The following is a 57,671-nucleotide window of genomic DNA, read 5'->3' on the forward strand; positions in this document are numbered from 1 at the left end:
TGGGAGAAGAAGTTTTCCATACATTAAAATCTGTGATAAAAGGAAAAGGACTAAGTACAGGTGTAGGTGATGAAGGTGGCTTTGCTCCAAATTTAAAATCAAATGAAGAAGCTGTTGAATTGATTTTAGAAGCCATAACGAAAGCAGGATATACTCCCGGCAAAGATGTAAGCATCTGCCTTGACCCTGCCACAAGTGAAATGTGGGAAGATGGGAAATATAAATTTTTCAAAAGTACTCAGAAATTAGTTTCAAGCGATGACATGATAAAACTTTGGGAAAGCTGGATAAACCAATATCCAATCGTTTTGTTAGAAGATGGATTAGCCGAAAATGACTGGGATGGCTGGAAAAATCTAACAGATATTCTTGGTAAAAAAACTGAAATCGTTGGTGACGATTTGTTTTGCACAAATAAAAAAATATTAGAAAAAGGTATTGATAAGGGGGTTGCAAATTCAATATTGATTAAACTGAATCAAATAGGCACTGTTTCAGAAACCTTAGAAACAGTTGAACTCGCATACAAAAATGCATATAATTGTTTTGTTTCTCATAGAAGTGGTGAAACCGTAGATAGTTTTATAGCAGATTTAACAGTCGGCATTAGTGCTGGCCACTTAAAAACTGGCAGTGGATGTCGCGGAGAGCGGGTAGAAAAATTCAATCAACTGATGCGAATTGAACATGAATTAGGAAAAGTAGCTACGTTCGCAGGAGTTAAAGCATTTAAAAATCAATAATCGTTTGTTCATAATTAACAGGCGTAGCTGATTGCATATAAGCAATTAGCTACGCCTGTTAATTTAAATAATATTCGTAGTCTAGTATATTTTTTTTAAAATACAGTATGTGGTTCAAAAAAGCACTTCATGTAAACATTCATTTGTCTGGAAACTAGAAGCTAGTGTCTGGAAACTAGTATCTAGAAACTATTCCTCCACATAATCCAAATCTTTTCCAAACGTTTCAGGCAAGCGATATACCGCCCAAAAAGAGATAGTAAATAACAGCACTGTAACAGCAATTGCTGCAGAAGTTAAGGAACCTAACTGCAAAAATTTACCATCTGTACTGCGCAAATAATCAAACAACAATGCAATAATTACCAAAGAACCCCGCACAAAATTTGGTGCAGTAGTAGCAGTAGTTGAGCGTAAATTTGTGCCAAACTGTTCGGATGCAACCGTTACAAACATTGCCCAGAAACCAGCGGAGAAGCCCAACAGCGTAATCATGATATAATAGGTAGTAGCAGTTGCATTAGAGAGATTTGTATAAATCAGAATCAAGCTTATGCAAAAAACATAAAAGATGTAAAATGCTTTTTTTCGACTTTTTAATAGTTGCGATAACATGCCACTTGCGATGTCACCAAATACCAAGCCCGTATAACAAAACATAATGCTGTATTCTCGTTCTAATCCTGACGTTCCCACAATTCCCATTTCATTTGCGAATTCAGGAGCACGCCCAATCAAAATACCTATTACAAACCAAATTGGAGAACCAATAATAATACAGTAAATATACTTTAAAGCAATTTTCTTATTTTTAAATAAATCAAAGAAATTACCATGCGCAACATCGGCACGTTTCGATTTTTCGAACATCCCTGATTCAAAAACTCCAATACGAAGCAATAACAATGATAAGCCCAATGCTCCACCAATAAAATAAGCTGTTTGCCATGTCCAGAATTTACCAACCAATGCTGCAACAATAGCACCTATTACACCAACCGAAGCAACAATCATGGTGCCGTAGCCACGCTTCTCTTTGCTCATTACTTCGCTTACCAAAGTAATCCCCGCTCCTAACTCACCTGCCAATCCAAAACCTGCAATGAATCGTAAAATACCATAGGCCATAAACGCTTGGTCTTTATCATGTAATAGATCTACAAATCCGTTTGCAATGTTTGCTACAGAATACAGTATAATGGAACCAAACAATACCGATAAACGTCCTTTTTTATCACCTAAAATCCCCCAAAAGACTCCGCCAATAAGCATTCCGATCATTTGAATATCCAAGAGTGTTTGAAATTCTTCAATGATATTTTCTGTGAACCCAATTCCTTTGATACTTTTCACCCCAATAATTAAAAAGAGTACCAAATCATAGACATCTACAAAATAACCCAATGCAGCGACTAGCACAGTAGTTGTGATGGCATTTTTAACAGATATTTCCGTTGATTGTATTTTCATAAGTCATTTATTCATTAAAAATCGTTGCAAAATACAAAACACTTAGATGCTTATCAAACATACAATTTCGTACCTTGCAGTAATTATGAAATTTATATACGATTTATCGATTCACTTCTATAATGGACTGATTTCACTTGCAAAACTAGGTGGAAACAAAAAAGCTGCCTTTATTTCTGATGGAAGAAAAGATACCTTTGGAAAAATCGATTCTTTCAAAAAAAATACGCCAGCATCTATTGCACTTTTTCATTGCGCTTCTCTTGGAGAATTTGAACAAGCAAAACCTGTAATTGAATCGTTCAAGCGTTCATACCCAGAATATAAAATTGTTATAAGTTTCTTTTCTCCATCCGGTTTTGAAGTACGCAAAAATTATTCATTTGCAGATCTTGTAATATATCTACCATCCGATACAAAAAAAGAAGCTCAGCGTTTTATACATGAACTCTCTCCTAGTATTGTCTTTATTGTTAAGTATGAATTTTGGTTGAATCTATTAGATGCTATTGCAGCAAAAAAAATACCCTTGTATCTCATCTCTGGTGTATTTAGAAAAAACTTATTTTTCTTTCGAATGGGCGGTGGCTTTATGCGCAAACGGTTACATGCATTTACACACTTCTTTTTACAAGATTACAATTCAGGAGAATTATTGAAAAAAATTGGGTTTGCCAATTGGACTGTCTCTGGAGATACGCGCTTTGACCGAGTACAACAAACTGCTATTAGTACATTCACTATTCCAGAGGTGGAGCAATTCAAACAAAACAAACCAGTGTTAGTCATTGGGAGTGGTTGGGCTGCAGACATGGATATTTTAATTCCGTTCATAAATACCTTTGAAAGAGAATTAAAAATTATTTTTGCTCCGCACGAAATCCATTCAAATGAAATAGATGAGATCATTTCGAAGATTTCTAAAACATGCATTCGTTTTTCTTCCTTTAATACGCAACAAGCATTGAACGCAGATGTATTAATCATTGACAATATTGGTATGTTATCATCGATATATGCCTATGCAGATTATGCCTACGTTGGTGGAGCTTTTGGGAGTGGCCTACACAATATATTAGAACCTGCTGTATTTGGTTCACCTATATTTTTTGGACCGAATATTAAAAAATTTCCAGAAGCTACTTGGCTTATAAAATTAGGTTTTGCTAAAAGCATTGTTTCTACAGAATCATTTACGAACGAATTTAATCGAATTTATAATTCCACAGAGTTGAAGGAATCAATAAAAAAAGGTTTAAAAAGCACCATGCTTCAATCTTGTGGAGCAACAGAATGTATTATGAAAAATCTAGAATCTACTTTGAACCAGGCTGCACAATGAAAGGTATCATATACAAATCAACAGGTTCATGGTATACTGTTAAAGCAGAAGACGGCAGCTTTTATAATGCACGCTTAAGAGGCAAATTTAAAAACTTAGGTTTAAAGGTTACAAATCCTTTGTCGGTGGGTGATTTCGTAGAAATGAATATTGACCCATTAACTCCTACGGAAGCGCTTATACATGCAATAGCTCCACGCACAAATTACATCATTCGAAGATCTTCGCACAAAACAGCCTTTGGACATTTGATTGCATGCAACATTGATCAAAGTATTTTATTAGTTACTCTAAAACAACCCAAAACATCCATCGGTTTTATCGACCGTTTTTTAATTTCGTGTGAAGCGTTTCGGATCCCTGCTGTAATTGTATTTAATAAATCCGATTTATACAACGAGGAATTGATGGAAGAGTATTTATACTTAAAGGATGTCTATACACCGCTAGGCTACACATGTATATTAACTTCTATGGAAAAAGAAAATGGCTTGGATGAACTGATGCCATTGCTATATGGCAAAACATCTGTAATCTCTGGTCACTCTGGAGTGGGCAAATCTACTTTGGTTAATAAAATTTTTCCTCAGCTGGCATTGAAAACAGATATCATTTCGGGGCACTCACAAAAAGGAAAACACACGACAACCTTTGCAGAAATGTATGATTTAAATGCCGATTCAAAAGTCATTGACACCCCTGGCATAAAAGAATTAGGATTGTTTGAAATAGAGGATCAAGTTCTTTCACATTATTTTCCAGAGATGAGGAAATTAATGGGTACTTGCAAATTTCACAATTGCATGCATACCAATGAACCTGGCTGTAAAGTTAAGGCTGCTGTAGAAGCTTTTATGATTGCCCCCTCCCGTTATGAAAGTTATTGTAGTATTGTATTCGAAAAAGATACGCATCGTTAAAAACGAAATAATATAAACTAATAGCTTGTAGCAAGTGCTGGTTCGAAAAGAACAAACCTATATTTCATGAAAAAAATTATTTATTTCACGCCTGTAAATTCTATTCGTATCGTATGAATTTTATATACGCAGGTATATGTAACCCTAAATTTATATAAGTCGCATATTTTTTTCACAATAGATAATCCCAAACCAACAGAAAGTTCGGAACTAGAATTTTTCAAAAATCGTTCAAACATTCTTTCTGATGCTACGGGTAACTCATTTCCCGTATTGGATATTTCTAAAATATTTTTAGATACTGTTATACTAATCGTACCACCATCTTCAATATTATGCTTAATAGCATTTGATATTAAATTATACAATAAGGTTTCAATCAATATTTGATTTGCTGGAATAATTACTACTTTTAAAATTTCTAGCTGAATAGTAATATTACGTTCATCAATTAATTCTTCAAAATTTACTAATAGTGTCTCAATCAATTGGCCAATATTAATCCGAGACAATTCGCTGTATTGATTGTTTTCAATTTTAGAAAGTAATATTAAGCCTTTATTTAATTGAGTTAATCTATTTATCGTATGAAAAACAGAACCAATTAAAGCCATCTCTTCGTCTTTTAAATTCTTAGATTGAATTAACAATTCTAATTTATTTCGAATGATAGCTAAGGGTGTTTGTAATTCATGTGAAGAGTTTTCATTGAATTCCTTTTGACTGTTAAAATCTTGGTAAATTCGCGTAGTCATTTTTTCAACAATTTCACTTAGTTCATTAAACTCATCTACCGTATATTTTTGATACGGTATTATTTTAACATTAACTAAATCATAGTTTTTAAGACGATCCATTAAAAAATAAAATGGTTGCCAAATTTTATCTGAAATAAATCTGTTAATTAAAAGAACACCAACAATTAACCCTAAAAACAAAATTACTTCAATCGGAAGTATTGATTTAATAAGGGATTCAGCTTCTGTCAGTGGTTGTCGTATGCTAATCTCATACAAATCATCTCCATTTTTATAAACACTTTTCAGTTCTCGGTATTCAATATTCTTTCCTTTACTTGAATTATAGATCGTAGTGGTATAAAATTTTTCGTACACTTCACTTTCTACACCTACCCGAATAATATTGATAAAATCATTGTTATGAATTTCTTTAAAATCTTTTTCGTATTTTAAATTCTGAACAACTTGATTTTTCTCTTGTGAGAGCGCTTCATCTATTGCATTAAACAATACATTCCTTATTAAAAAATAAAATAAAATTGTCCCTATTGTAAAAATAAATAGAGTATATACTAAATAATAGATGGAACTTTTAACTGTAAGTTTCATTCTGCATGAAATTTATAACCAATTCCATAAACGGTAGTTAAGTAATCTTTACACCCCGCATCTACAAGTTTACGTCGCATGTTTTTAATGTGCGTATAAATAAAATCAAAGGAGTTACTTTGGTCCATATGATCGCCCCATATGTGTTCAGCTATTGAATCTTTAGGTAAAACACGTCCTTTATTTGATATAAAAAACAACAATAAGTCAAATTCTTTACCCGTTAAAGTAACACGATTATCGTTTACAAATACCTCGTGATTTTCAGGAATCAATCGAATCTCATTAAATACGATATCTGTATTACCATCAAATTGTCTTCTGCGAACGATTGATTTTAAACGAGCATTCAATTCTGCAAGATGAAATGGTTTTGTCAAATAATCATCCGAACCTAAATCTAATCCAACAATACGATCGTCTAAAGTATTTTTAGCAGAAATAATAATGATACCTCCTTTAATATTTTTAGCCTTAATTTCTTTTACCAAATCTAGCCCATTGCCACCAGGCATCATTAAGTCTATGATAAAACAATCATAAGCATAGGTATTTATTTTCTCTTGGCCTTCAGGAAAATCTCTTGCAACTTCACAGACGTATCCTTCATGAGACAAATAGGTTATAATAGATTGTCTCAATTCTTTTTCGTCTTCAATCAATAAAATTTTCATAATTATATCCGTTGATAACCAAGCAGTAATGCTAAATTTACTTTTTTTAATTAACTTGAACAAATAAACACAACAATCTAAAGAAAAGTTGAAGTATCATGATCTGTGTAATTGCCTGTACCAATAGACCAAACTCATATTCCTTAAAAATAGCTGAATATTACATAAAATTACTTCAAGCAGAAGCTGTTGAATGTACATTAATCGACTTAAATACATTGCCCGAAAGTTATCTTTTTTCTGCATTATACCACAATCAAGGGAAAGATGAATCGTTTAATGGAATAAAGAAAACAATAGCAGATGCTGAAAAATTCATCTTTGTTGTACCAGAATATAATGGTTCTTTCCCTGGTGTACTAAAAGCATTTATTGATGGCTTAGATTACCCAGCAAGTTTCAAAAATAAAAAAGCTGCTTTACTCGGCATCTCTTCTGGGAATATGGGAGGCAGCTTGGCATTAAGTCATTTGACGGACATCTTAAACTACTTGGGAATGCATGTACTTGCGTCAAAACCTCGAATAACACGGGTGGAACAAACATTTGTAGACGGAGAAATAAATGATGCCTTTGTGAAAGGGTTGATTGCAATTCAAGCCAAAGATCTTTTATCCTTTTAATCCAATGAAAAAACGATTCCTAATTCCCATTTTATTTTTATGCATGATATTGTTTCATAACACTGTCATTGCCCAAACGGCAGATTACTATTTGGGTGTATTTTCAAACACAACCAATACTATTAAATTTACGATTGGCGTATACCCAAATTCAATCAATCAAAGTAAAAAAAATGACGGAACTTTATATTCAGCAATGCGCGTAGCCCTTGTGAATAATGAATTAGCCGAGCCTATAGAATGGAATGATTTTAAAATCTACATCTTATTAAAGGATGGAACGTTATTTTATAATTTCTTAACAACTGCAACAACAGGCGAGTATGCGTGCAAATATCAAGTTGCACCTGGTACAACCCATCTACAATATTATTGTTACGATAAAGTATTCACCGAAGTAGATATCGAAAAAGTTTGGCTATGCTTTAGTGATAGTGAGTTCAAACCTTTATTCTTATATAAAGACGAAGTTAAAAAAACTGAAGAGGAAAACCCTGCAAAAAAATCTATAAAAAAGAAACCTTGAGTATTTATTACTCAAGGTTTCTAATCTATCTTCAATGATATTTTTTAGTCTACATTATCATGTAAAAACTTATTGTTTCCTAAAATCTCATTATCGTCATTTAAATTAAATCTCGAAATATTTCTATCGGATGAATGCGGATAGTCTTTAAGATTTACATTTTTTCGCTCAAAAGCTGGTCTATCCAGCATGTCTTTAAATTGCTCATGCGGAATATTTGGATTGCTATTTAAGCTTTTCAAACGTTTGATTCTTTCTTCCGATTGTTGCACCAATTTCTTACGTTGTTCTTCAGCAATACGACTTTCAGCACTAGGTACTGGATCTGGTTCCGCATTTACTTTTTGAACATCATACACATATTCAGTATCCTCTGCAGAATTGGTATCTTCTACATTATTTTCAAAATTCCCATTTTGAGGTTTTGAAAATTCAAACGTGTAAGAATTCGTAACGTCTGTAGTTTCAACAGGAACGTTCGTTATTGTTTCTTCGTTAGAAGTAGATGCTTCAAATGTCTGTTGAGTAGACGCATCGTCTCTCATTTCTATTCGTGTATCTTTTCCTTTTTTATCATCTATTGCATCAAATATTGTAATTTGTTTTGCAGATTCTAAATCATAGAATTTTTTTTCGTCTTTATCTATTTTAGGTGTGCCTGAAACTTTATTTGGTTGAAAACCTGTTGCAATAACCGTTACACGGATACTATCACCCAGGTCTACATCCAAACCTTGTCCCCAAATTGTTTCTTGTTCAATACCAGCTCGAGCTTCGATGTAATCTGTAATTTCAGATAATTCATCCATGCTCAACTCTGCATCTGGACCATACATAATAGATAACAAAATCTTTTTCGCTCCTGTAATATCCGTATTGTTCAATAATGGAGAAGACAATGCTTCTTCTACTGCGCGTGTACCTCTACCCTCGCCACTAGCAATACCAGAGCCCATTACAGCAGCACCAGAATCTTTCATTACTGTTTTAACATCTTCAAAATCGACGTTTACATCGCTTTCAACAGTAATAATTTCTGCAATACTTTTAGCAGCGGTAGATAAAATATTATCAGCCTTTGCAAAAGCTTCTCTTATAGAAAGATTGCCATATATATCTCTTAAACGATCGTTCAAAATAACAAGAACTGTGTCGCAATAGGATCTTAATTCTTCGATACCTTTTTCTGCTTGCAAAATTTTCTTTTTGCCTTCAAATCCAAATGGAGCTGTTACAATACCTACGGTTACAATATCCATTTCCTTTGCAAGTCTTGCAATGACTGGTGCTGCACCTGTACCCGTACCACCACCCATACCGGCAGTGATAAATACCATTTTAGTATTGTTGCTTAACAACTCTCTAATTTCTTCTCTGCTTTCAAGTGCTGCATTCTTTCCTCTTTCAGGATTTGCGCCTGCACCAAGCCCATCTGTTAAACCAATACCAATTTGTAATTTATTGGGTATTGGGCTACCATTTAAAGCTTGTACATCTGTATTACATACGATGAATTCAACATCTTTAATACCTTGGCTATACATATGATTTACGGCGTTACTTCCGCCGCCCCCAACACCAATTACTTTGATGATGGATTTGTGATGACTCGGCAAATCAAACTTATACATAGGACACGAAGTTTAGTAAAAATGATTTATTAATAATCTTGTTTATCGTCAATATCATCCATCAATAAACCTTTAAGTCTATCGCTGGCTTTTTTAAGATTGAAACCAAATAATGATTTCGAATCGTTTTTATAACTTTTTTCTTGAACCTTCTGATTCTTATTATCTGAAGTTACAATTTTTTCTGTAGAATCGGAATATTTATTTGCACGTTGATCAATAGACCAAAAACCTGCCAATACTAAACCTACTGCTGTTGCATACAATGGACTCTTCACCAATTCTGTTTTACTTTTCCCAAGATGCTCATTCGGAAAACCAATGCGTGTATGTTGCCCGGTCATCAACTCAAACAATTGTTTTAAGTTTTGTAACTGAGCGCCACCACCTGTAATTACGATACCGCCAGCTAAACGATCTTCGTAACCTGAACAGATAATTTCGGTATGTACCAATTCCAAAATCTCTTCCATTCTACATTGAATAATGGATGCTAAATTTTTAGCAGAGATCTCTTTTGCTGGTCTATCGCGTAAACCTTTTACAGTAATAATATCATTTGAACGTGCTTCACTTGCAAGTGCAGAACCAAACTTAAGTTTCAATTCTTCTGCTTGCTTGTGCATGATATTACAACCCGATTTAATATCGGATGTGATGATATCACCACCAAATGGAATAACTGCTGTATGACGAATGATGTTGTCATAGAAGATAGCGATATCTGTTGTACCCCCACCGATATCAACCAAACATACACCCGCTTCTTTTTCTTCTTCACTTAATACCGACATACTAGATGCGATAGGCTCAAGTATTAGATTGTCAATCGTAAGTTCACCTTTCTGAACACAACGATTGATATTTTTTATAGCATTTGTATTGGCCGTAATGACATGAAAGTCTGCTTCCAAACGCACGCCTGTCATACCTACTGGATCTTTAATATTTTCTTCGTAGTCTACCGAATAAATTTGCGGCATAACATGAATAATTTCATTCCCAAAAGGCATTACCGTACGATACATATCTGCAGATAAACGATTGATATCGTCTACAGAAATCTCTTCGTCACCATTTGGACGATTAAATCCATGATGATGCATCGAACTTTTTATATGCTGACCAGCAATACCAACATTTACAACTCCAATATCAATACCTGATTGATCGGATGCTTCTTTGATTGCTTTTTCAATGGCTGTTACCGTTAGGTTAATATTCGTAACCATGCCACGAATAACACCTTCAGAAACTGCTTTGCCAATTCCAAGTATTTCTAATTTTCCGTACTCATTCTTTCTACCAACAATTGCACAAATTTTGGTAGTTCCAATATCTAAGCCAACAACAATTTTGTCGGTTGAATTAGAGTTTGTATGATTGTTTTCGTTTTGCATGGGCTCAAAAATTATTCACAAACTATTTGATTATCAAAAGATACATTCACTGTCTTATATGCATCCCAACCTTTCATTGGAAGTATATCTTTATAAAACATATCTATTTTTATAAACTTATTTTCTATTTCTATTGGCTTACCAAATTGAATAACATAATCACCAATTTGCGGCTGCATGATTACATTACCATTTGCTTGCAAGGTGATTTGAGAAATCATCTTTTTCCAATAATCATGTTGATCGATGTATTGAATAAGTTTAAAATAATTACTACCAACAGAATCGGCAAGTAAATAATTTTCTTTCATCAACCTGGACGCAAATGGTCCGTCAATGATTAAAACACGAGAAGTAAATTTATCTGAAGTCGACAGCGCTGTAGCATTGCTTCCAATGTAAGCATGCGGTCCATTTTGATTAACAATTCTAGCAATTGGTTTGCTTTGTACTATTTCAACCATTAAGGTTCCCTTGTGATCTGCACTTATTTGCGCATCTTCCACAAATTTAATGCTTTCCAATCGTAATTCTAGATTTTTCAAATCAATATCTCTATATTTTTTACCCACAATTTGATCGGCATCATTTAACGTTAAGGTCCGAACAATATCCGCTTCATCTACAAAGTAGTTATCGGCTTCATAATTGATCTTTACCAAGGTAGACTTCACAACTCTATTGGCCTGTTGGTTCTCTACAAAGCTGATCAAAAAGAACATAAAAACACCCATAGCAACAAACGTTAGTGTGTTCCAAAAAGGAGGTCCTATCTTCCAAGTCGACTTTATATTACTTTCCTTTGCCATACTTATTTTCACAAAGCATTTTTATGGGTTGAATAAAACGATCGATATCTCCAGCGCCCGCTGTTACGACAACATCATAATTCAATTTTTCTAATTCATGAAGTAGTGAATCTTTCGTAACTACTTTTTTATTTTTAGAAGGAATTAATTCCAACAATGCTTCTGAAGTAATCCCCTCAATAGGTAATTCTCGTGCTGGATAAATATCCATCAACAACAATTCGTCTGTCAATGCAAGGCTTTGAGCAAACTCATTCATAAAATCACGCGTGCGTGTATACAAATGTGGCTGAAAAATAGTTGCAACCTTCTTCCCTGGAAACACCATTCGTACAGCCTTCAACAACGCTTCCAATTCTGTAGGATGATGGGCGTAATCATCTACATATACGAGATTTTCATTCTTATAGATGTATTCAAATCTTCTTTTAACTCCACCAAATGTTGATAAGCTAGCCCGAATAGAATCAATCGATACACCAGCAAAATGTGCAGCTAAGAATGCAGCAGTAGCATTCATCACATTGTGCATACCCGGCATCTCAATGCGTATATTATTCCAGCGACTGAAATCGTGATCGATACTAAAGCTTACACCTCCATCTTCAACAACAACGTTTTGAATGCGATAATCCGCTTCAATAGCCTCTCCGAAAGTTACGGATTTAGATGCCTGAGCAGGCACTTGAATATCTACGTCTACTCTTCTTATAAGAATACCGTTTGGTTTCAAACGTTTTACATATTCATTAAACGAATCATAAAATGCTTGTTCGTTCTCATAAATATCTAAATGGTCTGGATCCATATTGTTAATCACCGCTATATCCGGACTTAATTGCAAGAACGAACGATCGTATTCATCCGCTTCCGCAACAACCCATCCTGAACCATTCGCATGATTTCCAATTAATACATTGGTATTGTAATTTTGAGTAATGCCTCCCAAAAATGCACTGCATGGCATACCCGATTCATTCATGATATGCGCAGCCATGGATGAGGTTGTGGTTTTACCATGCGTACCAGCAATACCTATCGTTTTGATTTCTTTGGTTAAGAAACCCAAAACTTGAGAGCGTTTATATAATTGATACGATTGATCTCTAAAGAAATTCAATTCACTTTGTTCTTTAGGAATTGCAGGCGTGAATATGATTAAAGATGAATCCTTGCTCTTAAACTCCGCTGGAATTTCATCCACATTATCAGAATAGTGAATCCACATACCTTCAGCTTCCAAGGCTTTAGTTAAATCAGAAGAAGTTTTATCATAGCCTCCGACGGCATAGTTATTTTGCTTGAACCATCTGGCCAAAGCACTCATACCGATACCACCGATACCAATTAAATAGACGCTATGTATACTTTTTAAATTCACTTTTTTAATTCATTCATGATTTCAACAACCGTATCTACAATTTTCTCCGTTGCATTCGGTTTTGCAAAACCTTTTATATTTTTAATTAATAGCTCTTGAGAAGCTTTATCTTTCAACAATTCTAATGCTTTTTGTACTAATTCTTGTGGAGCATCCATATCCTTTACCATCCATGCAGCAGATTTTTCTGAAAGCGCTTTCGCATTCTTCGTTTGATGATCTTCTGCAACATTTGGCGAAGGCACTAAAATACATGGTTTACCAACAATGGATAATTCTGAAATAGACAAAGCACCCGCCCTAGAAACGATAACATCTGCCATGGCATAGGCCTTATTCATATCTGCAATAAAATCGGTTACTTTAATGGTATCCGAATTGTATTTTTTCAATTCTTCGTAATAGGATTTGCCTGTTTGCCATAACACTTGTACACCTGCATTCTTTAACTCTTCCAAATGGCGTTCTATGGAAATATTTATGGTACGTGCCCCCAAACTTCCACCCATTACAAATATGGTAGGTACTCCTCGTTTTAAACCAAAGAATTCGTGTGCTCCCAAACCATAAAATTTAAAATCCACGATATTTTTACGAACTGGATTTCCAGTATATATAATTTTATCCCCTGGAAAAAAACGCTCCATGCGATCATAGGCAACACAGATTGCTTTTACTTTTTTAGACAAGGCTTTATTAGCAATACCTGCGTAAGAGTTTTGCTCTTGAATTAAGGTCGGTATGCCTAACGCATTTGCAGCTTGCAATAATGGCCAGCTTGCATAACCGCCAACTCCGATTGCAATATCCGGTTTAAACGATTTAATTATTTTACGCGCATTCCAAAAACTCATTATTACTTTAAGTGGAAACGCAAGGTTGTCGATTGTAAGTTTACGTTGAATACCACTAATCCATAAGCCTTCAATCTTATAACCAGCAGCTGGCACTTTTTGCATTTCCATACGACCTTTAGCGCCTACAAATAAAATATCCGCATCTGGAAAACGCGCTTTGATTTCATTTGCAATCGCTACTGCTGGATAAATATGTCCGCCAGTACCGCCGCCGCTAATGATTACTCGATATGGATTACGATGTTGCATACTTCGGTTCGGATGAATTAGTAGATTCTGAAATATCTCCTCTGCTTACACTTAATATAATTCCTAAAGACAATCCCGTAAATAATAAGGAAGTTCCACCCATACTTAATAAAGGCAAAGGTTGACCCGTAATCGGACCAAGTCCTACTGCTACGCCCATATTTATCATTGCTTGTCCAACAAGACTAAATGCCAAACCAGCTGAAAGCAAGCCGCCATATGCGCGCTCACTATTTACAACTGTTTTCATACCTCGATATAGCAAAGCTAAATACAGAAATAATACAAACAAGCCGCCAATTAAACCATACTCTTCAATAATAATGGCATAAATAAAATCAGAAGATGATTGTGGTAAGAAATATTTCAAATCACTATTTCCCGGACCTCTACCAAATAATCCACCATTCCATATTGCAATGAATGCTTGCTCTGCTTGATAAGGTACTTCACCTGAATCATCGAAGAAATGTTCAATACGACTAATAGCAGTTTCCAGACGTTGACCAACTTTTAAAGCAATTGTACCAAATATAGCTCCCACTAAAACAAGCATAACTAAATACTTGAGTGGCACACGACCAATAAACATCAACAACAAACACGTTGAAAATAAAATTAAAGCAGTAGATAAGTTGGACAAGGCAATAAGTCCACAAATCAATCCGCACCACAATACAATGGGAATAAAAGATTCTTTAAAGTTCTCAATATTTGCTTGACGCTTAGCAAGCATACTTGCCAAGTTCGCTATCAATGCCAGTTTGGCTAAATCGGATGGCTGAAAAGATTGATTGATAATTGGGATAACCAACCAACGACTTGCACCATTTAATTCCCCCCCCATTATAAAAGTAAACACAAGAATAGGTACAGAAATAATTAATGCAAAACGACTCAAACGAGAATAGTATTTATAATCTACTTTATGAGCTAACCACACTAAAATTAAACTGCCAATAATCAAACCGCCATGTTTGATTAAATAATACAAGGTATCGCCATCCTTTTTTTGAAAAGCAAGTGAACTCGATGCGCTATAAACAACAGCGACACTAATTAATGAGAGAAACATAATAATAGCCCAAATGAATGGATCTCCTTTCAAATTCTCCTTTAACCAATATGTTACTTTATTCAACATATATTTTTATTAACCTGCTAGTTCAACTACTAATTTCCTAAACTGATTTCCACGATCTTCATAATTCTTAAACAAGTCAAAACTTGCACAAGCAGGAGAAAGTAGAATGGTATCACCTTTTTTTGCCGAATCGTGTGCGATGCGAATTGCTTCAACCATCGATGTGGCTTCTTTTATTTCTATTTGTAGAGGAGCAAATCCAGAAATCACTTTTGAGTTATCAACTCCTAAAGCAACAATTGTATGAACCTTATCTTTTACTAAAGACGTAATCTGTGCGTAATCATTTCCTTTATCCACTCCACCCATAATTAATACTACAGGTGTTTGCATGCTATCTAAGGCATACCAAACAGAATCTACGTTGGTTGCCTTTGAGTCATTTACATATTTTACCCCATAAATAGAAGCAACAAACTCTAAGCGATGCGGTGCATTTCTAAAACTTTTTATCGCTTCAAATGCTTTTGTAGGATCGGCACCAATTGCAATAGATGCATTCATAGCAGCCATCACATTCAACTGATTGTGCTTTCCTGAAATTGGGAATGTATCCACGTTACATGAAATAATTGTATCGTCTAAACCATGCACTTGAATTGTCTTCCCATCTGAATACGCACCTGTGCTATGCAATTGCGTTAATGATACAGGTTGATAACGTGCATCAATCGTGTATTCACTTTTTGTTTTCTCTATTACTGCATCTTCAGAATAGGTAATATAAAAATCAGAAGGGGTAAGATTTTGAAATATTTTAAATTTAGAAGCAACGTAATTTTCAAATTTGTACTCGTAACGGTCCAAGTGATCTGGAGTGATATTTAACAACACTGCAACATGTGCTTTAAAAGTAGACATATCATCCAATTGAAAACTACTTAACTCCAATACATAAATTTCTTTTTCTTCTTCAATGATTTGTCTAGCGAAGCTCGTACCAATATTGCCACCTAAACCAACTGAAAAACCTAGCGTTGTAAGAATGTGATGCGTTAATAAGGTAGTAGTTGTTTTACCATTACTTCCTGTTATTGCAACAATTTTACAAGCCCCAACAATATGTCTATAAGCAAATTCTATTTCAGAAATTACTTCAATACCTTTGGCACGAATTAATTTCATTATAGGAGCTTTTTCAGGAATACCTGGACTTTTTATAATAAGGTTAGCAGACAAAATCTGATCCTCCGTATGCAATCCCTGTTCAAACGGGATATCTGCTGCTAGCAATTCATTCACATATTTTTCAGCAATCAAATTTGAATCAGACACAAATGTATCATAGCCCTTTGCCTTTGAAAGCAAAGCAGCGCCTACACCACTTTCACCTGAACCTAATATGACAACTTTTTTATACATGAATTATCTTAATTTTAATGTAGCTAACGAAAGAATTGCTAATAGAATTCCTACAATCCAAAAACGGGTTACGATTTTAGATTCGTGAAACCCAGATTTTTGATAGTGATGATGTAAGGGCGACATTTTGAAAATCCGTCGACCTTCCCCATACTTTTTCTTGGTGTATTTAAAATAAGAAACCTGAATGATAACGGATAAATTTTCAATTACGAAAATGCCACAAATTACAGGAAGCAATAATTCTTTTCTTACAGCAATTGCCATAACAGCAATTACTCCACCTAAGGCCAAGCTACCTGTATCACCCATAAATATTTGGGCTGGGTAAGAGTTAAACCATAAGAAACCAATACAAGCTCCCATTAAGGCAGCACCAAAAATTACCAATTCTCCACTATATGGAATATACATGATATTTAAATAACTGGCAAAAATAGCATTACCCGATACATAGGCAAAAATGCTTAAGGTTGCAGCAATAATAGCAGAAGTTCCTGCTGCCAAGCCATCAATTCCATCTGTAATATTTGCACCATTTGAAACCGCAGTAATTACTACGATTACTAATAACACATATAATACAGGTGTACAATTATCGGTTACCATACACGTAATGGATCCGTAATCTAATTCATTATTTTTCAAAAATGGAATGGTTGTTAAACTAGACTCTACATCTGTATAAACTGCAGAACTCTGAATGGTTGAAACGCTTCCATCAGGTAATATGTATTGTCTCACTACAACACTTGAATTATAAAGTAAGGTTAAGCCAACAACCAATCCCAGCGTAACTTGCCCAATAATTTTAAACTTCCCTTGAAGACCTTCTTTATTTTTTTTAAATACTTTAATATAATCATCCATAAAGCCAATAAAACCGAGCCATATAGTAGAAATTAATAAAAGGATGATATATATATTGGTAATTTTAGCAAATAACAAAGTTGGTATAACGATGCATAAAATGATCATCAAACCACCCATGGTAGGCGTACCTTTCTTTTCCATCTGACCTTCAAGTCCAAGGTCACGGATACTTTCACCTATTTGTTTGTTTTGAATAAATCCAATAATTTTTTTACCAAAAACCAATGCAATCAACAACGAAACAAATGCCGCCATACCTGCTCGGAAAGAGATGTATTGAAATACGCCTGCACCAAGCAAGTCATATCGGTTTTCCAAATATTCAAATAAGTAGTATAACATTAGTTCGACTGATATTGAAGTTGAAAATGATATTGTTCATTATGGCCAATAATGTAATTCAACATGTTAATTACATTGTTTAGTAATTCAACACATGCATCACATTCTCCACTTAGTGGATGTTTCATTTGAATTAACTTTAACCAATACCTTGTTTGCACAGACATTTCTGATGCAGTAGATATTGCTTCTGTAAAATCCATTTGACTTGTTGATGCCCAAGCGGTTTCAGAGTGCTTGCGAATAGACAAACCGTATTTTAATAGTCTTGCGGATAACTCCATTTCATTATTCTTTAACAGAATAGCATAGAGTTCCATAATCCTATTAGAAAGTTCAAAAGTTCGGTTACTTAGTAGTTCGTAAGTCATTGGACTAGTCTAAAGTTTTAAAAGCGTTTGCACGTTTGTTTGAATCCCTTCTTGCTTGCTCGATATGATCTACTAAGTCAGCAAAGTCTTTGTAGTCTTCCTCTAAGACAGGAACAATTTTATATATTTTTATAAATCGAATTAAATTCAATAGGCCTTTAGACTGCTTTGAAGCAGCAAGCATATTTAATCTATATTCATGATTTGAATTTGAAACTTCTGCTTGATGCAATGCATGTACAATTTCTGCATACAGCAAATCAATACGCTCAGACAAATCCAATCGATTTGCATCGCTGAGCAAAACAACAAATCGCTCAACTGAATATTTTACAGTTGTCTGATTGAAATGTTTGATTTCTAAAAAAGTAGTTATCATAAATTATTTACCTAATGTTGCCAATACTTCTTTTACAATTAATCGATCATCAAAAGCGTGTTTCACTCCTTTAATTTCTTGATATGTTTCATGACCTTTTCCCGCAATGAGAATAATATCGCCCGGGACAGCCAATGTACAAGCGAATTTTATAGCTTCTCTCCTATCTAGAACAGACAGGACTTTTTTCTTATCAACCACCCGAATTCCCTTAACCATTTGATCAATTATCTCCTGGGGTTCTTCATCTCTTGGGTTATCAGCAGTCAAAATGATATGATCACTAAATTGACATGCGATATCTGCCATGATAGGTCTTTTAGCTGAATCTCTATTTCCACCACAACCAACAACTGTAATCACTTTGTGCGATTCTTTTAACTGAGCAATTGTTTCTAATACATTCTTTAATGCATCGGGTGTATGTGCATAGTCAACAACGATGCATATTTTTGATTCTGAAATAAATTGTTCAAAACGTCCATTCGTTGGTTCGATGGAAGACAATTGCATGAGCACTTCTTCTTTATCTTCCCCAAGTAAAACGGCAGTACCATATACAGCCAGCAAATTGTACGCATTAAAATTACCTATCAATCGAAACCAAGCCTGAAAACCGTCGACTTCCATTTCCAAACCTTCCATACTTGTTGTAACAAGTTTAGCTTTAAAATCGGCCATGGTTAGCAATGAATACGTATACGTTTTGGCACGTGTGTTTTGAATCATCACTCTACCACGCTTATCGTCTGCATTAATCAATGCAAAAGAGTCATTTGGTAAACCATCAAAAAATAGTTTTTTAGCTTTGATATATTCATCAAAGGTTTTGTGATAATCTAAATGATCGTGGGTAATGTTACTAAATATAGCACCTACAAAATGCAAACCTGCAATACGTCTTTGAACAGCAGCATGTGAACTGACTTCCATAAAGCAATGTGTACAACCCGCTTCTACCATTTCAAATAATAATTTATTTATTGAAATAGCATCTGGAGTAGTATGAGTAGAGACAATTACTTTATCTTCAATTTTATTTTCGACCGTTGAAATTAAACCTGTCTTATATGCTAGTTTTCTAAATAGCGTATACAATAAGGTTACAGTAGTCGTTTTACCATTCGTACCTGTTATACCAACCAACTTTAACTTAGTAGAAGGATTACCATAAAAATTAGCAGCAATTATCCCTAACGCTTCAGATGTATCTTTTACTTGTATAATTACACAGTCTGTATCCCCATCTAATACTGGAAGTTCTTCACAAACAATCACACCTGCACCTTTACGAATTACATCGTTCATGTATGTATGACCGTCGCTGCTTACACCCCTAACAGCTATAAACATGCACCCAGCTTCAACCTTTCTAGAATCGAAACATATAGCAGCAACATCTGTATCCGTTCTTCCAGAAACCGATAATAAAGAGACCTTATATATTAAATCTTTTACCTGCATATTAGTTTAAAACTAGGGTAATGTGATTGCCTTTATTATATCTCGTACCAGCTGTTATAGATTGAGAAACAACTCTACCTGAACCTTGATAATTTACATGTAAGCCAATATTCTCAAGCACATATAAAGCATCTTTCAACTTCAATCCATTTACATTCGGAACAATACCAGTAACAATTTTCCGATCATACCAGATAACTGTTTTATTTTCTAAGTGTGAAACAACCCAATCATCATTTGCATTCGAACTTTTGTGATGTGGTATTTTAAGTTCATCACATAAGTATTTCATATCATCGAATAAGCCACCTTTTATTGCGGGATAAATACCTGGATTTTCCATTATTTTTTCCACCATTGGTTTATGCAATTCCAAATCTTGTGCAAATATTTTATCTGCGACCTCTTTAAATACGGGTGCTGCAACATCTGAACCGTAAAGATTATATCCTTTCGGATTATCAATCACAACGATGCAACTATACTTCGGTCGATCTGCTGGAAAATATCCAACAAAAGATGTATAATAGGTACGCGTATAACTTTGTTTAACCAATCGTTGAGCGGTACCCGTTTTACCTGCAATCTTATAATTCACATTTTTTATATTGGAAGCAGTTCCATTTTCGACAACACCTTCCAACATAATTTTTACTTTGCGGAGAGTTTCATCCGAACACATTCTGTCAACTACAACCTCTGTTTCATAGCTGTCTAAAATATGATCCGCCACACGTGTTTGTTTTACAATCATTGGTCGAACCATTTTCCCATTATTGGCAACACCGTTGTAAAAAGACAAGGTATGTATAGGTGACATACTTAATTCATAGCCGATAGACATCCAAGGCAAAGTAGTACCACTCCACGTTTTTGATGCCGTTGATTTAAAATAAGGTTTAGCAACACCATCCATTTGAAATACAACTGGCTCTGTAAGCCCCATATTTCGGATGTATTCTAAGAATTTTTCTGGCTTAGCACCAAAGTATTCATTTACCTTTTTAGAAATTGCAATGTTTGAAGATTTTTCAAACGCTTGTTGAAGCGTAATTTTTCCATAACCACCAGGCTTAGAATCACGCATCACACGGTCATAAAATTCATATTCGCCATTTCCAGTATCAATGGTATCCGCTAAATTGATGTCCGTATCTTCAAACAAGGCAATTACAGAAGCCAATTTAAACGTTGAGCCTGGCTCCGTTAAGCCTTGGTTCCCCATTGCATAATTGTAATTTTCCGCATAACGTCCTTCTCCAACTTTCCCTAAATTTGCAATCGCCTTAATTTCGCCTGTCGCAACTTCCATTAAAACAACACATCCATAATCTGCATCATGGGCAGCTAAATGGTTGCGAAGTGAAGCTTCGGCTACATCTTGAATATTGATGTCGATCGTTGTCACAATATCAATACCATCAACGGGCATTATTTCATTTTCGTCATGCACTGGTTTCCAATTTCCGCCAGACATTTTTCTAAATAACGCTTTTCCATTCTTTCCAGCAAGCTCCTTGTTGAAACTGTATTCCAAACCAGCACCATTATTTTCTTCATTTACAAAACCAACTGTACGTTGTGCTAAAAAAGAAAACGGCATAAAACGTTTATCTACTTTTTCAAACACAATCCCACCCCTAGATCTTCCTTCCGAAAAAATAGGCCATTCAGACATCAGTTTTTTATCTTGATAATTAATTAGTTTATGATTTAGAATGATGTACCGTTTATTTCCTCTACGTGCATCGTTGATTTTTCTTTTATATTCAGATGCTGTTTTATCTTTATAATAATTTTGAAGATTAATAGCCAATTTATCTATGCCTTTTCTATAAGTATCGTTATCCGCAATTGTTGGATCGATACATACTCTATAAAAAGGTAAAGACGTAGCAAGTAAACTTCCATCTGCTGAAAAAATATTGCCACGTGTTGGCTTTACATCTTTAAAGTCCAACAAATTTTCTTCGTGTAGTTTGGCCCATCTTTCGCTTTTTAGAAATTGAATACTTACTATTTTATATCCAATGGCAAAAGAAAATAACAGTATTACCAAAAAGGCAATACGAATACGAAGGACGATGGATTTTTTAATATTCACGTTGCTTCTCTGTTATTTTTGTAGGTGGCACAGTACTTTCTGTTAGTCCAAGACTTTGAACTTGTTTTGCTACTTCAGATTGTTTGCTTTTAAACATCAAGTCTGCTTTCAGTGTAGTAAAATCAGCTCTTAAATCATTTACTTCTGAATTTAATCTACTCGTTTTACGAACAAGTTTATCTGCATAATGTGCATTCGCTATATACAACATCATCATAAAAGCAAAAAACAATACCTTCGGCACATATTGAACAGGCAAGCCTTCATTGAATATATTCCCGATTGGTATGTATTTATCTACAATAGAAAACATTCCTTTACCAGTAGCTTTAGTGCTCTTGGTAATAGGTTCTTCAACCTGTGGAGTAGCTCTTACTGTATTTTTTGCCATATTGAAATTAAACTCTTTCTGCTATTCTTAAGCGTGCACTTCTAGCACGGTTGTTACGTTCTTTTTCTTCATCATTTGGATCAATAGCTTTACAAACTGCGTTAAATGGTTTGTTGGTATTGCCATACAAATCCTTATCTGCATCTCCATGAAATTTGCCTTGTTGAACAAAATTTTTCACTAAGCGATCTTCCAGAGAATGGTAACTGATTATGGATAGTCTTCCGCCAGGTTTCAACACCTGCTGACTTTGTTCTAATAAATCTTTAAGTGCTTCAAGTTCTTCGTTTACTTCAATTCGAAGTGCTTGAAATACTTGTGCATAATATTTACTTTCTTTTCCTCTGGGTGCATATTTAGAAAGTACTTCAATAAGTTCTGAGGTGCGATTAATAGTCTTGTTGATACGTTCTTTAACCAACGCTTGTGCTAAGGTTTTAGCATTACGAACTTCGCCATACATACCAAGAATGCTATGCAAACCATGTTCAGAGTATTTATTTATAATATCTGCAGCGGTTTTTTCAATGGCACGATCCATGCGCATGTCTAATGGCGCATCATACCGAATGGAGAAACCACGCTCTGGAGTATCAATTTGATGGGATGAAATTCCTAAATCACCCAATAAACCATCCACTTTATCTACCCCATTTAAGCGTAGGTATTTTTTTATGTATCTAAAGTTTGCGGGAATAAGAGTAAAATTGGGACCAATTAAATCTTTAGCATTATCAACTGCATCTGCATCTTGATCGAAGGCATATAATTTACCACCTTTTAGATGTTTCAATATTTCACGGCTATGGCCACCGCCACCAAATGTAACATCGACGTAGATACCCTCCGGATTAATAGCTAAGCCTTCAACACTTTCTTTTAATAAAACCGGAACGTGATACATAAGTCTTTATTCGTTTTTTGTTGGTGCTAAATATTTCTCTGCTAATTGTGCTAATTCGGATGGGTCTTGAATCAAATACTTTTGATATAACTCCGGAGACCATATCTCCACTCTATTACCCATTCCTACTACTGTAATCTCTTTCTCAATCTGTGCATGCAGTACAAGCATCTTAGGAATCAGTAATCGGCCATTTGCATCCAGTTCTATTTCATTGATTCCTCTAAAGAAATTCCGTTGAAATATTCTATACTCTTCACTGAATTCATTTAGACCAGCCACTTTGGAATAGATTTTTTTGAACTCCGTTTGCGAATACAAAACAATACAAGATTCAAACCCTCTGGAAAGCACGATATTTCCGGCATCGATTTCGGGTAAATTTGACTTAATACGAGCAGGCAGGACCATTCGGCCCTTCGCATCTACTGTACAGTCATATTCCCCTGAAAAGAATCCCATATATTTTACACTGATTTACAATTGGTTAATTCAAATTTAATAAAGAAAAAGCAAAATCCAACCACTATGACCCACTTTAACCCACATATATAGCAATTTAAACCATTTTGTGGAAAAATAAACACATTGCTAACATTTATTTGAAGGTTACCCATATCTTATTCACCGTTTAAAAATTCAAAGAATAGAATTGTCCACTTTTCAGACGAAAATTTTATTTTAAACACAAGTCCGAAAATTGTCGATTTCATAAAAGGCGTGATACTAAAGGTGTAGAGAGGCTACAAAATTTCAGTTATAGAAATATTACAATATCCACATTCTAAAAATAAATGTATATAAACTAAAACTATTCCTACAAATACCATGGACATTGAAGTTCAAGTGTCTGAAGGAAAATAAATATACTAAAAGGTATAAAAATGGAATTGTACTTTAGCACGCTATTGCACTAGTAACGTAGGGTTCAGGGAATGTTAATTCCAATAAAGTTATCAACAAATGGATAAGTTATTGCTGAAGCGCTTGCGGGGTAAGGGTTTTCCTATAATTTCGTATTACAATTATAACTTTTACAAACAAAACAACACATTATGAACAAGGCAGAATTAATCGAAGCAATTGCAGGTGAATCAGGTTTAACTAAAGCAGATTCAAAAAGAGCTTTAGACGCATTTTTGAATGCAACTGGAAAAGCGCTTAAAAAAGGTGAATCAGTTGTATTGATCGGATTTGGTAGCTTTAAAACTGCTATGCGTGCTGCTCGTAACGGTAGAAACCCGCAAACTGGCAAAGTGATTAAAATCAAAGCTAAAAAAGTAGTTAAATTCAAAGCTGGTACTGAACTTACTAAAAAAGTTAAGTAATTAACCACACTAATTTTTTGATAAAAAAACCCATTCTTATCGATTGGGTTTTTTTATGCCTTAATTTTTAATCTGCTATTTTATCAAAAAAAGCAGATTTCCAATAGATTTCGATCCTCTATATGCAGTTAGATTAATTTAACTCACTAATACACTGACAACTAATAAACATTTGTTTAATGTACTATTTAATTGGCTCTTTTGTTTCAGAACTAATTAAACTTTTAATAACTTTGTAATGAATCAAAATCCATTGATCATGACAGAAGAAATAGTATCAGAAAAGCAAAGAGGCCTTATTGAAAGATTGGGTGTATTTTATGAACAGGAAGGTTTTCACCCTGCTGGCGCTCGTGTACTTGCCTTGTTATTGATTGCCGATAGAAATGAATTAACATTCGATGAAATAAAAGATACACTAGCAATAAGTAAAAGTGCAACGAGTACTGCAATCAATTTACTGATTACAACAAAACGGGTAGAGTATTTAACAAACCCTGGAGAGCGTAAACGATACTTTAGAGCTACTATTTCGAATTGGAAAATGCATATGAAAGAAAAACTTGAAGGATTTACAACCATTAACACCCTTATGGATGAGATAATCAATCAACGTCCTGCTGCGACTAAAGAGCTCAACGATAGTTTAAAAGAATTGAACAGTTTTATGCTCTACTTTCAAAAAGAAATTCCGCATTTAATTGAACGGTGGAAAGAATCTAAAAAAAAATAATATAGAACTACAATATAATTATACAACAAACGACTTAAAGCCAACTCCTTTTAACAAACAATGTATATGAGAATACCTCTCCTAGCCTTCCTAGTCTTGCTCTCAACTGCACAGGCAATGGCACAACAAAAATATACGCTAAAACAGTGTATAGATTATAGTTTACAAAATCATCTTAGCAATCAGGTTTACAAAAACAACTCTGAAATTGCAAAGCAACAAGGTAGAGAAGCAATTGCGGGATATTTACCCCAAGTAAACTTAAACACGAATATGGATGATAACCTAAAATTGGCAACATCAATAATTCCTGCAGGACCATTTGGACCTGAACCACAAAAGTTTCAAATGGGACAAAAATATGTAACCGGTACTACAGCTCAATTGGATCAAGTCATTTATGACCAATCTATGATTTATGGTATCAAAGCAAACCAACCTAACAAAGAACTGGCAGTATTAAATGAAAAACAAAATCAAGAAACATTAATTTACAATACTACGGCAGCCTATATTGAAACAGTGATCTATGCTGAAAAAATTCGTATCCTTTCGAACAATGAAACGAAATATAAAGAATTATTAAACATAAAAAAGTTGCAATACGAAAAAGGTACCGCTACACAAATAGATTATAACCGCATTCTTGTTACCTATAAAAATATTGTTGCTGAGAAAACACTGGCTGAAACAAATAGAGAGTTAGGATTAAATAAGCTTAAAGATGCTATGGGTATGACATTAGAAGAGTCATTTACAATTATCGATTCATTGGATTATGGACGTTTAATACCAGATTCAGATATCAATCAGTTTGATGTATCACAATTATTTACATATAAAATCAATACGCAAAAAATACGTTTACAAGAGATTGATGTAAAACGCAAAAAAGCTGCATTCATGCCAACACTAACGGGATATGCACGATATGGTGCACAATCGTATAGCCAAACAAGCAGCACGCTTTTTCAAACATGGTTTGATTATTCTGCGATTGGTGTAAAACTAAGTATTCCAGTATTTAGTGGGTTTAGAAAAGAAAGTCAATTAAAACAAAGTCAATTGAATTTATTAAATCTTCAAAAGAACTTTATGATTACAAATAACACCTTAAGATTGCAAGCATTGAATGCGAACACGCAATTGAAGAAATCATACAACGATGTTACAAATAATAAAGAAAATTTAACTCTCGCTCAAGAAGTTTTCGATATAACAAACCTTCAATATCAAAAAGGTACCGGCACCCTAACAGAGCTTCTTAACTCAGAGTATTCGTTGAAAGAAGCGCAAAACAACTACATAACATCCATGTTGAATTTATTATCTTCAACACTTAACAATGAAAAAGCGAATGGCACTTTAATTCCTTTTGCAACTAAATTATAAAAACCCTTTCCAGAACAGTCATATGAAGAAGATTTTAATTATTGGCGGTATTGTGGCATTGATAGCCGTAATCGCATTACGTTTGATTAGCAATAAAAAAACAATCAATGAAAATAAGCAAGTTGTTGATCGTTCTAAAATCCCAGTTTCGGTAACCATTGCATCTGTTGAAGAAAAACCTGTCAATAGTTCATTTCAATTACCGGCAACATTAAATCCGTTTGAAGAATCAATAATCACTGTTACTGTTTCGGGAAAAATCACTCAACTCAGTATTGATAATGGTTCAAGGGTACACAAAGGTCAACTTATTGGATCTATAGATACAGATTTGAAAAAATTAAATCTAGAGGCTATTGAATTATCAGAATCAAAATTAAAAAGTGATTACGAACGAACAAAAGAATTGTTTCAAGGAAAAGCTGCAACAGAAACAAATGTAATTGATGCAAAATATGCGTATGACAACAAACATATTGAAGCAAATCAAATTCGCAAACAAATTTCAGATGGCAATATTATCGCTCCATTTAATGGAATTATATCAAATAAAAATTTGAATATAGGTGAATTTGCAAATGTAGGAACAGCCATTGCTTCTATTGTAAATATTGAACAATTAAAAGCACAGGTATATGTGAATGAAAAAGATGCATATCGTTTAGTTCTTGGTCAAGCTGCTTTCATAACTTCTGAAGTATACCCTGGTGTAGAATTTAAAGGAAAAATTTCTTTTATAAGTCCAAAGGGAGATGCAAGTCATAATTACTTAATTGAAGTGACCTTACAAAATTCAGGGAAAAATACGTTAAAGGCTGGTACATACGCGTTAGTTGAATTCAGATCTGAGACTATTCGTAATGTGTTACAAATACCTAAAAATGCGTTAGCAGAAGGGTTGAAAAATCCATATGTATACGTGGTAGAAGGTACAAAAGCAAAAATGAAAAAAATTACAATTGGTCGTGAATTGGGAGAAAACATTGAAGTCGTAAACGGACTTACTGTTGGAGAACAAATCATTATTAGCGGTCAAATTAATTTATTTGATGGAAGTAACATTCAGGTTGTCACTAGTAAATAAGTAAAGGTATGTCAATTACAGAAATAGCCGTAAAAAGACCGTTACTGATTACAGTAATATTCTTCACACTGATTTTATTCGGTTGGATTAGTTATACAAGTTTAGATTATAATTTACTTCCAAAATTTGAAGTAAATGTAATCACCGTACAAACAATTTATAAAGGTGCATCTTCCGATGAAATTCAAAGCTCGATAACAAAGCCCGTTGAAGATGCTGTGGCTTCTATTGAAGGCATAGACATGATTACATCTACTTCCATGGAAGGTGTATCCATGATTGTTATTCAATTAAAGCCCGGCACCAGCACCATTAATGCGCAACGGGATGCAGAACGAAAAATAAATGAAATTAAAGCGACTCTGCCAGATGACGTAGATGACCCCGTTATTAGACGTGTAAACTTAGATGAAATACCGGTTTTGAAAATTAGTGCGACTGCCAATATTCCACAATCAAAGTTATACGATTTGATCGATCAAAAAGTAAAACCATTGTTATTAAATGTTGAAGGTGTAGGTACTGTAAATATTATTGGTGGAAACGAACGTGAGATTAAAATCACGCTAGACAACGATAAATTACAAGCGTATGGAATTTCATCTTCTCAAATAAATCAAATTATAGCCAATAGCAATTCATCATATCCTGCAGGTAGTGTAGAAACAACTAACGATCGGTTGTCCATACGCATGAATGCTAAAGTTGCAACAGTAGATGAATTAAGAAATCTAGTTGTTGTAGAAAACAAAGATGGTAGCAGAGTTTTGATTAAAGATGTAGCAACGGTAACGGATGGCTTAGCAGAATCTACAACAATCAATAGAATCAACGGACAAAGTGGTATCGGTATTGAAATTGTTAAACAATCAGACGCCAATACGGTAAATGTAAGTCAGTTTTCTAAAGTACAATTAGAGAAATTAAAAGAATTATATGCAACAGAAGGCTTTGATTATAAAATTGCAACAGATCAATCTGTGTATACACTAGCATCTGCTGATGCGGTAACGCATGATTTATTTCTAGCAGTGTTAATTGTAGGAACGGTTATGTTGTTATTCTTACATAGCTTCCGCAGTTCTTTGTTTGTATTGGTTGCTATTCCTTCTGCCATGATACCAACATTTATACTGATGTATGTTTTTGGATTCTCCTTAAACTTAATGACATTAATGGGTCTATCCTTGGTTGTAGGTATTCTTGTAGATGATAGTATTGTAGTATTGGAAAATATTTTCCGTCATTTAGAGATGGGTAAAAACAAAGTGCAAGCTGCATTAGAAGGTAGAAGTGAAATTGGTTTTACTGCGATTGCAATTACCTTGGTGGATGTCGTGGTATTCCTACCCTTATCATTAAGTTCTGGTATTATTGGTAATATTCTTAGAGAGTTCTCATTGGTTGTGGTATTCTCAACCTTGATGAGTTTATTTGTATCCTTTACTCTAACCCCTTTACTTGCTTCTAGATGGGCTAAGTTAGAGATTTTAAATAAAAAATCATGGTGGGGATATATCAACATTAAGTTTGAAGATTTCTTAACAAGTTTAAAAGAAGCGTATGGAATTGGTTTGTATTGGGCCCTAAACCACAAAAGATGGGTTGGTCTAACCATTATCGCTCTTTTCATTGGTGCTTTAGCATTATTACCTGCAGGTTTTATAGGCTTTGCATTTATTAGTACAGGTGATCGTGGAGAGTTTGCAATTAAAGTAGAATTGGCACCCGAAACACCTTTGTATCAAACAAACTTAAAAGTTAAAGAGATTGAGACCATGTTATTGGCGCAACCTGAAGTAATCAAAGTATTTACAAACGTAGGTACACAATCTGGTGCTATGGGTGGTGGTTCTTCAAATTCTAATCTAGCAGAGGTTACAGTAACCTTGGTTGATAAATCTGAACGAACTATGTCATCTGATGTATTTGGTGCAGAGATGCGAAATAAAATTGGTGCAATACCTGGAATCAAAGTAACGGTGTTACCTGTTAGTATTACTGGTAATAGTCAGTCACCAATTATGATTGCCGTAAAAGGCACAGATATGGATAGTCTTTGGAAGGCGGCACGTATGTTAAAACAAGTAGTTGTTGAAACACCAGGTACAGACTATGTAGATTTCAGTACAAAAAGTTTAAAAACAGAAATAGATATAAAACTAGATCGCGATAAATTATCTAACGTTGGCTTTAGTGTGCCTGAAGTTGGTAATGCTATACAGCTTGCCTTTAGGGGTAATGACCAAACGAAGTTTAAAGATAAAGGAGAAGAATACAGCATCAATGTTTCGTTAGACAAAGGAGATAAACAAGATATAGAAAGTGTTAAGAACCTTATTATTCGAAATAGTAAAGGAACATCTATCCGTTTGGGTGAAGTAGCTGACATTAAGGAAATACTTGGGCAATCAGTATTGGAACGCACCAATCGTATGAATTCCATAAAAGTAACTTCTGCCGCTGTTGGGAGACCATCTGGAACTATTGTTGCAGATATACAAGCGCGACTTGAAAATGAAAAATTACCAGAAGGTATATTAATCGATTATCAAGGAGATGCTAAAAATCAAAAAGATGCCTTTGGTAGTCTTGGTATGGCAATGCTAATGGGTATAATATTGGTTTATTTGATCATGGTTGCATTGTATGAAAGTTTGGTATATCCATTTGTGGTACTCTTCTCTATACCTGTAGCTTTAATCGGCGCATTATTAGCCTTGGCATTAAGCATGCAAACTTTATCCATCTTTGCTATTGTAGGTTTGATTATGTTATTAGGTTTGGTAGCAAAAAATGGTATTCTGATTGTCGATTTTACCAATCACTTAAAAGCAGAAGGCATGAATCGTTTTGATGCATTGATAGAAGCTGGTAAAGAGCGATTGAGACCAATCTTGATGACAACCATTGCAATGATTACTGGGATGCTTCCAATTGCACTTGCAACAGGATCTGGAGCAGAAGTTAAAAATGGTATGGCTTGGGTTATTATTGGTGGATTATCAAGTTCTTTAATCTTAACCTTATTCTTAGTACCTGTGATGTATATGATTATAGATAGTGGAGTTGAGCGCGTAAATAAATTCTTCAGAAAGCGTTTTTTCAAAGAATCTAGAAAACAATTGCTCGTAAAGGAAACCATTGATTATTAAAATGTGTTGTATATGTATTGTTATTGTTTCCTTAATTAATAATGGTTGTAGTTTAGTTTATACAGTTGAGAGCTCCAAAGAAATTTGGGGCTCTTTCTGTTTGTGCTGTTATGGATTTCTATATTCTAGATATTCACCTTCAACTATTTCATTTTTATAATTAGATTTATTTACTTTAATACTTAGAGAATCTCGTCTTTGTTTCCATTGTAAATCTTCTGGCTTTTCCTTCAAATAGCTATCATACGATTTAATTGCTCTTTGCAAAAAACCTTTTTTTTCTTGAGCCATACCTAAATTTAAAAAAATAATATAATTTCTACTGGCTGCAAATTCAAAATCAGTTATTGCTAAATCAAGACTATCTAATTCCATATATACCAAACCTCGATCAATATATGCATCTACATATGATTCCGACACATTAATCGCTTTCGTATATTTTAAAATAGCTGAATCTCTGTCCCCTTTATAATAATACACATCTCCTATAAATCGATTTAGGGAAGCCTTATCTTCTGGGTATTTTATTATTCTCAATTCGGAAATTTCAATTATTTTTGGATATTCCTCTAACGTCATAAGACTATCTATCTCATTATGATAGACATAATCAGAAGCTTTTTTCCGTTTAATTTCCATACTATTTTTTCTAATGGTATCTTCAATGATTCCCAATCTAAAATCTTCATAAAGACTAATCAAGCTCTTAATAAATAAAAGTCCAACCATACCAATAAAGCAATAGACAACCCATCTAGCTACTTTTGAATTTCTAATCTTATCAGACGTTGGCATAATTTATATTATATATTTCCATTTTGTTAAATTTAGGGAATTACGATAACGGATATTTATTATTGAAAAGGCTCGTTACTAATTAAGTCGTCGGACCAAGTGAAAAAATGATCTAACGACTGCTCAAAAGGATAAATTTTTACTAAATGACGTTACTATTTATTTAGAAAATAACATAACGACTACCCCCTACTTACGTTTCGTTTTGGGTGCTGTGTAATTCGTATTTTTATTAATAGGATTCTTAACTAGAGAATTAATAACTTTTAAGCCTTCACGCAGCTCTCTTTTTAATTTAACAATGTAATTCCATTGTTGAATGAATATCCAAAATGAAATAGGGAATACGAGTATTAATAAAATTTGAAAACGTAAGGATAACGTATAATCCTTGTACATCAGTTCTGGAATTGCATTTGTTGAAATGCTTGAATTATCAATCAGTAATAATGATCTATATTCAGAATAAAAACCGACATAATTTCTCAAAAAAGAAAAAAACCGATTTCTATTGATTGAAAACAACATACTAAAACGCACATCCAATATTTTTTGAGCATCTTGATTAATAAGCAAGCGATTTTCTGATAGAGTATTTTTCATATTTTTTCTTCAACAATAGGTTGATTCAACACAAGCGCGTATAAATAAATCATTGCCATATAAGGCAATATGTATATGATGGTAAGAAAAAATGAATATATAGAATAAAAATCACCATATAAAAGATTAAGACTCACGAATAGACTTATGGATTCAATTATAAAAAATACACCTATTAACTTCAACGCTTTACCTATTTTACCAGAACATGTATTTAATAGCAATTGAATTGAGATGCCAATTATTGAAGCATATACAAAAAAGATTGGAATGTATTGATAAACTTCCTTTTTATAAATACTTACTATTTCGGCATCCCTTACATAACTTAACACCAGCAAATAGGTGTTCATAAATAGAAAATACGCTATTGTAAGTAGGTAGATAACGAAAATAAAAAGTGAGATCTTTTGTTTCAATTCGAAGCGAACAAATACATATAAATAGTAGATGCCTATTAAACTACATATATCCCTAAGAATAGTTATTATAAAATACGCCCTTAAATCTACTCCTCCTAAGTTTCCATAAGCAATAAAAAAGATCATTATAGCCAATACTAAAATAATACCTTTCAATTGATTATTGTTAGTGATAATATTATCTAAAAATTTCTTATCCATGGTGTTAAAATATAGCGTGAATATAAAAATAGATAATTTGTATCACATTAGAGCATAAATAAAAAAGCAATTTGTAAGCGCAATAACTCGTTGGCCGAAAAAAATAAAACTGGAATAGACGAATCAAACGTATCTTGTAATTATACGTGCATTGCTGAATTCCATCTGAACTAGGAACACAATCCTCAAATAATTGACATTCAAAATATCATACTTCAAATCAAAATGAACAACCTAATTTATATTGTTAGCAGATATCGTACTTTCAAAATAAATTTCTTTTTAACCTACTCCAAAAACTCAATTGGGATTTATTCGTTTCACATAATCGTTTATATTCTTCTAAAAAACGAATCAAGTCTAATGGTAATGATCCCCCAACTCTAGGATTTAGTTCAAATATTTTTGGAACATTATTTTGAATTTTATAATCAAAACACCCAACTCCATTATAATTTATTTTTTGTAATAACTTCTCGAAAACAGCTGCATGATCTGTATTTACAGGAACAATAACTGCAGTTTTAAAAGGAGGACTTTCCATTCCTTTAACAAAACTCGACTTCGGAAATGTGAATTTAAAAGTTTGGCAATATTCAAGCTTATTATTCGTAAAGATAAAATGTGTTGTATGCTCATCAATACCAAAAATATATTCCTGTTTAAAATAATTACCATCTGATACTAAATGTGCCAAAGCACTATCCTTTTCAGCACTATCTACAATATGTGAATTTTGCCCCCACTCGTCTAGATTTTTTTTTAAGATATATGGAAATTGGGCATCTTCAGATAAAATTTTAGGAATATTATCTTCAAACCCATTTTTAATTAAAAAATCATTGAACGAATATTTATCATTACAAAAATCAACAACCTCATTAGATGCAACAAGATATTTGCAAGATAGATCTGAAAACCGATTATTGAGAATATGAATATCTTTTTCATATAAAGGAATCACAATGTCATATTTACGCAAAGTGCTAATTTTTGAAAAATCTGCATATCTAAAATCATAATCCTTTTTATTATATCGACCTTCGGACTTCATTTTCCAATCATCCTTATCACTGAACAAAATTTTAAACATATTATTATTTTATTTGTAGATAATGTAAATAATTCCTTAATACAACATCACATTTTCATTTCAGATAATTTACATTACAAAACCCAATTAATCTCTTTTAAATTCATGAATCAATGTAGCAACCAATCCTGTCCAGCCTGTTTGGTGGGATGCACCACAACCTCTACCATTGTCTCCATGAAAGAATTCATAAAATGAAATTAGATTTTTGAAATGTGGGTCTTTGTTAAATTTATCAACTTCTCCATTTACAGGCCTTTTTCCATTTTTATCTAATCTGAAAATATTTATTAATCTGTCCGATAATTCTCCTGCAATATCTTTTAGTGTTAACATCTTGCCACTATCTGTTGGATATTCGATTAAGAATTCATCTCCATAATAGGAATGGAATTTCATCAAACTTTCAACAATCATATAATTTATGGGGAACCAAATAGGACCTCTCCAATTTGAGTTTCCACCAAACATTGCAGAGTCTGATTCTCCTGGCTTGTATGCTACCGAGAATACCTTTCCTTGATAATTAAATTCGTAAGGTTTTGCTTCGTGTTCTTTAGAAAGTGCACGAATACCAAAGTCGGATAAGAACTCTGTTTCATTCAACATTCGCTTCAACACCATCGTCATACGATGTCCACGGAGTAAGGAAAGTAATTTTGTATTATGATCTCCATCATCCGTCCAACGAGATACTTCACTTGCTAAATCGGGTCTATTTGCTAAAATCCATTCAAGTCTTCGTTTAAAATCAGGGAGTTTATCAACGCTTGGTTTATTCAAAACTTCAACAGCAAAGAGTGGAATAATCCCAACAATGGATTTCACTTTTAAATGTTGACTTTTACCATTCGGCAAGTGAATGATATCGTAATAGAATTGATCGTCCTCATCCCACAAGCCTACTCCTGTATCACCAATATTATTCATGGCGCCTGCAATGTATAAGAAGTGTTCAAAATACTTAGAGGACAAATCTTGATACACAGGATTAACTAATGCAAGTTCGGTAGATATTCGAAGCATGTTCAATGAATACATTGCCATCCAACTAGTACCGTCCGATTGTTCTGTTCTACCGCCAATTGGTAGAGGTTGACTGCGATCAAATACTCCAATATTATCTAATCCTAAGAAACCGCCTTCAAATATATTTTTTCCGTTTTTATCTTTTTGATTTACCCACCAAGTAAAGTTCATGGTAAGTTTGTGTAAAATACGCTCTAAGAAAGCTGTATCACCCACACCACCATTACGTTCTTTATCTAATTCATATACACGCCACGTTGCCCAAGCATGTACAGGAGGGTTCACATCACCAAAATTCCATTCGTAAGCAGGAATTTGTCCGTTGGGATGCATATAGTATTCACGCAACAAAATGGTTAGTTGACGTTTTGCAAAATCAGGGTCAATTTGTGCTAAAGGAATGCAATGAAAAGCCAAATCCCATGCGGCATACCATGGATACTCCCATTTATCAGGCATAGAGATTACATTGGAATTGTTTAAATGTTCCCAATGACTATTTCTTCCTTTTTTTCTTTTTTCAGAAATGGTATCTTTTCGAACGGGGTCTCCATCTAACCACTGCTTCACGTTAAAGTAAAAGAACTGCTTGCTCCACATCATCCCAGCATAGCCTTGACGTTGAATCAAACGCAGCTCATCTTCTTTTACACCATCTTGTACTTCATTATAAAATTCATCGGCTTCGCGCAACCGATCTGCAAAAATCTTATCGAAATCTTCAAAAGGTTTTGCAAGAGTTTTATCTGTAAGTCTCGTACGAACAACTTTTGTTTCACCCGGCTTAACTTTCATTTTATACATGGAAGAAGCTTTCGTGCCTTCTCTTTGCAGCATGTTTACTGCACTTGTATTGTCGTCAACAACGTAATCGTTGATACCATCTTTACAATAACTGTATTTATTGGCTTTGTTGTATAATCGTTTGTTGTTGGATTCATTTTCACAAAACAACAAGCGATCAGATTGATCGGAATAAAAGTTTCGCTTTCCAATAAAATCATGTTCAACTAAAATAGACCCATCTTTTTGTGCAGACATTTTAGGTTTAGCAAAATCATATCCCCACGTCCAGATATTACGAAACCACATCGTTGGCAATACCGTTATTTCTGCCTCTTCCGGACCACGATTGATAACACTTACCTTAATAAGGATATCTTCCATATCCCCCTTTGCATATTCAATAAATACATCAAAATATTTATCTTCATCAAATACACCAGTATCAATTAATTCGTATTCAGGTTCATGTCTGGAACGTTGATTGCCATCTATTAACTTTTGGTATGGAAATTCTGCTTGTGGATATTTGTACAGCATCTTCATGTAGGAATGTGTTGGCGTACTATCTAGGTAGTAGTACAATTCTTTCACATCTTCGCCATGATTTCCTTGATTCCCTGTCATCCCAAACAGCCGTTCTTTCAAGATGGGATCCTTTCCATTCCACAAGGCAACTGAAAAGCACAACAATGATTTATTATCTGAAATACCTGCAATCCCCTCTTCACCCCAACGATAGGTATAACTACGCGCCATATCATGGGTTGTATGTTCCCATGCAGATCCGTCTTCACTATAATCTTCGCGTACAGTCCCCCATTGACGGTCTGTTAAAAACGGTCCCCAGTTTTTCCATGGATTATTTTCTTTACTCGTCTTTAATCGATTGTGTTCTGCTGTATTGTAATTAGACATCTTATTAAATGCGCTTAGCGCTTCTTTATATGAATTATTCGCTTTAGTCTATTATTGGGAATAGTTTGTAATCAATCATATACGTGCGAGGTGTATATATTCGAATTACCTTTTTAATCATTCGCTTGCCTTGTAACTCAAACGCTATTTGATAATAATCTTCCATTAATTTCACATCCAATATTAATTCACATACAGAAGTGCTGGTAGGGGTAACGTGATATACGTTCCGTTCTTCTGTAGATTTTTCAACAATAGCATCGTTACTTGAAAGGATTTGATTGAACAGGACATTTTCCATGCCTTCTACTACCCTACAATAAACAGTAGTGACTTCTGCTCGCTTAAGGTTGGTTAGAGGGATCATTGAGTCTCCTTTGAGTTCGTAAAACGCTACCTTAGGAATACCGCCTTCGTTATGATTTAATGATTTATCCTGTTGTGCAAAGCTGCATAGTTGAATATGAAAACATAGAATCAGAACGAAAAGCTTAATGATTTGAAACATGCGCATTTTTTGAAATAGCTAAGATAAAAAAATATTTGTTTAGACACCTATTTATGAACTATCTTGCCTGTGCTACGATTAATTATTTGTACTATTTAATCAAATTTGAAAGTACCTATTACTGAAAATTTAAACGAGAATTCTTACATTTCGAACATTCGAATACTGTATTATTAATACGAGAAAAAATGATTGGGGTTATACAACGTGTAAAAAAAGCTCAAGTAGAAATAAATGGGGCTATCTATTCGAACATTCAAGAGGGTTTATTGGTACTATTAGGAATTACTCATGCAGATGAACAAGCCGATGCAGATTGGATGGCAACTAAAGTTTGTGGTTTACGAATTTTTTCAGACGACAATGGTAAAATGAACAAATCACTGACAGATATAAACGGCGAATTGCTGATTGTCAGCCAGTTTACATTATTGGCAAGTACCCAAAAAGGAAATAGGCCTTCTTTTATTGAAGCAGCACGGCCAGAACAAGCCATTCCTCTATACGAACAATTTATACGTTCTTGTCAGCTTAACATCACAAAATATATAGCTACGGGCATATTTGGTGCAGATATGTTGGTAACATTAGCTAACGATGGACCCGTTACCATTATCATAGATTCTAAAAATAAACATTAATTATGCATCTAAAAGAACTACAATCCAATGTAGACCAATGGATTAAAGAACATGGGGTACGTTATTTCAACGAATTAACCAATACTGCATTGCTGGTTGAAGAAGTAGGAGAAGTTGCTCGTATTATGGCACGTACCTATGGAGAACAATCGTTTAAAGAATCGGATAAAGATAAAAACTTAGCGGATGAATTGGCAGATGTTCTTTTTGTATTGACTTGCATAGCCAATCAAACAGGAATTGATCTTGAAAAAGCCATGCAAGAAAATATGCAAAAAAAAACAAATCGAGATAGAGACCGACATAAGAATAATGACAAGCTTAAGTCTTAGAAAATATAAATTGCCAAAATGCACATTAGCATTTGAATAAAAGCGTTAAATAGTTAATTTTATGCGTATAACCATTAAAACCATAAACCGATGAGTGCTTCTAAAGCAGTGAACTTTCCGATTGAACGTACACAACATTCAAGATTGTCTGAAACTGATTTTTCGAACTTGGAATTTGGAACGGTCAACTCGGATCACATGTTTGTGGTTGATTATAAAAAAGGTACTTGGGTAGATCCTAAAATTATTCCTTTTCAAAATATTTCAATTAGTCCAGCGTGCAGTTCATTGCACTACGGTCAAACGGTGTTTGAAGGCATGAAAGCATTCAGAGCACCCAATGGTGATTTATTAGTTTTCAGAATTGAAAAACATTTGGAGCGCATGAACAACTCAAACCGTCGTTTATGTATTCCAGAAATTCCTGCTGATTATTTTTACAATGCTATTGAAGAATTGGTACGTTTGGATCAAGACTGGATTCCAAATAAAGAAGGTTGCTCTTTATATTTAAGACCATTCATCTTTGCAAACGACCCATTCATAGGCGTTAAACCTTCTTCAGCATATAAATTTATGATTTTTACCTGCCCTGTTGCAGGTTATTACAAAGGTACTGTGAAGGTAATTATTGAGTCGGATTTTGTACGTGCTTCTCCAGGAGGTATTGGTGCAGCTAAGACGGGTGGTAACTATGCAGCTTCTTTATTGCCTGCAAAAATCGCTTCGGATAAAGGCTACCAACAAATATTATGGACAGATAGTAAAGAGCATAAATATTTTGAAGAGTCTGGCACAATGAATTTGATGTTTGTAATCAATGATGTATTGATTACACCTTCGTTGGATGGCTCTATCCTACCGGGTATTACGCGTGACACGATTTTAACGATTGCTAAAGATTGGGGAGTTAAAGTAGAAGAACGAAAAGTGAGCATTGAAGAAGTACTTACTGCGTTTGACAATGGTACCCTTCAGGATGCATTTGGTACAGGAACCGCAGCAACCATTACTCAGATTGCAGAAATACACCACAACGGCAAAGACATGGTATTGCCTGCTGTTGAAACAAGAACTTTATCCAATAAATTGAATCAAACGATTCTTGATTTAAAACATGGTATTGGTGAAGACAAACATAATTGGGTACATAGAATTAAAAAATAATCATTATCAGAATTATACAAAAAAAAACGCTGTTGATGAGACAGCGTTTTTTTTTACACAATACTTCATATGTGTTTGAATTGAATAAACATTTTCAAACGTTTTATCAACAAGCCCATAAACGAGGGGTAAGCATCTGCACATATCCCTAATTTTTTTATTAAGTTTGCACAAATATAAATCCTATACTATGTTAAGTCCTTCAGAATATACTAAATTATACAAAACACTAGACGAATACTTCGCATCAGATGCATGTAAAACTGCTTTTATGAAAAGTGATGGCTCAGGTGTTGATTATAATTTAATCACATTATGTGTAGACGAGCTCATTTGTGAAGAGTTTGCCTATGACAATCCAAACAAAATAAGTGATAAAGTGAATAAACTTAATGGCAAGAATGATTTTGATAAAACATTGATTGCTTTGAAAAATCCAAAGAAAGAGGTTGTTGCTAGCTTTAAATATTCTACCATCCGTGACTAACTATATATCTGTAGGTTAATTAAGTAATTAAAATTAACCTACAGATATATAATTCATTTTTGATTTTTTATACCTTCCTTTTTATTTGCTCCAATACCCTTTAGTTTGTACCTTATTTAAGAACATATATTAGATGTACTTAAATAGTGTGTTAGATGCAAGCATTTTTATTTAAACCTGACACACCTTAATTACCGTATATGTATTAGATTAAGACAAAACGGCTATGTTTAAAAAAATTTTTATACCCATATATTTAATTATTTTCATAGGCTTGGTCTATGTTCTTTTTTTCAGAGATACAACCAAGCACCCAGATTGGGAACCTTTTAATGAAACTATTTTTCACAAAGCAAAACGTGAAAACAAATTTGTAGTATTACAATTAGCGGCCAATTGGTGCCATTGGTCTCATGTAATGGAAGAAAAAACTTATGCCAATCCATTAATAATTGAGTACTTAGATAAAAATTATATTGTTTGTAAAGAAGATTATGATTTACGACAAGACTTAACCAGTTTATATACAAACTATGGCCCGCCAACAACCATTATTTTTGATGCTGATGGTAACGAACTATTAAAGGAAAGTGGATTCATAGACAACGATCGATTTATGGCATTGCTCACGCAATTACGAGCAAACCCAAGTCCATTATTTAGCAACAAACCCTCTCTGAATATAGAACACACAACAGATTCATCCAAACAAAAATCTCTTGATTATTTAAAAGAGAAGTTTATTAACTCCTTAGATTATGAAAATGGTGGATTTAATTTTGGTCAAAAATTCATAGACTTTAAAACATTTGAATATGCTTTTAATCAAAGTAGTATCGATACCAGCATGCACAAATGGGTAGAGAATAGTATTATTAATTCTACCGGAATTTATGATAACGTTTGGGGAGGAGTCTATCAATACGCAAACAACAATGATTGGAAACAAGTACATTATGAAAAACTGTTAGAGGTACAAGCACGATATATAAAAATGTATTGTTGGTATTATAAACGATACAATGATATTGATGCGCTCAAAAAAGCGGAAGGCATTGCTGCTTATGTTGTGCGTTTTTTAGAAGCTAAGGATGGTACCTATTACAATGCACAAGATGCCGATCTTATGCCAGGTATAAAAGCAACAGATTATTTTAAATTAAATAATGAAGGCAGAATTGCTCAAGGAATACCCGCAATTGATGAAAATAGTTATACAAACAGCAATGCAGAAATTACGGAAGCTTTTTTGATATTATGGGCTACAAATAACAATCAAGTTTACTTAGATAAAGCTATTAAATGTGCGTATGTATTAATGAATGATTATAAAATCAATAATGCCTATACACACAGTACAAATAAACTTTCAACCATTTCATTGAAAGATAATTTAGCTATGGTTAAAACGTTGATTCTTTTATACCGTGCAACATCAAATACACTTTATAAAAAAGAAGCTGCAAAATTACTCAGGGAAATTACACATACATTTAATTCCGGAAATGGCTATTTGTATTCATTTGTTGGCAGTAGCCCATTAAAAGCGACGTATAACATCTCTGAAAATATTGAAGCATGCAGATTATTAAATTACAGTTCCTATTTCTTTAAAAATTCAGCTTATAAATTTGCCGCTGAAAATATTATGCAATTTCTTATAAAACCTGAACTCATAAAAACATACTCAACAGAAGCAGGAATATTGAGTGCAGCAAATGAATTATTGGAAGAACCGAATACGGGTGTATACATGCAAAAAACAACTCCCGCCCAACAAGCTGCATTTATAAAATCATGTATCTCCTTTCCAAAATTCTACTTCAATAATGAAGTGTATACAAACCAAACTATCAGTTCTGAAAAATATGAATTATTTCAAGCGTATGACAAAAACTTTATGATTTTATGTACGTCAACTGTTTGTAGTTCGCCTCAATACACCATACAATCCTTTACAAACCTATTATATAAACGCTTGTTTAACGAAACAAAAAAACAAGCCAATTTCTAATTAATCATAAACAGGATGGGGCTTAAAGTGAATTGAATTTTATATTTGAAACTAGATTTCTAGATACCTTAACACAACAAACACAAAACATTTAGATATTATGAATCAATTTTACTGCATAATAACTATTGAAGACATAAAAAAAGTGCGGATATAAATCCGCACTTTTTTTATAAAATATTTAATTCAATATCCTTATGCAGATGGTTGTTGATCCATTTCAATAACATGTGCCAATGTTTTCAATATTGTAGCATGCTTTTTAACAAATGGATTTGTTTTGTCCCACACATAACCAGCCAATACAGAACATATCATACGCTTGTGATCCATATCTGGATTCTTCGCAAAGAAAACAGTATGTAAAGATCCATCATACCAACCTGTAACAAAAGAGCGGAATGTATCAATACCATGCATCATGTGATCTACAAACTCTGTTTGCCAATCTACCGTTTCGCCTTTTAAGAATTTAACTGCAAGCTTACCCCCCTTAGAACCTGATTCCATGGCGAATGTAGCACCAGAAGAAAATATAGGATCTAAAAATTCAGTAGCATTACCAGTTAACACAAAACCGTCTCCATATAATTGCGATGCAGAAATAGCAAAACCTTCCAGATTTTTGGGCTCAAATAAAAACTCAGCATTCTCAAAACGTTCTGCAATATGACCTTCACTTGCAATCATAGCGCGCATTTTTTCTTCTTGCGTACCTTCAAATTGATTTAAATATTCAGGGTTGCCAACAAAGCCTACAGAAGTAATGCCTGTGGCAAAAGGTATTACCCAAATCCAAACTTTCGGTTTGTGAACCACAGCTGTAATTCTATTTCCTTCTACTTCAGCACCTGGGCGCTTGGGATCTTTAATATGTGTAAATAAGGTTTTTCTTGATTCAAAACCGGATGGCTTATCTAAATTAAATAAACGTGGTATTACACGGCCATAGCCACTTGCATCAACAATGAAGCGCGCTTCGATTTCTCTTTTATTGCCGTTCGCATCTTCTACGGTAGTAACAGAATCGGTTCCCGTAAATTTAATATCTGTAACACCCAATTCATACTCTACATCTACACCTTGTCTAGCTACTTCATCAGCAAGTGTTTTGTCAAAATCTGCACGGGTTACTTGCCATGTCCACTTCCAACCTTCAGAATATTGATCTACAAAATTGAAATCTGCAACTTCTTTACCACGCACAAATTTAGCACCCGTTTTTTGTTGAAAACCTTTAGCTTTGATTGCATCAATGAAACCTGCTTCTTCCAAGTGTTCCATACATCTTGGCAGTAAGCTTTCACCAATTACAAATCGAGGAAATTTTTGTTTTTCAACAATTTTAACTTTGAAACCTTCTTTGTTAATCATTGCTGCTGCAACGGTTCCTGCAGGACCAGCACCAATAACTAATACATCTACTTTTTCTCTTTCCATTTTATTAGAATAAAAACTATTTTAAAGTACAACTTTTTCTAAATGAGCATTGACAATTTTACCATCACGCATGATTGGTAAAACGTCATATATATCTTTTGTTAAACAAAATTCAATATCTTTCATTATGCCTAAGCCTTGCAATCTTCGAACATGCGAAGAATTGGATAAGAAACCTATCATATCCGATTTGGCAGAATAATATAAATTCAATGCGGTGAGAACGGAATCTTCATCATGAGAAAAATCTCCTTTTAAAGCATCAACTACAGCACCCGCAAAAAGGGTATCTTCTAAATTCATCTTACCTTTCCAACCTGCACAATGCATCAATACATCGTTTGGCTGCGCACGCAAATAATTAACGACCGTTGAAAAATTTAAAAAGGAACCTACTAAAATTTCTCTCGCACCAGCAGATTTTACAATAGCTTGTGTTCCGTTGGTAGTTGTTACAACAATCTTCTTGCCTTTTATAGATTCGTCTTGGTAACTAAATGGAGAATTTCCTAAATCAAATCCATCAACCTTTTTACCATCGCGTTCTGCCGCAGTTAAATACCCTTGTTCTCCCAAGGCTTTGCATTCTTCCAAACTTGCTACTGCTGTTATGCTTTCTATTCCATTTGCCAATGCTGTTGTCATACATGAGGTAGCACGTAGTATATCGATTACAACAACGACCTTACCTTCTGTTTTATGCAAATGCACCATTTCGGGTGACAAACAAACATCAATTTTTTTCATTGGTAGTTACCTGTTTCTAGTTGCTAGTTACTAGACTAAACAAAATTAGTCTTGAGATTAATAATTAGCTCCTATTATTTTTAATTTACTTTAATTCTGTTTTGTCAATTTTGCACTTTGGTACAATTATCTGCAAGTAGTTTGTCGAAAAGACAAAACCACGTCAAAATTAGTTGCTAGGTTCTAGTTACTAGTTGCTAGACTAGTAAAACACAACCAACTATTTTATTTATTTAAATTTCATTCTTAATACTTAATGTCAAATAGTGAACGTTCCATTGTCTCACAACTAGCACATAGAAACTGGCAACTATTTCTTCACAAAAGGAAACTTAACTACTTTCGCTTTAATTAATTTACCTCGAATTGAAACATAAATTTCTGTATCAACTTTAGCAAATGCCTTTTCAACATAGCCCATACCAATACCAATTCCCAAGCAAGGAGATTGTGTTCCAGATGTAACCTCTCCTATTCTTTTGCCAGCAGCATCTGTTAATTCATAATGACCACGTGGTATACCACGTTCTACCATTGAAAAACCAACCAACTGACGTGTAACGCCCGCATTCTTTTGCTCTTGAATTTTATCTGATGCAGTAAATTTCTTTGTGAATTTTGTTACCCAACCAAGACCTGCTTCAATTGGGTTTGTTGTATCCGTAATGTCATTTCCATACAAACAATATCCCATCTCTAAACGTAAGGTATCACGAGCGCCTAAACCAACAGGCTTCATACCTACCGTTTCACCAGCTTTCATTAATTTTTGCCAAACATCGATAGCGATTTCATTGGGTACATAAATTTCAAATCCACCGGCACCCGTATACCCAGTTGCAGAAATAAATACATTTTTATGCCCTGCCAAATCAATGTGTGCACAGGTATAATATTCCATTGAAGCAACATCAAACGTAGTGAGTTGTGCTACGACTTCGTGCGCTCTTGGTCCTTGAACAGCGAACAAACATGTATCTTCTGAGATGTCATTAAATGAAACCCCTTCAGCAGGCATGTGTTTTAAAAACCATGATTTATCTTTATCAATATTCGACGCATTTACAACAATGTAATATTCTTCAACGCCTATTCTGTATACCAACAAATCATCAATGATACCTCCTTCGGGATTTGTTAAAGCAGTATATTGAATTTTACCAATAGCTAAAACAGATGCATCGTTGGTAGTAAGTTGTTGAATAAGATCTAACGCTTTAGGACCTTTCAATACAAACTCTCCCATATGCGACACATCAAACATCCCCGCTGCATTCCGCACCACCATATGTTCTTCAATATCTGAAGAATAACGAACAGGCATCAAATACCCTGCAAACGACACCATTTTAGCACCTAGGGAAATATGAATATTTTCTAATGGAATATGTTTAACGTCTTCAGCTATTTCACTCATAATAATAAATACTTTTTTAATTCAAAAACTAAACTAAATCGCCGTGGTTGGTCGAAAAGATACAGCCTACGGATAAATTTTTATTCTTTTAAAATAAATCTAATTGCTTTGGCTTAAAATGAAACGTTGTTCTGTGGTAAGGTGTTAAGCCTAGAGTTTCCATCGCCAAACGATGTTTCTCAGTAGCATAGCCCGCATTCACATCCCAACCATATTCTGGATGGATTTTTGATAATTTTTCCATCAAATGATCTCGATGTGTTTTCGCCAAAATAGATGCGGCTGCGATGGACAAATATTTTCCATCTCCTTGTACAAAACATTCGTGTGCAATACCAGGATAAGGTTTAAAACGATTTCCATCAATCAATAATAAATCAGGCGTTTGCTTCTTCAATCCTTTGATTGCTTTATGCATCGCTTTCATGGTTGCATTTAAAATATTAACCTGATCGATGATTGTATGCGATACTTCCGCAACACTATAATCTATGGCATCCCGAATAATATCTAGACGCAATACTTCACGCTGTTTACTCGTCAATTTTTTAGAGTCATTCAATAAAGCATGCTTGTAATTTGTGGGAAGAATAACCGCAGCAGCAACTACTGGTCCAGCCATGCAGCCACGACCAGCTTCATCCACACCGGCTTCAATTTTTCCTTCTAAATAATTCGACAAAAGAGACATAGTTTGGCAAAGATAAGAAGGTATTTGCTTAAACCCTATGGGGATAACGTGAGCAAAGTCATAAATATGACTGATTTTCAAAAAAATGGCTGGTTTGATGATTAAAAAAGAAATCATATAGATTTCGTTACTTTTTAAAACTGCACAATTGTTCGTAATTTGCAGGTAATAATCCCAATTTTATGCCAACAGAATTTGACAATCCATGGAAAACAATTCGTTCGAAAGAAATTTATGAAAATCCATGGATTTCTGTACGAGAAGAAGATGTGTTAAAACCGAATGGCGAACCAGGAATTTACGGTGTTGTCTCATTTAAAAACAAAGCAATCGGTATCGTTCCCATTGATTCAGAAGGATATACCTATTTGGTTGGTCAGTTCCGCTATACCTTAAATGCATATAGCTGGGAAATACCCGAAGGTGGTGGTCCAATGAACGAAACACCTTTAGAAGCTGCCAAACGCGAACTTCAAGAAGAAACAGGCTTAATTGCAAGTACTTGGAAAGATTTAGGGCGCATCCACACCTCCAATTCGGTTACGGATGAAGAGGGATTTTTATTCTTAGCAACCGACCTCACTCCTGGTCCCAGCAACCCAGAAGATACTGAACAATTAATTATAAAAAGAGTATCTTTGAAAGATGCTGTAGCAATGGTTATGAATGGGGAAATTACCGATAGCTTAACGATTGCAGGATTATTGAAAGCATCTTTATTAGTACAGAGTACGGAGTATTAAGTACGAAGTATTAAAAAATCACTTGCTTTTATTATTCAAATTAAAAATAATATAATCACGTACTTCGTACTCTGTACTTAGTACTTCGGAATTAATACATGACTAAACTAATAGAAAAAATATACATGGTCTGGGTATGGACCACCTTTGCACTGGTTTTTGCTTGCTTGTTTATACCATTTTGTATAACGGTACAAAAAGAATCTTGGAAAAAGTATGGACATTTTTTAAATAGAATATGGGCACATACTGTTTTCTTATTCTGTTTTCTTCCTACAAAAATAGAATGGAGATTTAAAGTAAATAAGAAAAAGCAATATATATACTGTGCAAACCATGCCTCCTATTTAGACATACCAACCATGTGCTTTGCATTGCCGGGTTACAATGTATTTATTGGAAAATCATCCTTGGGTAGAGTACCCCTATTTGGATACATGTTCCGAAATTTATATGTGTCGGTTGACAGAAAAAGTACAAAAAGTAAATACGAAACAATTGTACAATCGATGAAGAAGATTGACATGGGATACAACCTTGCTATTTTCCCGGAAGGAGCCATATCTAGAAAACATGCTCCTGTATTGATGGATTTTAAAGATGGTGCATTCAGAATTGCGATAGAAAAACAAGTAGCTATTGTACCCGTTACTATTGTAAACAATTGGCTCATCCTTCCAGATGATGGGAAGTATTTCCCACGTAGAAGATTAATGAAAACAATTGTTCATGAACCCATTGAAACAATTGGGTTAACGATGAATGATGTTGATCGATTAAAAGAACAAACCAAGCAAGTAATTGGAAACGAATTAAGAAAATATTTCCCTATAGAATATAACGAAGCACAGATATGAATTTAGATGCAAAAACCATCGGAAAAATTGCTCACTTAGCACGATTAGAATTTGATGAAACTTCTTTAGAGGCATTCTCTACAGATTTCAACAAAATGTTGACTTGGATAAATAAATTAGAGGAAGTAAACACCGACAATGTAAAACCATTGGTTCATATGAGCGCAGAAGTAAATGTTCTTCGTGAAGATATTGATAAAGTTACCATTACTCATGCAGAAGCATTGCTGAATGCGCCTAAAAAAGATTCGGATTATTTCAGAGTTCCTAAATTCCTTTCTTAGTTGCTAGTTACTAGTAACTGGTTTCTAGACAAAAAAAATACTAAAATAAAATTATAAGTAATATGCAGTTGTTAGTATAACTTGTCTGGTAACTAGCAACTGGAAACTGGCGACAACCTATGAACGATTTATTCTTTTGGCTACAGTGGAAAAGCTCTTATAAAGCTCTCTACGTAGCCCTTTTAATTTTATTTTTTGCAAGCATCCTAGCAGTAGGCATTAGCTATGTATATGGAGACATCTATGCTATAGGCTGGGATACAACGGGTGAATGGAAAACCTTAAACTTACGTTTGGATACTTTTTCGGTAAACCAATTTCAAATTCCTCAGGAAAGCGAACAGTTTTTATTATTAAAACGGTTTGTTCCGAATGACTTACAGATACACCCATGGATATCCTATACATTTTTAGCAAGTGTTATTATAGGATTTATTATTATACTAACAGCTATTAGTTATTTAGATTTATGGCTATACATAATAGGCATGTTGTTATTCCTAGTATTTGTAGTAACAATGAACACAGAGTTGCTCGGTATTTTAAATCAATACAATCGATTGCCAGCTGTGATGATTCTACTTTTATTCGGTGGTATAACCTATTATTTTAACGCATATGGAAAAAACATTGATTTTTTCCTACGCCTATTATCCATTAGCACAGCAGTAGTTGCGGTTGGTTGTTTCATACAGTTTGGCAGCGCTGTTGAATATCCATTGATGTATGTTTCAAATTATGCCATTATCATTCCCATTATTATTTCCATTATTTTCATGTTTGTTGTGGGTTATGATATACTGCAATTTGCGGTTGTGGTTACTTCCTATGGCAAATCAACGTTTAAAACAAAAGGAAATTCCATGTGGAATTTCATTATCATCGGTACATTATACATTACAAATTTATATCTGATTTACTATAAGCCAGCGTTTGTTAAAGAATTAGACCTCGTTTTATTACACCCCTTTGCAATACTTGCTATTTCTGGCATTTTAGGGATTTGGTTGTTTGAAATGAAAAAAGAGGTAACAGGAACTATTCCCTTTAAACCACTAGGAGCCTTATTATATCTATCTTTTGGAATCATCACGTATACTACAATCGCATACGGATATGCTACTACAAATGACCCTTTAATTATAACGCTTGAAAAATCAGCTTTATACATTCAAATTGGAATGGGGCTTGCTATTTTCATATATGTACTTAGCAATTTTTGGACACGATACAAAAAACAAGAACAAGTTTATAAAGCGTTTTACACGACCTATCAAGTTCCATTTTTTGTAGCAAGAAGTTTGGGCTGGGCAATCGTTATGTACTTTGTTTTTTCAACTAATCGGTACGTGTATGTTAGTGCAAAGGCAGCCTATTACAATAACATTGGAGATGTATATTTATATACAGGACAAGATGCATTAGCAGAATCTTATTACAAGGAAGCATGGTCTTACGATTTTCCTAATCAACGATCCAATTTTTCTTTGAGTACATTTTATAAAAATCATGATAACAAAGCAGAAGCATTTCAATATCATGAAAGTAGCTTAACTCGGAATACAACTCCTTATGCATTTGCAAGTATCAGTGAGTTTTATTTAAATAACAACCAATTATTTCCTGCACTTTTTATGCTGCAGGATGGATTGAAAAAATATCCGAATAATCCCTACCTCTTAAATAATTTAGGATATCTATACACAAAATTTGACACTTCTGACTCGGCTGTTTATTTCTTTAACAAAGCAGCTACCCATACAGAAGATGATATCCCAGCATCCAATCTATTAGCGTACTTTGGCGCACAAGGAAAATTTAAAGAATGTGCAACAATTTTATCTAAAGAAAATACGCATCCATCGTATACCTATCTGTCAAATAAAATTGCAATTGCTACCTTACAAGGTAACTCAGAAAGTAGCACGGTATTACCCAATCCTATTTTAACAGATTCAATCGTATCTGCTGAAACCTTTACGTATATCTATAATTATACCTTCAACAAACTCGCTATCAAAGATTCGTTATTAGATTCGTTGTTAGAGCGTCTAAGTAATAATGAAGGAAACGCATTTTATAGAGGCGACTTGCTGTATGCAAAAGCACTACATGTTTATTTTTCACAAACTAATGTAGGCGAATCGTTACAATTGCTACAAACAATCATAGAAGAAACAAACAAGCCTTTATATGTTATCACATTGGCAAATTTGCAACTTAAAATGGGACTGTATCAGCAAGCCTACAATACGTATCGATTATTAATTAGTCATCCAGACCAACGTTTGTTTGCTTACAAATGTTTGGCTGCAAATGCCTCTGGTAATGTAGCTGAAGTATCAGAGCTTCTACATGTTTTAACAAATAGTTTAATTCCTGAAGTAGCTGAAATCGCTAAAATCATTCAAGCGTCTTCAACACTTTCAACGAAAGTTACAATTGCATCATTTAATGATCAAGAAAAAGTTCAATATCTGCACTATCAGACATTAACTAAAAACACATTTGAAAGCTATTCAAAAGAAATTCAAGATACGGTTCAATTGATATTATTTGAAATAGATCGCATATCAAGTCTGAATGAACAGAAACAGTATGCAGAAGCAATGAATGTATGGAACAACATGAAAAAGCCAAACGACATACCGGAAGAAATACTGGCGAAAGCTAATCTAGAAAAATTAAAAATCCTGAATGGATTAGAGCAGTGGGAAGTATTAGAGTCAGAACTTAAATCAACTGTTTTACGCACTCAAGATTTAGGCTATATCGATTATTTTACGGCACGCAGACTAGAATATAGTAAAGACAGCATGTCGGCTAAAACATATTATGAAAAAGCCATACATACAATTGGATATGATCCGCATGTGCAAATTGATTATGCAAACTATATTTCAAAAACAGTAGGCGAACTTGAAGGCGCAGAAAAATTAGTAGAAGCAAAAAAATATATCACATACTCCGTCCCATTAAGTATTGCCTATATAGAAGCTTTTACTAAAATTGGTTTATTTAAATCTGCAGAGGATGAGTTAAATGAAATTCAATCAAAATTAACTGCATCAGAAATTACCGATCTTAAAAGTAAATTTTACGTTACTCCAACTTATTAATTCAAATTTTCAATTTTACAACCATGAAAATTTATACAAAGGGTGGCGACAAAGGAAAAACATCTTTATTAGGTGGTACACGGGTTGCTAAATACAGTGATCGTATTGAAGCCTATGGTAGCACAGATGAATTGAATAGTTGCATTGCTTTATTGATTGAAGAGTTGCCTACTCATTCAGAGCAAAAAGAATTGTTAAAAGAAGTTCAATATAAAATTTTTGAATTAGGTGCTTCATTAGCAACGGAAAAAGACAAACAAGAATTATATGCCCCCAATCTTAAAGAAGAGCATATTCTACATTTAGAGCAAGCAATAGATACCATGCAAGCGTTGTTGCCTGCACAAAAATATTTCATCTTGCCAGGTGGACATAAATCTGTAGCTATGGCACATTTATGCAGAACTGTTTGCAGAAGAGCTGAACGCCAAGTTGTTCTATTGAATGATACAGAACCTATCCATCCAATGATACTCCCCTATCTAAATCGTTTATCGGACTATTTATTTGTAGTATCCCGAAAATTGGCGCTTGATTTTAATATTGAAGAAGTATTTTGGATACCTGAGAAATAGCGTTGTTCAAAATTCAAATAACAAAAAACAAATTCCAAACTACTGAAATCAACACCAAGAAAAGCATTGAGGCATTAATCCATGATTAGTTCCATTTGTTCGCCACGGAGTATTTGTTATTTGTTATTTATAAAAGCCTTAGCCTTTTTGTTATATTTGTATCTTATTACTAGCACACCTCAATGACCAACGAACAACTAAAGGATTTAAAAGCTGACATTCTTGCTTTAAGAGGCTATCTTGGCTATGACACCAAAATGGACGAAATTAAAGCGGAGCAAGAATTATCCCTATCCCCTACTTTTTGGGATGATTCTAAAGAAGCTGAAAAAATACTTCGAAGCATAAAAAATAAAAAAGTATGGACCGATCCATACGATGCATTGGTAACTAAACTTGGTGACTTAGATGCATTAAATGAATTTTATCAAGCAGGTGATATTGACGATAAAGAAATGGATGCTGAATTTGCGTCTGTTTTAAAAGTGTTGGAAGAACTTGAGTTCAAAAAAATGTTGAGCGCAGAAGAAGATCAACTCAGCGCAGTTCTTGAAATTAACCCAGGCGCAGGTGGAACCGAAAGTAACGACTGGGCAGACATGCTGATGCGTATGTACATCATGTGGGGTGAAAAAAATGGCTACACGGTACGTGAAATTGTAAACCAACCCGGTGAAGTTGCAGGTATCAAATTTGCATCTCTAGGTATCGAAGGACAATTTGCCTACGGAAATTTAAAATCTGAAATTGGTGTACACCGCTTGGTACGTGACTCACCATTCAATGCAGATGGAAAGCGTCAAACATCCTTTGCATCCGTATATGTATACCCTGAAGTAGATGAAACCATTAATATCGAAATTAACATGGGCGATATTGAATGGGATACATTTAGAGCAGGTGGCGCCGGTGGACAAAATGTAAACAAGGTTGAGACAGCAGTACGTTTGAAACACAAGCCTTCTGGTTTGATTATAGAATGTCAACAAGAGCGCTCACAAATTATGAATAAGGATAAAGCGTTGAAATTATTAAAGTCTCGCTTATATCAAATTGAAATTGACAAACGTAACGAAGCGAAGGCTGCGGTTGAAGGAACAAAAAAGAAAATTGATTTCGGTTCTCAAATTCGGAATTATGTCTTGTTCCCTTATAAATTAATTAAAGACGTGCGCACGGGTGTTGAACGTACGGACGTAGACAATGTACTTGCAGGAGATTTAAATGAATATATTAAAGCATATTTATTGATGCAGTAAGAATAGTCACTAGGTTCGAGTTGCTTGGTTCGAGACGATAAAATTAAAAGTTTAGAGTTACTAGGTGGGTTTGCTAGACGATATAATTGTAACGCGTACTCTTTCTATAAAAAAAAACCTTTGCTAGAGCGCAAAGGTTTTTTTTATAGTGTTTCCTTCAACATTAATATTGAATCAAAAAAATCTATTTAATATCTTCCAATTAAATAGATTATATATCTTTTAATTATTTTTTCAACATTTCCATATTGTTATTTTTAATTACAAAAAATGCTAGTTGTTTAATTCATTAATCTGTAAATTCTATATATAAAATAAATTAAATAGAACACAACAACCAGCAATTATGAAAAAGAATACTTCTACAAATTCCAATCTTAAAAAAAAAGATTTACAAGTAAACACAACCGATGCGACAGATCAATTCATGACAACTGACCAAGGTGTCCGTATCAACGATGACAATAATACATTAAAAGCGGGCGATCGTGGCCCCTCATTATTGGAAGATTTTATCATGCGCGAAAAAATTACGCATTTTGATCATGAACGTATTCTAGAAAGAATTGTACATGCAAGGGGTTCAGCAGCGCATGGTTACTTCCAAGTATATGAATCGATGGAGAAATATACCAAAGCAGGATTCCTCCAAGACCCATCTATTCAAACCCCTGTATTTACGCGTATCTCTACTGTTGCAGGTTTCCGCGGTTCAACCGATTTGTCCCGTGATGTTAGAGGATTTTCCGTTAAGTTTTACACGCAAGAAGGCAATTACGATTTAGTTGGGAACAACATGCCTGTATTCTTTATACAAGACGCCATGAAATTTCCAGACTTAGTGCATGCTGTTAAGACAGAACCACACAATGAAATGCCCCAAGCTGCTTCTGCACACGATACGTTTTGGGATTTCATATCCTTAATGCCTGAATCCATGCACATGGTCATGTGGGTGATGTCAGACAGAGCGATTCCTCGTAGCTTGCGCATGATGGAAGGATTTGGCGTACATACATTCCGTTTTATTAATAACAAAAATGAATCGCATTTTGTAAAATTCCATTGGAAGCCACTATTGGGTACACACGGTGTAGCATGGAATGAAGCTCAAAAAATTTCAGGTAAGAATTCCGATTTTCATCGTCAAGATTTATGGGATTCTATTGAATCTGGAAATTTCCCAGAATGGGAATTAGGCGTTCAAATTATTCCAGAGGCAGATGAATTTAAATTCACATTTGATCTATTGGATCCAACAAAACTCATTCCAGAAGAAGAAGTTCCTGTAATGAAAATTGGCAAAATGGTATTGAATCGAAACCCGGATAATTTCTTTGCTGAAACAGAGCAAGTGGCATTCCATCCTGGACATTTAGTTCCTGGTATTGACTTCTCTAACGACCCATTGTTGCAAGGAAGATTGTTCTCTTACACCGATACGCAACTGTCGCGTTTGGGAACACCAAACTTTCATGAGTTGCCTATTAATCGTAGCATAGCGCCTGTTCATAACAACCAGCGCGATGGACAGATGCGACAAGAAATAAATACGGGGCGGGTAAGTTATCAACCAAACTCTTTGGGTGGTGGCTGTCCCTTTCAAGCTAAAATGGATCAAGGTGGATTTGTAAGTTTTAACGAACGTGTCGATGCACATAAAGTACGTGAACGCAGTGAAAGTTTTTCAGATCATTTCAGTCAAGCAACGTTGTTTTACAACAGCCAAACGGATGTTGAAAAAAATCACATCATTAAGGCGTTACGTTTTGAATTAGGTAAAGTAGAAACAGAAGCCATACGTGCACGCATGGTTAATCTGTTAAGTCAAGTAGATAAAACGCTTGCAGACAAAGTTGCTGTAGGTTTGGGTATTACCGTTCACAAGCCTGAAAAACCTATGAATAAAGGTGTTGGCGCAGATGCAGATCCAAAAAAACACGAACCTAAATCGGTAGAACAAAAAACGAAGAGTTCGAATGCATTGAGTATGATAAAGAATCCTACCGTTACAGATTCTATCAAGACGAAACAAGTTGCCTTTATTTGTGCAGATGGCGTTCATAATCCGAGTGTTGTAAGTTATAAAAATGCATTAGAGAAAAAAGGTGCTGTTGTTAAAATCATAGCTCCGAATTTAGGTTTCTTAAAATTAGAAGATGGTAAAAAACTTAAAGTGGATCAAAGTTTATTAATTGCGTCTTCAGTATTATTCGATGCTGTATTTATTCCTTCAGGTAAAGGAATTAATGCGTTAAAAGAAAATAAAGAAGTTGCAGAATTTATAACGGATGCATTCAAACATTGTAAAGTAATTGGTGGAGAAGAAGAAGGTGCTGCCTTAATTCAATCCATTCAAATAATAAAAGAAGCAGGCAAAAAACTAGATGAAGGTGTGGTGTTAAATAAAGACACTACGGCGTTTATTAAGGCACTTGGTAAACATCGTTTCTGGGAAAGAGAAGAATTGGTGTAACTTAATATTCATGAATGGTCTGTGTGTCACAAACCAAGGTCACAATAATAAAGGCTGCTGCAAATGGCGGCCTTTATTTGCATTTTTAAATAATATATTTTTTTGTAATTAGTATCATACGTATTAAATAAAATGCACAATCACAGAGAATCATAATTCAGTTCATATCACACCAATAAAAAAATCATCATTCATAATTACTTAAGTTCATTAAACCCTGCATGGTATGCGCATTTGCAATTGCATTTCCTCCCCAAGAATTGTCAAAATAAATAAAAGATGTCGTTGCATCCGATTTTTTTATAGCATCACTGAAAGATTTTAATTCTTTATCTGAATAATTGGATTTATACAATTCAGTATTCCCATGTAACCTAAGGTATACCGATTCTGTTGTTTGAATAAATTTTTCGGGTAACCCTGGATAACTTGTTATACAAAAAATAAGCTTATGCGCTTTTAAAGCAGCATTCACTTCATCATTCCACCAACTGACATGTCTAAATTCCAACACATTTTTAAAAGATGAATCTAATTGGCTTACAATTCGATTTAGTACCGCAGGCGTATAGGCCAAGCTTGGTGGCAACTGAAATAGAATGCAATCTAATTTTTCCTTTAAACCTTCTGAGACGGTGGTATAAAAATCAGTTATAAGCTCTTGTGTCTCAACAAATTTCTTATAATGTGTAATTACTTTATTAGCTTTAATGGAAAACCGAAAATCTGCTGGAGTTTTTTTATACCAAGTAGTTAAGGTTTTAACAGTAGGTGGTTTATAAAAACTTGCATTTATTTCAACTGTATTGTAGTGCTGACAATAAAACTCAAGCCACTTACTTTGTGGTAAGCCTTCTGGATAAAAAAGACCTTTCCATTCTCTATAATTATATCCTGAACATCCGATGTGTACCATAAACTGCAACTTTAATTAAGTAAAATATCAGATTAGAATATTACGTCGGAATAGCGAATTTTTTGTTACATGTTTTATTGGGAATTTTACAAAAGTATTCTTTGTATGTATTATAATTTAGGTAATAAATTGAATTCGTATTTAATCATCGGTTTGGAATTTGTTTTGTGTTATTTGGAATTTATCAGATCATCCCTTCTACCACACCCATTCCAAACAAAGCAAAATCATACTTCACCGGATCTTTGGGATCTAAGCCTTTGAGGTTTTCTGTTAGCTCAACTGCCGTCTTCCAATCTACTTGGGTGCGCGTAATAAGCCCTAGCTGACGTGCGATACGATCTACGTGTACATCACAGGGACAAACCAATTGCGCAGGTTGTATGCCTTTCCAAATCCCAAAATCTACGCCTTTCTTATCTCTTCGTACCATCCAACGCAAAAACATATTAAGTCGTTTGCATGCAGACTTTGTTTCAGGAGAAGAAATGTGTTTGCGTGTCCGATGCGGGTGTTCAAAAGAGAAAAAATAATTTCGAAAGGCAATCAAACCACCTTCAATATTTAAGGAATTTTTATTCATCCCTGTTAAAAATACTTCTTCCATAGAAGTGAATGCGGAATACAATTCTTTTAAAGCATATACAAAATACAACAAATCGGTATCGTTAAATGTTCGGTGAACAAAGCCTTCCAGCTGCTTTAAGTCTATATCTTCATGCTGTGTAATAAATTGATGCGGAGCTCCATCCATCCGTTCAATCAAGTCCGTACATTTATTGATGATCGTTTTTCGTTGTCCCCAAGCCAAAACTGCAGCAATAAATCCCATGATCTCAATGTCCTCCTTCTTCGTAAACCGATGTGGAATACAAATTGGATCTAGAGCAACGAAATCAGTTGTATTGTATTGCTTGTATTTTGATTCAAGTAAATTATACAACACATCTCTGGAGTATTTATTCATGTGTATTTTTTATTCTAAGGGCGATTTGTGGTTTGTGAAAATTTACTCTTCTAGGGGCGATGCCCCTAGCTTTGATATGTCAGGCTTTCAGCCTGAGCCGCGAACGGTGAAAGATTTGCGTGAGTGCTGATGATTTTGATTTTCAAACAGTCATCAGACCACAAAAAAGTGGTCTGACGACAGC

General features: G+C 34.2%; 51 protein-coding genes and 1 pseudogene. 22 read left to right on the plus strand and 30 right to left on the minus strand.

Going from position 1 to position 57,671, the window contains the following annotated elements:
• Positions 1-743, plus strand: a pseudogene (gene eno / locus Q0543_RS08045) (phosphopyruvate hydratase); the annotation flags it as partial.
• A 189-nt stretch (positions 744-932) separates the two neighbouring features.
• Here eno and Q0543_RS08050 read toward each other — a convergent pair.
• Positions 933-2,213 (minus strand): MFS transporter, encoded by a 1,281-nt coding sequence (locus Q0543_RS08050; protein ID WP_299251121.1) that lies wholly within the window; start codon positions 2,211-2,213, stop codon positions 933-935.
• An 85-nt stretch (positions 2,214-2,298) separates the two neighbouring features.
• Here Q0543_RS08050 and Q0543_RS08055 point away from each other — a divergent pair, with 85 nt between their 5' ends.
• A complete protein-coding gene (locus Q0543_RS08055; RefSeq protein WP_299251123.1) occupies positions 2,299-3,555 on the plus strand; it encodes a glycosyltransferase N-terminal domain-containing protein in 1,257 nt (418 codons plus the stop codon).
• Positions 3,552-4,475: a ribosome small subunit-dependent GTPase A gene (rsgA, locus tag Q0543_RS08060; RefSeq protein WP_299251125.1), complete on the plus strand. Its 924-nt coding sequence runs from the start codon at positions 3,552-3,554 to the stop codon at positions 4,473-4,475. Before Q0543_RS08055 ends, rsgA begins: the two co-directional genes overlap by 4 nt.
• An 80-nt stretch (positions 4,476-4,555) precedes the next feature.
• Here the strand turns inward: rsgA and Q0543_RS08065 are convergent, their stop codons facing one another.
• Together Q0543_RS08065 and Q0543_RS08070 are read right to left on the minus strand one after the other, a co-directional pair.
• Positions 4,556-5,824 carry a HAMP domain-containing sensor histidine kinase gene (locus tag Q0543_RS08065; protein WP_299251127.1) on the minus strand — a complete coding sequence of 423 codons (1,269 nt, stop codon included), beginning with the start codon at positions 5,822-5,824 and terminating at the stop codon, positions 4,556-4,558.
• On the minus strand, positions 5,821-6,498 hold the full coding sequence (locus Q0543_RS08070; RefSeq protein ID WP_299251129.1) for a response regulator transcription factor: 678 nt from the start codon (positions 6,496-6,498) through the stop codon (positions 5,821-5,823). The genes Q0543_RS08065 and Q0543_RS08070 overlap by 4 nt, the downstream gene beginning before the upstream one ends.
• Before the next feature lie 98 nt (positions 6,499-6,596).
• Between Q0543_RS08070 and Q0543_RS08075 the strand changes: the two genes are divergently transcribed.
• Both Q0543_RS08075 and Q0543_RS08080 read left to right on the plus strand, forming a co-directional pair.
• Positions 6,597-7,121, plus strand: coding sequence for an NAD(P)H-dependent oxidoreductase (locus tag Q0543_RS08075; RefSeq protein WP_299251131.1), 525 nt, complete (start codon positions 6,597-6,599; stop codon positions 7,119-7,121).
• Positions 7,122-7,125: 4 nt separating this feature from the next.
• A complete protein-coding gene (locus Q0543_RS08080) occupies positions 7,126-7,647 on the plus strand; it encodes a hypothetical protein (RefSeq protein WP_299251133.1) in 522 nt (173 codons plus the stop codon).
• A gap of 44 nt (positions 7,648-7,691) precedes the next feature.
• Here Q0543_RS08080 and ftsZ read toward each other — a convergent pair whose 3' ends face one another.
• Genes ftsZ through mraZ form a run of 15 tightly spaced genes read right to left on the minus strand, consistent with a single transcriptional unit; the run spans position 7,692 to position 23,770 of the window.
• On the minus strand, positions 7,692-9,278 hold the full coding sequence (gene ftsZ / locus Q0543_RS08085; RefSeq protein WP_299251135.1) for a cell division protein FtsZ: 1,587 nt from the start codon (positions 9,276-9,278) through the stop codon (positions 7,692-7,694).
• Positions 9,279-9,307: 29 nt separating this feature from the next.
• Positions 9,308-10,678: a cell division protein FtsA gene (gene ftsA, locus Q0543_RS08090; RefSeq protein WP_299251137.1), complete on the minus strand. Its 1,371-nt coding sequence runs from the start codon at positions 10,676-10,678 to the stop codon at positions 9,308-9,310.
• 11 nt (positions 10,679-10,689) lie between these two features.
• The gene (locus tag Q0543_RS08095) at positions 10,690-11,487 is read right to left on the minus strand and encodes a cell division protein (protein ID WP_299251139.1); all 798 of its coding nucleotides are present in this window, start codon (positions 11,485-11,487) and stop codon (positions 10,690-10,692) included.
• Complete coding sequence (gene murC, locus Q0543_RS08100; RefSeq protein WP_299251141.1) at positions 11,471-12,868, minus strand: UDP-N-acetylmuramate--L-alanine ligase; 1,398 nt, start codon at positions 12,866-12,868, stop codon at positions 11,471-11,473. Before murC ends, Q0543_RS08095 begins: the two co-directional genes overlap by 17 nt.
• Positions 12,865-13,974, minus strand: coding sequence for an undecaprenyldiphospho-muramoylpentapeptide beta-N-acetylglucosaminyltransferase (gene murG / locus Q0543_RS08105; protein WP_299251143.1), 1,110 nt, complete (start codon positions 13,972-13,974; stop codon positions 12,865-12,867). The genes murC and murG overlap by 4 nt, the downstream gene beginning before the upstream one ends.
• A complete protein-coding gene (locus Q0543_RS08110) occupies positions 13,961-15,118 on the minus strand; it encodes an FtsW/RodA/SpoVE family cell cycle protein (RefSeq protein ID WP_299251146.1) in 1,158 nt (385 codons plus the stop codon). The genes murG and Q0543_RS08110 overlap by 14 nt, the downstream gene beginning before the upstream one ends.
• A gap of 9 nt (positions 15,119-15,127) precedes the next feature.
• The gene (gene murD, locus Q0543_RS08115) at positions 15,128-16,480 is read right to left on the minus strand and encodes a UDP-N-acetylmuramoyl-L-alanine--D-glutamate ligase (protein WP_299251148.1); all 1,353 of its coding nucleotides are present in this window, start codon (positions 16,478-16,480) and stop codon (positions 15,128-15,130) included.
• A 3-nt stretch (positions 16,481-16,483) separates the two neighbouring features.
• The gene (mraY, locus tag Q0543_RS08120) at positions 16,484-17,695 is read right to left on the minus strand and encodes a phospho-N-acetylmuramoyl-pentapeptide-transferase (protein ID WP_299251150.1); all 1,212 of its coding nucleotides are present in this window, start codon (positions 17,693-17,695) and stop codon (positions 16,484-16,486) included.
• Positions 17,695-18,066 (minus strand): four helix bundle protein, encoded by a 372-nt coding sequence (locus Q0543_RS08125; RefSeq protein ID WP_299251152.1) that lies wholly within the window; start codon positions 18,064-18,066, stop codon positions 17,695-17,697. Before Q0543_RS08125 ends, mraY begins: the two co-directional genes overlap by 1 nt.
• A 4-nt stretch (positions 18,067-18,070) precedes the next feature.
• Positions 18,071-18,445 (minus strand): hypothetical protein, encoded by a 375-nt coding sequence (locus tag Q0543_RS08130; protein WP_299251154.1) that lies wholly within the window; start codon positions 18,443-18,445, stop codon positions 18,071-18,073.
• A 3-nt stretch (positions 18,446-18,448) separates the two neighbouring features.
• On the minus strand, positions 18,449-19,909 hold the full coding sequence (locus Q0543_RS08135; protein ID WP_299251156.1) for a UDP-N-acetylmuramoyl-L-alanyl-D-glutamate--2,6-diaminopimelate ligase: 1,461 nt from the start codon (positions 19,907-19,909) through the stop codon (positions 18,449-18,451).
• A 1-nt stretch (position 19,910) separates the two neighbouring features.
• Positions 19,911-22,013, minus strand: coding sequence for a penicillin-binding protein (locus tag Q0543_RS08140; protein ID WP_299251158.1), 2,103 nt, complete (start codon positions 22,011-22,013; stop codon positions 19,911-19,913).
• On the minus strand, positions 22,003-22,404 hold the full coding sequence (locus Q0543_RS08145; RefSeq protein WP_299251160.1) for an FtsL-like putative cell division protein: 402 nt from the start codon (positions 22,402-22,404) through the stop codon (positions 22,003-22,005). The genes Q0543_RS08140 and Q0543_RS08145 overlap by 11 nt, the downstream gene beginning before the upstream one ends.
• 7 nt (positions 22,405-22,411) lie before the next feature.
• On the minus strand, positions 22,412-23,308 hold the full coding sequence (rsmH, locus tag Q0543_RS08150) for a 16S rRNA (cytosine(1402)-N(4))-methyltransferase RsmH (protein WP_299251162.1): 897 nt from the start codon (positions 23,306-23,308) through the stop codon (positions 22,412-22,414).
• A gap of 6 nt (positions 23,309-23,314) precedes the next feature.
• Positions 23,315-23,770 carry a division/cell wall cluster transcriptional repressor MraZ gene (gene mraZ / locus Q0543_RS08155; RefSeq protein ID WP_299251165.1) on the minus strand — a complete coding sequence of 152 codons (456 nt, stop codon included), beginning with the start codon at positions 23,768-23,770 and terminating at the stop codon, positions 23,315-23,317.
• A 593-nt stretch (positions 23,771-24,363) separates the two neighbouring features.
• Here mraZ and Q0543_RS08160 point away from each other — a divergent pair.
• The 5 genes from Q0543_RS08160 (at position 24,364) to Q0543_RS08180 (ending at position 31,000) form a co-directional block, all read left to right on the plus strand.
• Positions 24,364-24,636 carry an HU family DNA-binding protein gene (locus Q0543_RS08160; protein WP_299251167.1) on the plus strand — a complete coding sequence of 91 codons (273 nt, stop codon included), beginning with the start codon at positions 24,364-24,366 and terminating at the stop codon, positions 24,634-24,636.
• A 238-nt stretch (positions 24,637-24,874) separates the two neighbouring features.
• Positions 24,875-25,369, plus strand: a complete 495-nt coding sequence (locus Q0543_RS08165; protein WP_299251169.1) for a MarR family transcriptional regulator — start codon at positions 24,875-24,877, stop codon at positions 25,367-25,369.
• Positions 25,370-25,435: 66 nt separating this feature from the next.
• Positions 25,436-26,761 carry a TolC family protein gene (locus tag Q0543_RS08170; RefSeq protein ID WP_299251171.1) on the plus strand — a complete coding sequence of 442 codons (1,326 nt, stop codon included), beginning with the start codon at positions 25,436-25,438 and terminating at the stop codon, positions 26,759-26,761.
• Between the two features lie 22 nt (positions 26,762-26,783).
• Positions 26,784-27,845, plus strand: a complete 1,062-nt coding sequence (locus Q0543_RS08175) for an efflux RND transporter periplasmic adaptor subunit (protein WP_299251172.1) — start codon at positions 26,784-26,786, stop codon at positions 27,843-27,845.
• A gap of 8 nt (positions 27,846-27,853) precedes the next feature.
• The gene (locus tag Q0543_RS08180) at positions 27,854-31,000 is read left to right on the plus strand and encodes an efflux RND transporter permease subunit (protein WP_299251174.1); all 3,147 of its coding nucleotides are present in this window, start codon (positions 27,854-27,856) and stop codon (positions 30,998-31,000) included.
• A 108-nt stretch (positions 31,001-31,108) separates the two neighbouring features.
• On the opposite strand, the gene Q0543_RS08185 is transcribed toward Q0543_RS08180, so the two are convergent.
• The 6 genes from Q0543_RS08185 to Q0543_RS08210 form a co-directional block, all read right to left on the minus strand.
• Positions 31,109-31,798 (minus strand): tetratricopeptide repeat protein, encoded by a 690-nt coding sequence (locus tag Q0543_RS08185; protein ID WP_299251176.1) that lies wholly within the window; start codon positions 31,796-31,798, stop codon positions 31,109-31,111.
• Positions 31,799-31,987: 189 nt separating this feature from the next.
• The gene (locus Q0543_RS08190) at positions 31,988-32,401 is read right to left on the minus strand and encodes a hypothetical protein (protein ID WP_299251178.1); all 414 of its coding nucleotides are present in this window, start codon (positions 32,399-32,401) and stop codon (positions 31,988-31,990) included.
• Positions 32,398-33,024: a hypothetical protein gene (locus Q0543_RS08195; RefSeq protein WP_299251180.1), complete on the minus strand. Its 627-nt coding sequence runs from the start codon at positions 33,022-33,024 to the stop codon at positions 32,398-32,400. The genes Q0543_RS08190 and Q0543_RS08195 overlap by 4 nt, the downstream gene beginning before the upstream one ends.
• Before the next feature lie 265 nt (positions 33,025-33,289).
• The gene (locus tag Q0543_RS08200; RefSeq protein WP_299251182.1) at positions 33,290-34,117 is read right to left on the minus strand and encodes a hypothetical protein; all 828 of its coding nucleotides are present in this window, start codon (positions 34,115-34,117) and stop codon (positions 33,290-33,292) included.
• Positions 34,118-34,204: 87 nt separating this feature from the next.
• Positions 34,205-36,847, minus strand: coding sequence for a glucosidase (locus tag Q0543_RS08205; RefSeq protein WP_299251184.1), 2,643 nt, complete (start codon positions 36,845-36,847; stop codon positions 34,205-34,207).
• A 43-nt stretch (positions 36,848-36,890) separates the two neighbouring features.
• The gene (locus Q0543_RS08210) at positions 36,891-37,355 is read right to left on the minus strand and encodes a hypothetical protein (protein WP_299251186.1); all 465 of its coding nucleotides are present in this window, start codon (positions 37,353-37,355) and stop codon (positions 36,891-36,893) included.
• 188 nt (positions 37,356-37,543) lie between these two features.
• Between Q0543_RS08210 and dtd the strand changes: the two genes are divergently transcribed.
• The 5 genes from dtd (at position 37,544) to Q0543_RS08235 (ending at position 41,996) form a co-directional block, all read left to right on the plus strand.
• On the plus strand, positions 37,544-37,996 hold the full coding sequence (gene dtd, locus Q0543_RS08215) for a D-aminoacyl-tRNA deacylase (protein ID WP_299251187.1): 453 nt from the start codon (positions 37,544-37,546) through the stop codon (positions 37,994-37,996).
• Positions 37,997-37,998: 2 nt separating this feature from the next.
• Positions 37,999-38,328 carry a nucleotide pyrophosphohydrolase gene (locus Q0543_RS08220; protein ID WP_299251188.1) on the plus strand — a complete coding sequence of 110 codons (330 nt, stop codon included), beginning with the start codon at positions 37,999-38,001 and terminating at the stop codon, positions 38,326-38,328.
• Positions 38,329-38,418: 90 nt separating this feature from the next.
• Positions 38,419-39,495: a branched-chain amino acid aminotransferase gene (locus Q0543_RS08225; protein WP_299251190.1), complete on the plus strand. Its 1,077-nt coding sequence runs from the start codon at positions 38,419-38,421 to the stop codon at positions 39,493-39,495.
• Positions 39,496-39,685: 190 nt separating this feature from the next.
• Entirely contained in the window at positions 39,686-39,982 is a 297-nt protein-coding gene (locus tag Q0543_RS08230) for a hypothetical protein (RefSeq protein ID WP_299251192.1), read from the plus strand.
• A 226-nt stretch (positions 39,983-40,208) separates the two neighbouring features.
• Positions 40,209-41,996 (plus strand): DUF255 domain-containing protein, encoded by a 1,788-nt coding sequence (locus Q0543_RS08235; RefSeq protein ID WP_299251194.1) that lies wholly within the window; start codon positions 40,209-40,211, stop codon positions 41,994-41,996.
• A 195-nt stretch (positions 41,997-42,191) separates the two neighbouring features.
• Here Q0543_RS08235 and Q0543_RS08240 read toward each other — a convergent pair whose 3' ends face one another.
• From Q0543_RS08240 to Q0543_RS08255, 4 genes are all read right to left on the minus strand, one after another.
• Positions 42,192-43,436: an NAD(P)/FAD-dependent oxidoreductase gene (locus Q0543_RS08240; protein ID WP_299251196.1), complete on the minus strand. Its 1,245-nt coding sequence runs from the start codon at positions 43,434-43,436 to the stop codon at positions 42,192-42,194.
• 21 nt (positions 43,437-43,457) lie between these two features.
• Positions 43,458-44,183 (minus strand): 2-phosphosulfolactate phosphatase, encoded by a 726-nt coding sequence (locus Q0543_RS08245; RefSeq protein WP_299251198.1) that lies wholly within the window; start codon positions 44,181-44,183, stop codon positions 43,458-43,460.
• 310 nt (positions 44,184-44,493) lie between these two features.
• Positions 44,494-45,600: a glycine cleavage system aminomethyltransferase GcvT gene (gene gcvT, locus Q0543_RS08250; protein WP_299251200.1), complete on the minus strand. Its 1,107-nt coding sequence runs from the start codon at positions 45,598-45,600 to the stop codon at positions 44,494-44,496.
• Between the two features lie 88 nt (positions 45,601-45,688).
• Positions 45,689-46,291 (minus strand): ribonuclease HII, encoded by a 603-nt coding sequence (locus tag Q0543_RS08255; protein WP_299251202.1) that lies wholly within the window; start codon positions 46,289-46,291, stop codon positions 45,689-45,691.
• 182 nt (positions 46,292-46,473) lie between these two features.
• On the opposite strand from Q0543_RS08255, the gene Q0543_RS08260 reads away from it, so the two are divergent.
• The 7 genes from Q0543_RS08260 (at position 46,474) to Q0543_RS08290 (ending at position 55,604) form a co-directional block, all read left to right on the plus strand.
• A complete protein-coding gene (locus Q0543_RS08260; RefSeq protein ID WP_299251204.1) occupies positions 46,474-47,034 on the plus strand; it encodes an NUDIX domain-containing protein in 561 nt (186 codons plus the stop codon).
• 98 nt (positions 47,035-47,132) lie between these two features.
• The gene (locus Q0543_RS08265; RefSeq protein ID WP_299251206.1) at positions 47,133-47,891 is read left to right on the plus strand and encodes a lysophospholipid acyltransferase family protein; all 759 of its coding nucleotides are present in this window, start codon (positions 47,133-47,135) and stop codon (positions 47,889-47,891) included.
• Positions 47,888-48,175, plus strand: a complete 288-nt coding sequence (gene gatC / locus Q0543_RS08270; RefSeq protein ID WP_299251207.1) for an Asp-tRNA(Asn)/Glu-tRNA(Gln) amidotransferase subunit GatC — start codon at positions 47,888-47,890, stop codon at positions 48,173-48,175. The genes Q0543_RS08265 and gatC overlap by 4 nt, the downstream gene beginning before the upstream one ends.
• A 119-nt stretch (positions 48,176-48,294) precedes the next feature.
• Positions 48,295-51,294 (plus strand): hypothetical protein, encoded by a 3,000-nt coding sequence (locus tag Q0543_RS08275; protein ID WP_299251208.1) that lies wholly within the window; start codon positions 48,295-48,297, stop codon positions 51,292-51,294.
• 23 nt (positions 51,295-51,317) lie between these two features.
• Entirely contained in the window at positions 51,318-51,869 is a 552-nt protein-coding gene (locus Q0543_RS08280) for a cob(I)yrinic acid a,c-diamide adenosyltransferase (RefSeq protein ID WP_299251210.1), read from the plus strand.
• A gap of 182 nt (positions 51,870-52,051) precedes the next feature.
• Positions 52,052-53,128, plus strand: a complete 1,077-nt coding sequence (gene prfB, locus Q0543_RS08285) for a peptide chain release factor 2 (RefSeq protein ID WP_299251212.1) — start codon at positions 52,052-52,054, stop codon at positions 53,126-53,128.
• Positions 53,129-53,474: 346 nt separating this feature from the next.
• A complete protein-coding gene (locus Q0543_RS08290) occupies positions 53,475-55,604 on the plus strand; it encodes a catalase (RefSeq protein ID WP_299251214.1) in 2,130 nt (709 codons plus the stop codon).
• Between the two features lie 187 nt (positions 55,605-55,791).
• Here Q0543_RS08290 and Q0543_RS08295 read toward each other — a convergent pair whose 3' ends face one another.
• A complete protein-coding gene (locus Q0543_RS08295) occupies positions 55,792-56,520 on the minus strand; it encodes a DUF72 domain-containing protein (protein ID WP_299251217.1) in 729 nt (242 codons plus the stop codon).
• Between the two features lie 184 nt (positions 56,521-56,704).
• Positions 56,705-57,487: a TIGR02757 family protein gene (locus Q0543_RS08300; protein WP_299251219.1), complete on the minus strand. Its 783-nt coding sequence runs from the start codon at positions 57,485-57,487 to the stop codon at positions 56,705-56,707.
• Positions 57,488-57,671: the final 184 nt, after the last annotated feature.

This window comes from uncultured Cytophaga sp. (genome assembly GCF_937863595.1).
Taxonomy (GTDB): Bacteria; Bacteroidota; Bacteroidia; order Cytophagales; family Cytophagaceae; genus Cytophaga.

Coding starts and splice junctions, on each gene's coding strand:
- Q0543_RS08050 (WP_299251121.1), bottom strand. CDS start 2,213: ATGAAAATACAATCAACGGAAATATCTGTTAAAAATGCCATCACAACT.
- Q0543_RS08055 (WP_299251123.1), top strand. CDS start 2,299: ATGAAATTTATATACGATTTATCGATTCACTTCTATAATGGACTGATT.
- rsgA (WP_299251125.1), top strand. CDS start 3,552: ATGAAAGGTATCATATACAAATCAACAGGTTCATGGTATACTGTTAAA.
- Q0543_RS08065 (WP_299251127.1), bottom strand. CDS start 5,824: ATGAAACTTACAGTTAAAAGTTCCATCTATTATTTAGTATATACTCTA.
- Q0543_RS08070 (WP_299251129.1), bottom strand. CDS start 6,498: ATGAAAATTTTATTGATTGAAGACGAAAAAGAATTGAGACAATCTATT.
- Q0543_RS08075 (WP_299251131.1), top strand. CDS start 6,597: ATGATCTGTGTAATTGCCTGTACCAATAGACCAAACTCATATTCCTTA.
- Q0543_RS08080 (WP_299251133.1), top strand. CDS start 7,126: ATGAAAAAACGATTCCTAATTCCCATTTTATTTTTATGCATGATATTG.
- ftsZ (WP_299251135.1), bottom strand. CDS start 9,278: ATGTATAAGTTTGATTTGCCGAGTCATCACAAATCCATCATCAAAGTA.
- ftsA (WP_299251137.1), bottom strand. CDS start 10,678: ATGCAAAACGAAAACAATCATACAAACTCTAATTCAACCGACAAAATT.
- Q0543_RS08095 (WP_299251139.1), bottom strand. CDS start 11,487: ATGGCAAAGGAAAGTAATATAAAGTCGACTTGGAAGATAGGACCTCCT.
- murG (WP_299251143.1), bottom strand. CDS start 13,974: ATGCAACATCGTAATCCATATCGAGTAATCATTAGCGGCGGCGGTACT.
- Q0543_RS08110 (WP_299251146.1), bottom strand. CDS start 15,118: ATGTTGAATAAAGTAACATATTGGTTAAAGGAGAATTTGAAAGGAGAT.
- murD (WP_299251148.1), bottom strand. CDS start 16,480: ATGTATAAAAAAGTTGTCATATTAGGTTCAGGTGAAAGTGGTGTAGGC.
- mraY (WP_299251150.1), bottom strand. CDS start 17,695: ATGTTATACTACTTATTTGAATATTTGGAAAACCGATATGACTTGCTT.
- Q0543_RS08125 (WP_299251152.1), bottom strand. CDS start 18,066: ATGACTTACGAACTACTAAGTAACCGAACTTTTGAACTTTCTAATAGG.
- Q0543_RS08130 (WP_299251154.1), bottom strand. CDS start 18,445: ATGATAACTACTTTTTTAGAAATCAAACATTTCAATCAGACAACTGTA.
- Q0543_RS08135 (WP_299251156.1), bottom strand. CDS start 19,909: ATGCAGGTAAAAGATTTAATATATAAGGTCTCTTTATTATCGGTTTCT.
- Q0543_RS08145 (WP_299251160.1), bottom strand. CDS start 22,404: ATGGCAAAAAATACAGTAAGAGCTACTCCACAGGTTGAAGAACCTATT.
- rsmH (WP_299251162.1), bottom strand. CDS start 23,308: ATGTATCACGTTCCGGTTTTATTAAAAGAAAGTGTTGAAGGCTTAGCT.
- mraZ (WP_299251165.1), bottom strand. CDS start 23,770: ATGGGATTCTTTTCAGGGGAATATGACTGTACAGTAGATGCGAAGGGC.
- Q0543_RS08160 (WP_299251167.1), top strand. CDS start 24,364: ATGAACAAGGCAGAATTAATCGAAGCAATTGCAGGTGAATCAGGTTTA.
- Q0543_RS08165 (WP_299251169.1), top strand. CDS start 24,875: ATGAATCAAAATCCATTGATCATGACAGAAGAAATAGTATCAGAAAAG.
- Q0543_RS08170 (WP_299251171.1), top strand. CDS start 25,436: ATGAGAATACCTCTCCTAGCCTTCCTAGTCTTGCTCTCAACTGCACAG.
- Q0543_RS08175 (WP_299251172.1), top strand. CDS start 26,784: ATGAAGAAGATTTTAATTATTGGCGGTATTGTGGCATTGATAGCCGTA.
- Q0543_RS08180 (WP_299251174.1), top strand. CDS start 27,854: ATGTCAATTACAGAAATAGCCGTAAAAAGACCGTTACTGATTACAGTA.
- Q0543_RS08185 (WP_299251176.1), bottom strand. CDS start 31,798: ATGCCAACGTCTGATAAGATTAGAAATTCAAAAGTAGCTAGATGGGTT.
- Q0543_RS08190 (WP_299251178.1), bottom strand. CDS start 32,401: ATGAAAAATACTCTATCAGAAAATCGCTTGCTTATTAATCAAGATGCT.
- Q0543_RS08195 (WP_299251180.1), bottom strand. CDS start 33,024: ATGGATAAGAAATTTTTAGATAATATTATCACTAACAATAATCAATTG.
- Q0543_RS08200 (WP_299251182.1), bottom strand. CDS start 34,117: ATGTTTAAAATTTTGTTCAGTGATAAGGATGATTGGAAAATGAAGTCC.
- Q0543_RS08205 (WP_299251184.1), bottom strand. CDS start 36,847: ATGTCTAATTACAATACAGCAGAACACAATCGATTAAAGACGAGTAAA.
- Q0543_RS08210 (WP_299251186.1), bottom strand. CDS start 37,355: ATGTTTCAAATCATTAAGCTTTTCGTTCTGATTCTATGTTTTCATATT.
- dtd (WP_299251187.1), top strand. CDS start 37,544: ATGATTGGGGTTATACAACGTGTAAAAAAAGCTCAAGTAGAAATAAAT.
- Q0543_RS08220 (WP_299251188.1), top strand. CDS start 37,999: ATGCATCTAAAAGAACTACAATCCAATGTAGACCAATGGATTAAAGAA.
- Q0543_RS08225 (WP_299251190.1), top strand. CDS start 38,419: ATGAGTGCTTCTAAAGCAGTGAACTTTCCGATTGAACGTACACAACAT.
- Q0543_RS08230 (WP_299251192.1), top strand. CDS start 39,686: ATGTTAAGTCCTTCAGAATATACTAAATTATACAAAACACTAGACGAA.
- Q0543_RS08235 (WP_299251194.1), top strand. CDS start 40,209: ATGTTTAAAAAAATTTTTATACCCATATATTTAATTATTTTCATAGGC.
- Q0543_RS08240 (WP_299251196.1), bottom strand. CDS start 43,436: ATGGAAAGAGAAAAAGTAGATGTATTAGTTATTGGTGCTGGTCCTGCA.
- Q0543_RS08245 (WP_299251198.1), bottom strand. CDS start 44,183: ATGAAAAAAATTGATGTTTGTTTGTCACCCGAAATGGTGCATTTGCAT.
- gcvT (WP_299251200.1), bottom strand. CDS start 45,600: ATGAGTGAAATAGCTGAAGACGTTAAACATATTCCATTAGAAAATATT.
- Q0543_RS08255 (WP_299251202.1), bottom strand. CDS start 46,291: ATGTCTCTTTTGTCGAATTATTTAGAAGGAAAAATTGAAGCCGGTGTG.
- Q0543_RS08260 (WP_299251204.1), top strand. CDS start 46,474: ATGCCAACAGAATTTGACAATCCATGGAAAACAATTCGTTCGAAAGAA.
- Q0543_RS08265 (WP_299251206.1), top strand. CDS start 47,133: ATGACTAAACTAATAGAAAAAATATACATGGTCTGGGTATGGACCACC.
- gatC (WP_299251207.1), top strand. CDS start 47,888: ATGAATTTAGATGCAAAAACCATCGGAAAAATTGCTCACTTAGCACGA.
- Q0543_RS08275 (WP_299251208.1), top strand. CDS start 48,295: ATGAACGATTTATTCTTTTGGCTACAGTGGAAAAGCTCTTATAAAGCT.
- Q0543_RS08280 (WP_299251210.1), top strand. CDS start 51,318: ATGAAAATTTATACAAAGGGTGGCGACAAAGGAAAAACATCTTTATTA.
- prfB (WP_299251212.1), top strand. CDS start 52,052: ATGACCAACGAACAACTAAAGGATTTAAAAGCTGACATTCTTGCTTTA.
- Q0543_RS08290 (WP_299251214.1), top strand. CDS start 53,475: ATGAAAAAGAATACTTCTACAAATTCCAATCTTAAAAAAAAAGATTTA.
- Q0543_RS08295 (WP_299251217.1), bottom strand. CDS start 56,520: ATGGTACACATCGGATGTTCAGGATATAATTATAGAGAATGGAAAGGT.
- Q0543_RS08300 (WP_299251219.1), bottom strand. CDS start 57,487: ATGAATAAATACTCCAGAGATGTGTTGTATAATTTACTTGAATCAAAA.